General features: G+C 59.3%; 56 protein-coding genes (1 of these 56 only partly in view). 34 read left to right on the forward strand and 22 right to left on the reverse strand.

Translation table 11 applies throughout. From position 1 onward, the window contains the following. Positions 1–63: 63 nt before the first annotated feature. Positions 64–945, forward strand: coding sequence for a LysR family transcriptional regulator (locus AC2FFD_RS02255; RefSeq protein ID WP_496871731.1), 882 nt, complete (start codon positions 64–66; stop codon positions 943–945). A gap of 6 nt (positions 946–951) precedes the next feature. On the opposite strand, the gene AC2FFD_RS02260 is transcribed toward AC2FFD_RS02255, so the two are convergent. After that, entirely contained in the window at positions 952–1908 is a 957-nt protein-coding gene (locus AC2FFD_RS02260) for an NADPH:quinone oxidoreductase family protein (RefSeq protein WP_496871732.1), read from the reverse strand. 338 nt (positions 1909–2246) lie between these two features. Between AC2FFD_RS02260 and AC2FFD_RS02265 the strand changes: the two genes are divergently transcribed. The 3 genes from AC2FFD_RS02265 (at position 2247) to AC2FFD_RS02275 (ending at position 4899) form a co-directional block, all read left to right on the forward strand. Further along, positions 2247–2618 carry a helix-turn-helix domain-containing protein gene (locus tag AC2FFD_RS02265; RefSeq protein ID WP_170343628.1) on the forward strand — a complete coding sequence of 124 codons (372 nt, stop codon included), beginning with the start codon at positions 2247–2249 and terminating at the stop codon, positions 2616–2618. Between the two features lie 40 nt (positions 2619–2658). Beyond that, positions 2659–3450 carry a histidinol-phosphatase gene (gene hisN, locus AC2FFD_RS02270; RefSeq protein WP_496871734.1) on the forward strand — a complete coding sequence of 264 codons (792 nt, stop codon included), beginning with the start codon at positions 2659–2661 and terminating at the stop codon, positions 3448–3450. Positions 3451–3564: 114 nt separating this feature from the next. After that, on the forward strand, positions 3565–4899 hold the full coding sequence (locus AC2FFD_RS02275) for an 8-oxoguanine deaminase (protein WP_496871736.1): 1335 nt from the start codon (positions 3565–3567) through the stop codon (positions 4897–4899). Here AC2FFD_RS02275 and guaD read toward each other — a convergent pair. Continuing rightward, positions 4896–6182 carry a guanine deaminase gene (gene guaD, locus AC2FFD_RS02280; RefSeq protein ID WP_425078657.1) on the reverse strand — a complete coding sequence of 429 codons (1287 nt, stop codon included), beginning with the start codon at positions 6180–6182 and terminating at the stop codon, positions 4896–4898. The genes AC2FFD_RS02275 and guaD overlap by 4 nt on opposite strands. A 136-nt stretch (positions 6183–6318) precedes the next feature. Between guaD and mgtE the strand changes: the two genes are divergently transcribed. Next, the gene (gene mgtE / locus AC2FFD_RS02285; protein ID WP_496871738.1) at positions 6319–7713 is read left to right on the forward strand and encodes a magnesium transporter; all 1395 of its coding nucleotides are present in this window, start codon (positions 6319–6321) and stop codon (positions 7711–7713) included. Next, complete coding sequence (locus AC2FFD_RS02290) at positions 7710–8267, forward strand: 5-formyltetrahydrofolate cyclo-ligase (protein ID WP_480683856.1); 558 nt, start codon at positions 7710–7712, stop codon at positions 8265–8267. The genes mgtE and AC2FFD_RS02290 overlap by 4 nt, the downstream gene beginning before the upstream one ends. A 3-nt stretch (positions 8268–8270) precedes the next feature. Here AC2FFD_RS02290 and AC2FFD_RS02295 read toward each other — a convergent pair whose 3' ends face one another. After that, positions 8271–8498 carry a putative hemolysin gene (locus AC2FFD_RS02295; RefSeq protein ID WP_425078654.1) on the reverse strand — a complete coding sequence of 76 codons (228 nt, stop codon included), beginning with the start codon at positions 8496–8498 and terminating at the stop codon, positions 8271–8273. A gap of 133 nt (positions 8499–8631) precedes the next feature. On the opposite strand from AC2FFD_RS02295, the gene AC2FFD_RS02300 reads away from it, so the two are divergent. The 3 genes from AC2FFD_RS02300 (at position 8632) to AC2FFD_RS02310 (ending at position 12145) form a co-directional block, all read left to right on the forward strand. Continuing rightward, complete coding sequence (locus tag AC2FFD_RS02300) at positions 8632–9447, forward strand: TIGR00282 family metallophosphoesterase (protein WP_480683859.1); 816 nt, start codon at positions 8632–8634, stop codon at positions 9445–9447. An 87-nt stretch (positions 9448–9534) separates the two neighbouring features. Then, positions 9535–11313 carry an SLC13 family permease gene (locus AC2FFD_RS02305; RefSeq protein WP_496871740.1) on the forward strand — a complete coding sequence of 593 codons (1779 nt, stop codon included), beginning with the start codon at positions 9535–9537 and terminating at the stop codon, positions 11311–11313. A gap of 94 nt (positions 11314–11407) precedes the next feature. After that, positions 11408–12145: a YbaY family lipoprotein gene (locus tag AC2FFD_RS02310; protein ID WP_496871742.1), complete on the forward strand. Its 738-nt coding sequence runs from the start codon at positions 11408–11410 to the stop codon at positions 12143–12145. A gap of 13 nt (positions 12146–12158) precedes the next feature. On the opposite strand, the gene AC2FFD_RS02315 is transcribed toward AC2FFD_RS02310, so the two are convergent. The 4 genes from AC2FFD_RS02315 to AC2FFD_RS02330 all read right to left on the reverse strand — a co-directional run bounded on the left by AC2FFD_RS02315 (position 12159) and on the right by AC2FFD_RS02330 (position 17285). After that, positions 12159–13820: an FAD-binding dehydrogenase gene (locus tag AC2FFD_RS02315; protein WP_480683862.1), complete on the reverse strand. Its 1662-nt coding sequence runs from the start codon at positions 13818–13820 to the stop codon at positions 12159–12161. A 10-nt stretch (positions 13821–13830) separates the two neighbouring features. Continuing rightward, a complete protein-coding gene (locus AC2FFD_RS02320; protein ID WP_496871744.1) occupies positions 13831–14688 on the reverse strand; it encodes a bile acid:sodium symporter family protein in 858 nt (285 codons plus the stop codon). A 73-nt stretch (positions 14689–14761) separates the two neighbouring features. Next, the gene (locus tag AC2FFD_RS02325; protein WP_425078649.1) at positions 14762–15496 is read right to left on the reverse strand and encodes a glutamine amidotransferase; all 735 of its coding nucleotides are present in this window, start codon (positions 15494–15496) and stop codon (positions 14762–14764) included. Positions 15497–15512: 16 nt separating this feature from the next. Next, positions 15513–17285, reverse strand: a complete 1773-nt coding sequence (locus AC2FFD_RS02330; protein WP_496871747.1) for an SLC13 family permease — start codon at positions 17283–17285, stop codon at positions 15513–15515. Positions 17286–17395: 110 nt separating this feature from the next. On the opposite strand from AC2FFD_RS02330, the gene AC2FFD_RS02335 reads away from it, so the two are divergent. Further along, positions 17396–18136 (forward strand): YebC/PmpR family DNA-binding transcriptional regulator, encoded by a 741-nt coding sequence (locus tag AC2FFD_RS02335; RefSeq protein ID WP_170343641.1) that lies wholly within the window; start codon positions 17396–17398, stop codon positions 18134–18136. 146 nt (positions 18137–18282) lie between these two features. After that, on the forward strand, positions 18283–19563 hold the full coding sequence (locus AC2FFD_RS02340; protein ID WP_496871749.1) for an MFS transporter: 1281 nt from the start codon (positions 18283–18285) through the stop codon (positions 19561–19563). Between the two features lie 11 nt (positions 19564–19574). Here the strand turns inward: AC2FFD_RS02340 and AC2FFD_RS02345 are convergent, their stop codons facing one another. Both AC2FFD_RS02345 and AC2FFD_RS02350 read right to left on the reverse strand, forming a co-directional pair. Further along, positions 19575–20264 (reverse strand): nitroreductase family protein, encoded by a 690-nt coding sequence (locus tag AC2FFD_RS02345; protein WP_496871751.1) that lies wholly within the window; start codon positions 20262–20264, stop codon positions 19575–19577. 26 nt (positions 20265–20290) lie between these two features. Then, the gene (locus tag AC2FFD_RS02350; protein WP_496871753.1) at positions 20291–21184 is read right to left on the reverse strand and encodes a LysR family transcriptional regulator ArgP; all 894 of its coding nucleotides are present in this window, start codon (positions 21182–21184) and stop codon (positions 20291–20293) included. Between the two features lie 87 nt (positions 21185–21271). On the opposite strand from AC2FFD_RS02350, the gene AC2FFD_RS02355 reads away from it, so the two are divergent. The 7 genes from AC2FFD_RS02355 (at position 21272) to AC2FFD_RS02385 (ending at position 27757) form a co-directional block, all read left to right on the forward strand. Next, complete coding sequence (locus AC2FFD_RS02355; protein WP_425078645.1) at positions 21272–21871, forward strand: LysE/ArgO family amino acid transporter; 600 nt, start codon at positions 21272–21274, stop codon at positions 21869–21871. A 40-nt stretch (positions 21872–21911) separates the two neighbouring features. Continuing rightward, positions 21912–22820, forward strand: a complete 909-nt coding sequence (locus AC2FFD_RS02360; protein ID WP_257600869.1) for a DMT family transporter — start codon at positions 21912–21914, stop codon at positions 22818–22820. Positions 22821–22907: 87 nt separating this feature from the next. Next, positions 22908–23480 (forward strand): choline-binding transcriptional repressor BetI, encoded by a 573-nt coding sequence (gene betI / locus AC2FFD_RS02365; RefSeq protein ID WP_257599127.1) that lies wholly within the window; start codon positions 22908–22910, stop codon positions 23478–23480. Beyond that, a complete protein-coding gene (gene betC, locus AC2FFD_RS02370; RefSeq protein WP_480683867.1) occupies positions 23477–24985 on the forward strand; it encodes a choline-sulfatase in 1509 nt (502 codons plus the stop codon). Before betI ends, betC begins: the two co-directional genes overlap by 4 nt. A 70-nt stretch (positions 24986–25055) precedes the next feature. Then, positions 25056–26714 (forward strand): choline dehydrogenase, encoded by a 1659-nt coding sequence (gene betA / locus AC2FFD_RS02375; protein WP_480683868.1) that lies wholly within the window; start codon positions 25056–25058, stop codon positions 26712–26714. Between the two features lie 55 nt (positions 26715–26769). Continuing rightward, positions 26770–27417: a thermonuclease family protein gene (locus tag AC2FFD_RS02380; RefSeq protein ID WP_496871758.1), complete on the forward strand. Its 648-nt coding sequence runs from the start codon at positions 26770–26772 to the stop codon at positions 27415–27417. 100 nt (positions 27418–27517) lie between these two features. Continuing rightward, positions 27518–27757 carry an HP1242/YdcH family protein gene (locus AC2FFD_RS02385; RefSeq protein WP_170343650.1) on the forward strand — a complete coding sequence of 80 codons (240 nt, stop codon included), beginning with the start codon at positions 27518–27520 and terminating at the stop codon, positions 27755–27757. Between the two features lie 72 nt (positions 27758–27829). On the opposite strand, the gene AC2FFD_RS02390 is transcribed toward AC2FFD_RS02385, so the two are convergent. Both AC2FFD_RS02390 and AC2FFD_RS02395 read right to left on the reverse strand, forming a co-directional pair. After that, complete coding sequence (locus tag AC2FFD_RS02390; protein ID WP_496871761.1) at positions 27830–29230, reverse strand: helix-turn-helix domain-containing protein; 1401 nt, start codon at positions 29228–29230, stop codon at positions 27830–27832. A 63-nt stretch (positions 29231–29293) separates the two neighbouring features. Further along, a complete protein-coding gene (locus tag AC2FFD_RS02395; protein ID WP_425078641.1) occupies positions 29294–30499 on the reverse strand; it encodes a multidrug effflux MFS transporter in 1206 nt (401 codons plus the stop codon). Positions 30500–30682: 183 nt separating this feature from the next. On the opposite strand from AC2FFD_RS02395, the gene AC2FFD_RS02400 reads away from it, so the two are divergent. The 3 genes from AC2FFD_RS02400 to AC2FFD_RS02410 all read left to right on the forward strand — a co-directional run bounded on the left by AC2FFD_RS02400 (position 30683) and on the right by AC2FFD_RS02410 (position 33297). Then, positions 30683–32215 (forward strand): acyl-CoA carboxylase subunit beta, encoded by a 1533-nt coding sequence (locus AC2FFD_RS02400; protein ID WP_170343653.1) that lies wholly within the window; start codon positions 30683–30685, stop codon positions 32213–32215. Between the two features lie 241 nt (positions 32216–32456). Continuing rightward, positions 32457–32810: a DUF6497 family protein gene (locus AC2FFD_RS02405; protein WP_496871764.1), complete on the forward strand. Its 354-nt coding sequence runs from the start codon at positions 32457–32459 to the stop codon at positions 32808–32810. Between the two features lie 133 nt (positions 32811–32943). Next, positions 32944–33297 carry a hypothetical protein gene (locus AC2FFD_RS02410; protein WP_257599122.1) on the forward strand — a complete coding sequence of 118 codons (354 nt, stop codon included), beginning with the start codon at positions 32944–32946 and terminating at the stop codon, positions 33295–33297. 86 nt (positions 33298–33383) lie between these two features. Here AC2FFD_RS02410 and AC2FFD_RS02415 read toward each other — a convergent pair whose 3' ends face one another. After that, entirely contained in the window at positions 33384–34535 is a 1152-nt protein-coding gene (locus AC2FFD_RS02415; protein WP_496871766.1) for a DcaP family trimeric outer membrane transporter, read from the reverse strand. A 650-nt stretch (positions 34536–35185) separates the two neighbouring features. On the opposite strand from AC2FFD_RS02415, the gene AC2FFD_RS02420 reads away from it, so the two are divergent. Both AC2FFD_RS02420 and AC2FFD_RS02425 read left to right on the forward strand, forming a co-directional pair. After that, entirely contained in the window at positions 35186–35389 is a 204-nt protein-coding gene (locus tag AC2FFD_RS02420) for a hypothetical protein (RefSeq protein WP_170343657.1), read from the forward strand. Between the two features lie 116 nt (positions 35390–35505). Further along, positions 35506–37554: an acetyl-CoA carboxylase biotin carboxylase subunit gene (locus AC2FFD_RS02425; protein ID WP_257599120.1), complete on the forward strand. Its 2049-nt coding sequence runs from the start codon at positions 35506–35508 to the stop codon at positions 37552–37554. 76 nt (positions 37555–37630) lie between these two features. Here the strand turns inward: AC2FFD_RS02425 and AC2FFD_RS02430 are convergent, their stop codons facing one another. Beyond that, the gene (locus AC2FFD_RS02430; RefSeq protein ID WP_170343659.1) at positions 37631–38077 is read right to left on the reverse strand and encodes a DUF4174 domain-containing protein; all 447 of its coding nucleotides are present in this window, start codon (positions 38075–38077) and stop codon (positions 37631–37633) included. A gap of 168 nt (positions 38078–38245) precedes the next feature. On the opposite strand from AC2FFD_RS02430, the gene scpA reads away from it, so the two are divergent. The 6 genes from scpA to AC2FFD_RS02460 all read left to right on the forward strand — a co-directional run bounded on the left by scpA (position 38246) and on the right by AC2FFD_RS02460 (position 43709). Continuing rightward, positions 38246–40372, forward strand: a complete 2127-nt coding sequence (gene scpA, locus AC2FFD_RS02435; protein ID WP_257599119.1) for a methylmalonyl-CoA mutase — start codon at positions 38246–38248, stop codon at positions 40370–40372. 105 nt (positions 40373–40477) lie between these two features. After that, complete coding sequence (locus AC2FFD_RS02440; RefSeq protein WP_170343661.1) at positions 40478–41080, forward strand: VOC family protein; 603 nt, start codon at positions 40478–40480, stop codon at positions 41078–41080. Further along, complete coding sequence (locus tag AC2FFD_RS02445) at positions 41077–41565, forward strand: GNAT family N-acetyltransferase (RefSeq protein WP_496871770.1); 489 nt, start codon at positions 41077–41079, stop codon at positions 41563–41565. The genes AC2FFD_RS02440 and AC2FFD_RS02445 overlap by 4 nt, the downstream gene beginning before the upstream one ends. A gap of 45 nt (positions 41566–41610) precedes the next feature. Then, entirely contained in the window at positions 41611–42291 is a 681-nt protein-coding gene (locus AC2FFD_RS02450) for a molecular chaperone DjiA (RefSeq protein ID WP_170343663.1), read from the forward strand. A gap of 4 nt (positions 42292–42295) precedes the next feature. Further along, positions 42296–43297: an endonuclease/exonuclease/phosphatase family protein gene (locus AC2FFD_RS02455; protein ID WP_480683875.1), complete on the forward strand. Its 1002-nt coding sequence runs from the start codon at positions 42296–42298 to the stop codon at positions 43295–43297. A 37-nt stretch (positions 43298–43334) separates the two neighbouring features. Continuing rightward, positions 43335–43709: a hypothetical protein gene (locus tag AC2FFD_RS02460; RefSeq protein WP_425078634.1), complete on the forward strand. Its 375-nt coding sequence runs from the start codon at positions 43335–43337 to the stop codon at positions 43707–43709. A 12-nt stretch (positions 43710–43721) separates the two neighbouring features. Here the strand turns inward: AC2FFD_RS02460 and AC2FFD_RS02465 are convergent, their stop codons facing one another. From AC2FFD_RS02465 to AC2FFD_RS02485, 5 genes are all read right to left on the reverse strand, one after another. Next, positions 43722–45266: a Ppx/GppA family phosphatase gene (locus AC2FFD_RS02465; RefSeq protein WP_425078633.1), complete on the reverse strand. Its 1545-nt coding sequence runs from the start codon at positions 45264–45266 to the stop codon at positions 43722–43724. Positions 45267–45315: 49 nt separating this feature from the next. Next, positions 45316–46005: a P-loop NTPase family protein gene (locus AC2FFD_RS02470; RefSeq protein ID WP_496871772.1), complete on the reverse strand. Its 690-nt coding sequence runs from the start codon at positions 46003–46005 to the stop codon at positions 45316–45318. After that, a complete protein-coding gene (locus AC2FFD_RS02475) occupies positions 46006–47079 on the reverse strand; it encodes an AI-2E family transporter (RefSeq protein ID WP_170343668.1) in 1074 nt (357 codons plus the stop codon). Between the two features lie 89 nt (positions 47080–47168). Next, positions 47169–48143, reverse strand: coding sequence for an isopenicillin N synthase family dioxygenase (locus tag AC2FFD_RS02480; protein WP_480683879.1), 975 nt, complete (start codon positions 48141–48143; stop codon positions 47169–47171). Then, positions 48143–49507, reverse strand: a complete 1365-nt coding sequence (locus AC2FFD_RS02485; protein WP_496871774.1) for an FAD-dependent oxidoreductase — start codon at positions 49505–49507, stop codon at positions 48143–48145. The genes AC2FFD_RS02480 and AC2FFD_RS02485 overlap by 1 nt, the downstream gene beginning before the upstream one ends. Before the next feature lie 168 nt (positions 49508–49675). On the opposite strand from AC2FFD_RS02485, the gene proS reads away from it, so the two are divergent. Beyond that, positions 49676–51016, forward strand: a complete 1341-nt coding sequence (gene proS / locus AC2FFD_RS02490; protein ID WP_170343671.1) for a proline--tRNA ligase — start codon at positions 49676–49678, stop codon at positions 51014–51016. A 116-nt stretch (positions 51017–51132) separates the two neighbouring features. Here the strand turns inward: proS and AC2FFD_RS02495 are convergent, their stop codons facing one another. Continuing rightward, a complete protein-coding gene (locus AC2FFD_RS02495; protein WP_170343672.1) occupies positions 51133–51492 on the reverse strand; it encodes a hypothetical protein in 360 nt (119 codons plus the stop codon). Positions 51493–51848: 356 nt separating this feature from the next. Between AC2FFD_RS02495 and AC2FFD_RS02500 the strand changes: the two genes are divergently transcribed. Then, entirely contained in the window at positions 51849–53144 is a 1296-nt protein-coding gene (locus AC2FFD_RS02500; RefSeq protein ID WP_496871776.1) for a lipoprotein-releasing ABC transporter permease subunit, read from the forward strand. Beyond that, complete coding sequence (locus tag AC2FFD_RS02505; protein WP_496871779.1) at positions 53137–53823, forward strand: ABC transporter ATP-binding protein; 687 nt, start codon at positions 53137–53139, stop codon at positions 53821–53823. The genes AC2FFD_RS02500 and AC2FFD_RS02505 overlap by 8 nt, the downstream gene beginning before the upstream one ends. On the opposite strand, the gene AC2FFD_RS02510 is transcribed toward AC2FFD_RS02505, so the two are convergent. Then, positions 53807–54244, reverse strand: coding sequence for a DMT family transporter (locus AC2FFD_RS02510; protein ID WP_170343675.1), 438 nt, complete (start codon positions 54242–54244; stop codon positions 53807–53809). The genes AC2FFD_RS02505 and AC2FFD_RS02510 overlap by 17 nt on opposite strands. A 97-nt stretch (positions 54245–54341) precedes the next feature. Between AC2FFD_RS02510 and AC2FFD_RS02515 the strand changes: the two genes are divergently transcribed. Next, complete coding sequence (locus tag AC2FFD_RS02515) at positions 54342–54749, forward strand: c-type cytochrome (RefSeq protein ID WP_425078626.1); 408 nt, start codon at positions 54342–54344, stop codon at positions 54747–54749. On the opposite strand, the gene AC2FFD_RS02520 is transcribed toward AC2FFD_RS02515, so the two are convergent. Continuing rightward, positions 54746–55438, reverse strand: a complete 693-nt coding sequence (locus AC2FFD_RS02520; protein WP_170343677.1) for a hypothetical protein — start codon at positions 55436–55438, stop codon at positions 54746–54748. The two genes, AC2FFD_RS02515 and AC2FFD_RS02520, sit on opposite strands and share 4 nt — an antisense overlap. A gap of 42 nt (positions 55439–55480) precedes the next feature. After that, the gene (locus AC2FFD_RS02525; protein ID WP_496871781.1) at positions 55481–56143 is read right to left on the reverse strand and encodes a DNA-3-methyladenine glycosylase I; all 663 of its coding nucleotides are present in this window, start codon (positions 56141–56143) and stop codon (positions 55481–55483) included. A gap of 419 nt (positions 56144–56562) precedes the next feature. On the opposite strand from AC2FFD_RS02525, the gene AC2FFD_RS02530 reads away from it, so the two are divergent. Continuing rightward, on the forward strand, positions 56563–56892 hold the 5' end (the start) of the coding sequence (locus tag AC2FFD_RS02530) for an ABC transporter substrate-binding protein (protein ID WP_170343679.1). 621 nt of this gene lie beyond the right edge of the window; only the first 330 of its 951 coding nucleotides appear in the window; its start codon is at positions 56563–56565; the stop codon falls past the right edge of the window.

Consider the following 56892-nt stretch of genomic DNA (forward strand, 5'->3'; position numbering starts at 1 on the left):
TGGGTGCGCATGACATATTTTGAAAACGAATATTTTTGATGGAACGCATAAGGAATCGTGAAGATGCGGAATTTGGACATTACAACCCTGCGATCCTTTGTGGCGGTGGCGGATCAGGGCGGAGTGACCCGCGCTGCCGGATTTCTGCACCTGACGCAGTCAGCGGTGTCCATGCAGCTGAAACGGCTGGAGGAGCTGCTGGGCCTGGAGTTGCTGGACCGAAGCGGCAGAACAATTGCCCTGACCGCATCCGGTGAGCAACTGCTGGCCTACGCGCGCCGCATGATTGCCCTGAATGACGAGGTAATCTCGAAACTCACCGACCAGGCCTTTGAAGGCGAAGTGGTTCTGGGCGTTCCCCATGACATCGTCTACCCCGCGATCCCCCGGGTCCTGCAACGGTTCAACGCCGATTTTCCCCGTGTCAGGGTGCAGTTGGTGTCGTCCTATTCACTGCAATTGAAAGACATGTACAAGCGGGGCGAATGTGATGTGATCCTGACGACCGAACCGTCTTCGGCCGATGGCGCAGAGACCATCGCAGAGCTGCCGTTGCGCTGGATCGGTGCGCCGGGCGGATCTGCATGGCGCAAACGTCCGTTGCCTCTGGCGCTTGGACGGCGCTGCTTGTTCAGACCGCAGGTCATTTCGGCACTGGATGCCGCCGGAGTACCGTGGGAACTGTCAGTGGAAACCGAAAACGACCGGACAATAGAAGCCACGGTCAGTGCCGATCTTGCCGTACACGCAATGCTGGACGGAACCGAGGCCGCACATCTTGAACAGATCGACTCGGGTGGGGCTCTGCCGGATTTGCCTGCGCATATGATCAATCTATACGGTGGGGAATCGGGCCGGGATGCGGTTGTCGAGGCTCTGGCACAATTGGTGCGTCAGAACTTCAGATTGCTGGGCGGTACGCAGTTGCGGGCGGTGGTTGGGTGATCGCGATCAGGGCGTGATCACGATCTTGCCCGTCGATTTTCGCTCTTTCAGCAACTGCATTCCCTGCGCGACGTCTTCAAGTGGCAGGACGTGACTGATATGCGGTTTTATCCTGCCCTCTGAATGCCATTTGAACAGAGTTTCAAAACTGTTGCGCACAGCTTCGGGGCGGAACTTCAGATAGCCACCGATATACACCCCGATCACGGTCAGGTTTTTGACCAGAAGATGATTGGCCGGAATCTGCGGGACGTCGCCCCCGGCGAATCCGATGGGCAGCAAACGCCCTTCGGGATTGGTCGCGCGGAAAGCGGCCTTGAACACATCCCCGCCGATGACGTCATAGACGACATCCGCGCCGCCCAGCGATTTGACCCGTTCCCGCAAGTCTTCGGAAGCATCGATCAGATGATCGGCACCAGCGGCACGGGCAACGGCAAGCTTGTTCTCGCCGCGTGCCTGCGCGATGACCGTGGCGCCCATGAGTTTGCCGATTTCGACGGCGGTCAGGCCGACGCCTCCCGCTGCGCCGGTGACCAGAAGGGTTTCACCCGGTTGCAGGCGTGCCCTGTGTTCAAGGGCAATGTGACTGGTGGCATATGCGATCTGGATGGCGGCGGCGTCTTCGAAGCCGGTGCCGTCCGGCAGCACGATCGCACGGTCCGCGTCGAACACGCCGTATTCTGCCAACCCGCCCTGACCTGAATAGACCGCGATCCAGTCGCCCGGCCTCAGCGTCGAAACGCCGGGACCGACTGTATCCACGACGCCGGCGATCTCCATGCCCAGAGTGAATGGGGCAGGTGGCGTGTCCTGATACGCGCCCGTCTGCATCAGCAGATCGGCGAAGTTCAGGCCGCACGCTTTTATGGCGACCCGCACCTGACCTTCGCCCGGCTCGGGTATTTTCACGTCACAAAGCTGGGCAGACGCCCCGTCGTATGGAATGCAATAGGCCCGCATATCGTTCCTCAAGAATTTGCGACATAGGCGCGTGTGCCGCCAGAAAAGTCAATCCGTTTGCTGCGCGGGCGGAAAAGGGTCCTATTTTGAAGGCGGATTCAGTTGCAGGAGTACGTTTCTGTAAAGGCTTGAGGTAATACAACCACAAATCCCTGTCAGGGGTGTTCGACTCAACCAGCTTGAAAAAAATCTCAAAACCGGCATTATATGCAGTTAGTGCTGTAAACGGGGGGCGGTACAGTCCGTATTAGGGAGCGGTTAAGGGGAGCTCTCTAAAACTGCGATATCGGACGTCGCAAAATCCCGTGCAGATGTTTGTGTAGTATAGGAGAATACCAATGACTCATCACGTCGATGTCCATGTGGGCAAGCGCGTTCGGCATCGCCGCTGGCTGATTGGGATGACCCAGCAGCAGTTGGCGCAGCAAGTTGGTATCAAGTTTCAGCAAATCCAGAAATATGAGACCGGTGCCAACCGAATCAGCGCATCCCGCCTGTGGGACATCGCCGAGGCGCTGGATGTTCCGGTCAGCTTTTTCTTCGAAGGTCTGGAAGAAGCCCAGAAAAGCGATGCGGACAAGAAATCCGTCCCTGCTGACCTGATGGGTGACAAAGAAGCTCTGGATCTGGTGCGCTCTTACTATGCGATTCCGGAAAACCAGCGTCGCCGCCTGTTCGAACTGGCGCGGGTTCTCAGCGACGTTGCCTGACTGACTTGACTTTGTCGCGGATTGCCCGCACCTCGGGGACATGCAACCGACGACACTGAGCGATATCGAAATTGCCGAAGAAATGGCCGAGGCTGCGCGTGAGGCCATACTCCCCTTTTTTCGTCAAACAAATCTGGAAACCGCCAACAAACTGACCGACGGGTTCGACCCGGTCACCGTGGCTGACCGCGCCGCTGAACAGGCGATGCGGGACGTTCTGGCGCGGCGGTGCCCGGATGACGGTGTGCTGGGCGAGGAGTTCGGGGCGCATACGGGCACCAGTGGCCGTACCTGGGTACTGGACCCCATCGATGGCACCCGTGGGTTTATCAGCGGCACGCCAACCTGGGGTGTTCTGATTGCGCTGAGCGATCAGGACGGGCCGTTTATGGGAGTAATCGATCAGCCTTATATCGGAGAGCGCTTTGTCGGATCGTCTTCCGGTGCTCACATGACCGGTCCGCAAGGCACCAGAAGAATGCAAACGCGCGATACCAGGGCGCTGGATCAGGCGACTTTGTTTACCACGTTCCCCGAGGTTGGAACCCCGAAGGACCGCGCAGGGTTTCAGGCCGTGTCCGATCAGGTGCAGCTGACGCGCTATGGAATGGATTGCTATGCCTATGCGCTTCTGGCTGCCGGGCAGGCGGATTTGGTGATCGAGGCGGGCTTGAATTCCTATGATATCCAAGCGCCGATTGCCGTTATTCAGGCGGCTGGCGGTGTCGTGACCGATTGGCAGGGCGGCCCCGCGCATCAAGGCGGTCGGGCCCTGGCTGCGGCCAACGCTGACCTGCACGCCGCAGCGCTTGAGATACTCCGCCAATTCTGAATCCTGTTGCCCGGCGCATCAAAGGCAACTACACCGGGGATGGCCGGTTCTTGCGCCCGTTTTCCACCGGCCGACGCACTTCTTGCATGAGACGGGCAGATGCAGGAGCGCGAAATGACGGAAACCCTACTCAAGAATGCTGATCTGATCCTGACGATGGAGGAGTCCCGGCAGGAATTGTCCAAGGCCGATATTCTGGTCCGCGACGGGCAGATTGCCCGGATCGGGCGGGGATTGGAAACACAGGGTGAGGTGCATGATGTTTCAGGCTGTGTGGTGACGCCCGGCCTGGTGAATACCCACCACCATCTTTATCAAACTCTGACACGGGCGGTGCCGGGCGGACAGGATGCGTTGCTGTTTGGGTGGCTGCAAACGCTCTACCCGATCTGGTCGCGTTTCGGGCCGGAGGAAATGTTCACCTCGGCCCAGATCGGTTTGGCCGAACTGGCGCTGTCGGGGTGCACGCTCAGTTCCGATCACCTTTACCTCTATCCCAATGGTGCGCGGCTTGAGGATACGATCGCTGCCGCATCCGAGTTGGGGATGCGGTTTCATCCGACACGCGGCGCGATGAGCATCGGCGAGAGCGATGGGGGTCTGCCGCCGGACCATCTGGTGGAAAAGGAAGCCGCCATTCTGGACGACATGGTACGTGTCGTGGATGCGTTTCACGACCCGTCGGAGGGTTCGATGTGCCGCGTTGGCCTTGCCCCGTGTTCACCGTTTTCCGTCAGCCGGGACCTGATGCGCGATGCGGCGTTGCTGGCGCGGGACAAGGGCGTGATGCTGCATACCCATCTGGCCGAGAATGATGAGGATATTGCCTATTCGCAGGCACAATTCGGCTGCCGCCCGGGGCAATATGCCGAGGAATTGGGTTGGACCGGCCCGGATGTCTGGCACGCCCATTGCGTCAAGCTGGACGGGGCCGAGATTGATCTGTTCTCGCGCTCTGAAACAGGCGTGGCCCATTGCCCCTGTTCAAATTGCCGCCTCGGATCGGGTATCGCGCCGGTGCGGGCGATGCGCGATGCGGGTGTCAAGGTCGGCCTCGGCGCGGATGGATCGGCCAGCAATGACAATGGCAACCTCATGCTTGAGGCGCGCCAGGCCATGTTGTTGCAGCGGGTCGCCAATGGTGCGGATGCCATGTCGGCCCGCGAAGCGCTTGAGATCGCGACGCGCGGCGGGGCGGATGTGTTGGGACGTCCCGATTGTGGACGGCTGATGCCCGGAAAACGTGCCGATATTGCGGTGTGGGATATCCGCGGTATCGAAAGCGCGGGCAGTTGGGATCCGGCGGCCCTGCTTCTGGCGGGGCCGATGTCTGTGAAACATCTGTTCGTCGAAGGCCGCCAGATCGTACGTGACGGGCACATAACGACCATTGATCTGCCCCGCGTGATCGAGCGTCAGAACACGCTGGCCCGGGCGTTGCAGGCTTAAGCCGCCTGCCGCCCGCCGATCCAGACCTCTGCCACGGCCCGATCATCGCCCATCATGATCGTCGGGAAGATCGCTTCCCAAACGTCTTCTGCATGGGCCTCGCGCTGGGCGATGGCGGGGGTCGAGGCGAGGTCGATCACGACCAGATCCGCCTCCATCCCCGGAGTGATGTTTCCGATGCAGTCGTCCATACGCAGGCTACGGGCCGATCCGACCGTGCCCAACCACAGCAATTGCGCCGGGTGCAGAGGGCGGCCGCGCAATTGGCCGATCTCATAGGCGGCGGCCATGGTGCGCAGCATCGAAAAGCTGGACCCGCCGCCGGTATCCGTGGCCAGACCGATCCGGTGGCCATCATGGATCAGCCCGTTCATGTCAAACAGTCCCGATCCGATGAAGGTGTTCGACGTGGGGCAATGAATCAAAGAGGCATCGACCTCGCGCAGCCGATCCCGTTCCCGGTCTTCCAGGTGGATGACATGGCCATACAGGCCGTTCTGGCCCAGCAGGCCAAATTTCTCGTAGGTGTCCAGATAATCCCTTGCATCAGGGAACAGGGACCGGACCCATTCGATTTCATCCGTTTGCTCGCTCAGATGGGTTTGCATGAGACAATGGGGATGTTCGGCCCAAAGCGCGCCCATGGCCTCAAGCTGTTCCGGGGTCGAGGTTGGCGAAAAGCGTGGTGTGATCGCATAGGACAGGCGATCGACGCGGTGCCATTTCTCAAGCAGTGCGGCGGACTGGTCATAAGCCGTCTGCGCGGTGTCGCGCAGACCTTCGGGCGCGTTACGGTCCATGCAGGTCTTGCCGGCGACCACACGCTGCCCACGCTGTTGCGCCGCGGTGAAAAAGGCATCCACGCTTTCAGGGTGAATCGTGCAAAAACTGCACATGGTCGTGGTGCCGTGGGCGGTCGTCAGGTCCAGATACCGGTTGGCGATCTCGGCCGCATAGTCGAAATCGCCGAACTTCATCTCTTCCGGGAAGGTGTAGGTGTTCAGCCAGTCGATTAGCCGCTTGCCCCAGCTGGCGATCATCGCCGTCTGTGGATAATGCACATGCGGGTCGACGAACCCAGCCATGATCAAGCGCGATCCGTGATCCTTCGTGACTGCGTCAGGATGGGCTTTTTTCAGCGCGTCGATGGTGCCGATCTCGGTAATTCGCCCGTGTTCGATCACGACCGCTTCGTCCAACCGGGTCGCCTCGGTCGGCTCTCCGTCGAAGGGTGAGCCTGTGAAACTCAGAACACGCCCTTTCAAAAGCGTCTTTTGCGCCATTTTCCCTGTTCTCCGCCTGTTTGGAACCGCACACCAGCATAGGCGGACGAAAGAAGTGGGTAAATCGGCGCATTGTCATTGTTTTCCGGTAGCTGCTTCTTCTATTTAAGAGCAAATCGTAAAAAAGGGGCAGAGCATGACGACAGGCAGAGACGAAGCCGGACACGATCAGCCCCGGGATGAAGACGCCTATGCGTTGGACCCCAAGGCAGTAGCGGCAATCCTGTACGCGGTGGATATAGACGACCGCGACAAGCTGGTTGAGTTGATGGAGCCGCTGCACTCGGCCGACATTGCCGACCTTCTTGAACAGATCAATCCGTTTGACCGGTCGCGCCTGATTCGCCTGTACGACAAAGAGTTTGACGGCGACATCCTGTCCGAACTGGATGAATCAGTTCGTGAAGAGGTGATCTCGGTCCTGAACCCGGATGTTCTGGCCGATGCCGTGCGCGAGATGGAAAGCGACGATGTCGTTGACCTGCTTGAAGACCTTGAGGAACCACAGCAGGAAGCCATTCTGGGCGCGCTGGAGGATTCCGAACGGATCGCAGCCGAACAGGCCCTGTCCTACCCCGAGAACTCGGCGGGTCGCCTCATGCAGCGTGAAGTGGTCATGGCGCCCGAGCATTGGACCGTTGGCCAAGCCATTGACTTCATGCGCGCCAATGACGATTTGCCCGAGCAGTTCTATCACGTCGTTCTGGTCGATCCGCGCCTGAAACCTGTGGCGCAGGTGACGTTGGGCAAGCTGATGGCGGCGCGGCGTGACGTGCCTCTGCTTGATCTGGCAGAGGAGGAGTTTCACATCATCCCTGTCGATCAGGATGAGGAAGACGTGGCTTATGCCTTCAACCAGTATCACCTGATCTCGGCCCCGGTGGTGGATGCGGATGGCCGTTTGGTCGGTGTCATCACCATTGATGACGCGATGGTCGTTCTGGATGAAGAGCATGAAGAAGACATCCTGCGTCTTGCCGGTGTCGGCGACGAAAGCTCGTTGTCCGACAGCGTGGCGGCAACCAGCCGGCGAAGGTTGCCCTGGCTGGCGGTGAACCTGTGCACGGCGATCTGTGCCTCTTTGGTGATTTCGCAATTCGAGGCGGCGATTGATCAACTGGTCGCGCTGGCCATCCTGATGCCGATCGTCGCGTCGATGGGCGGCAATGCTGGAACACAGTCGCTCACCGTTACGGTGCGTGCCTTGGCGACGCGCGACTTGACCAATGCAAACGTGCTGCGCGTTATTCGCCGGGAACTGCTGGTGGGGATGCTGAATGGGCTCTGCTTTGCAATCGTGCTGGGGACCGTGGGGATGCTGTGGTTCGATTCCCCGCTGCTGGGTGTCGTGATTGGGTCGGCCTTGGTCGTGAACATGATCATCGCAGGCTTTGCAGGTACGGTAGTACCAGTCGTGCTGGACCGCTTGGGCATCGACCCGGCGCTGGCATCGGGAACCTTTGTGACAACCACGACGGATGTCATGGGTTTCTTCATATTTCTTGGGCTTGCCAGCGTGGTGCTCCTGTGACCGATCTGACCGAAATCAAAGCCGCGGCGCGCAAAGCGGCGTTTGCCCGCCGCAAGACCGCGTTTGATGCCCGCTTGCCGGGCGCAGCCGGGCGCTTGTCCGAGGTTCTGGCAGGCCATCGCGGCGTTCCCCTGTCAGGTTACATGCCGATCCGGACCGAGATCGACCCGGTGCCTGCGATGGCCGAGGCATCGGCTTATGGCCCGGTGGGGGTGCCTGTCATTCAGGCAGCCGGTCAGCCGCTGAAATTCTCTCGCTGGACGCCGGACGGTGTGCTCAAGGATGGCCCGTTCGGTGCAAAAGTGCCCCAGGTGGATGACTATTTCGACCCCGAAATCCTGATCGTGCCGCTGGTCGCCTTCGATGCAAATGGTGGCCGCCTGGGGTATGGCGGCGGGTTTTATGACCGAACGCTGGAAGGCTTGCGCTCCAAACGCCCGACGCTTGCCATTGGCTTTGCTTTTGACGCGCAAGAGACTGCGGATCTGCCGCTCGAGCCAACCGACCAACCACTGGACATGGTTGTCACGGAAAGCCGCGTGCTGACCTTCTAGCTGCTACTGTTCGAAATGGCTGCGCAAGTAATCCCAGGCATCCACCTCGGTGCCGTCTTTCAGGATGCAGATGCCATAGACACTGCCGTCTTCGTTTTTACGAAGCTGGTAGGTCCCGTCGTTTTCAATGCAGAAGGTCGCGGCGGGGTTGGGCATGGATGTCTTGGTGCCTTCGGCCGCGGCAGCGGTTGCCGCCAAAAGGCAGCCGGTCAGAACAATTGACGACTTCACGAAGAATTCCTTTTGTATTCAAAAGACGTATCGAAACATTGCCACGGCAGAATTTGATTTCAACCCCGAAGTCTGCCGTTAATTTCACGCTTCCGCCTTGTTATTGCCCTGTACAGCCCCTACGACCCGGATCATGAAGATTCTGTTTCTTGGCGATGTCATGGGGCGCGCGGGCCGCGCTGCCGTTCAACAGCATTTGCCGCGCCTGCGCGACGAATGGCGGCTGGATTTTGTTGTAGTCAATGGCGAAAACGCGTCGAACGGCATGGGGTTGAGCGGAGATCACGCCAGGCTGTTGCTCGACGCCGGGGCAGATTGCCTGACGCTGGGCGATCATGCGTTCGACCAGAAAGACATGCTGCAATTCATCGAGAAGGAACAGCGCATCATACGACCCGTGAACTTCGCCAAAGGCGCGCCGGGGCGGGGTCATCGGTTGTTCACGGCGCCGGGGGGGCGCAAGGTTCTGGTGGTTCAGGTGTTGGGTCAGGTCTTTATGAAGCGTCCGTTCGATGATCCGTTCTCAGCCATTGAGCCGATCCTGAAATCCCATCCCAGGGGAGGTCAGGCGCAAGCAATCATCGTGGACATGCATTGCGAAGCGACGTCCGAGAAGATGGCGATGGGGCATTACTGTGACAAGCGCGCCAGCCTTGTGGTGGGAACGCATACCCATGTGCCAACCGCGGATTCGCAGATTCTGCCGGGTGGCACCGGGTATCTGACAGATGCAGGCATGTGCGGAGACTACGATTCGGTCATCGGCATGGACAAGCAAGAGCCGATGCGACGGTTCATCACCGGTATGCCCAAGGCGCGCTTTACCCCCGCAAATGGTGAGGCCACACTGAGCGGCGTGTTCGTGGAAACCGATGATCGTGACGGACAGGCCAAATCCGTGCGCATGGTGCGGGTCGGCGGGCGTCTGGAACAAGCCGGGCCCGAATAGTCATCGTCAGGCTTGCTCTGTCGGGCGCAATGCGTGAAACTGCATGTCATCAGGCGCTTGGGCCGGGGTTCGGACAGAATACCACGAATGAATTTCCTTTCACTGACAGACACAGGAAGCGCAGTTCTGGCGCTGGTCATCGTTGCGGGCATGTTCATCATGTTCCTGCGCGAGGTTTATCCGACCGAAGTCGTGGCGATTGGCGGTGTCTCACTGATGCTTGTAACCGGCATCCTGCCCTATCAAAGCGCGCTTGCGGTTCTGTCCAACCCGGCACCCTGGACGATTGCCGCGATGTTCATCATCATGGGGGCCTTGGTGCGGACCGGAGCCCTGGACTCGTTCACCTCGACCGCGCAGAAGCAGGCTCAGGTAAACCCGCGTATTGCCATCGCTTTGCTTATGGGGTTTGTCGTGCTGGCCTCGGCGGTGGTGTCGAATACGCCAGTGGTCGTGGTGATGATACCGGTCTTTGTGCAAATTGCCCGCACCCTGAACGTTCCCGCGTCCAAATTGCTGATTCCGCTGAGTTATGCGGCCATTCTGGGCGGCACGCTGACATTGATCGGCACGTCCACCAACCTGCTGGTGGATGGCGTGGCCCGCGCGCAGGGGATGAAACCCTTTACGATTTTCGAAGTCACGCCGCTGGGGATCGCGCTGGTGATCTACGGCATGATCTATTTGCGCTTCATCGCGCCCAAACTGTTGCCCGAGCGGGACAGCATGGCGTCGCTGCTCAGTGACCGGTCCAAGATGAAGTTCTTTACCGAAGCCGTCATTCCGCCGGACAGCAACCTGATCGGGCGCGAAGTGACCGGCGTGCAGTTGTTCAAACGCCCCGGCGTGCGTCTGATCGATGTCATCCGGGGGGATGAGTCGTTGCGGCGCAACTTGAAAGGCGTCGAACTGAAGGTCGGCGACAGGGTGGTTTTACGCACCGAGATGACCGAACTTCTGAGCCTTCAGCGCAACCGGGAACTCAAACGCGTGGATCAGGTATCCGCCGTTGAAACCAAGACGGTTGAGGTGCTGATCACGCCCGGGTGCCGTCTGGTGGGGCGGACCCTTGGGATGATGCGGCTTCGGCGTCGCTATGGCGTTTACGTGCTGGCGGTGCACCGTCGCAACCAGAATATCGGCCGTCAGCTGGATGATTTGGTGGTCAGGGTTGGGGATACGTTGCTTTTGGAAGGTGCCCCGGCGGATATCCAGCGGCTGGCGGCTGATATGGACATGGTGGACGTCACACAACCATCGGCTCGAGCATTCCGTCGAAGCCATGCACCCATTGCGATTGGTGCTCTTGTAGGGATTGTCGCCCTCGCCGCGCTGGGCATTGCGCCCATCCTGTTGTTGTCGATTGTTGCCTGCGCCGTGGTTCTGCTGACCCGCTGTATCGACGCGGATGAGGCGTTTTCCTTTGTTGAAGGTCGTCTGTTGGCGTTGATCTTCGCGATGCTGGGCATAGGGGCTGCGCTGGACAGCTCGGGCGCGGTTTCCCTGATCGTCGAGGCCATTGCGCCGGGGCTCAGTGCCTTGCCGCCATTCCTGATTATCTGGGCGATTTATCTGCTGACCTCGGTGCTGACCGAACTGGTCTCCAACAACGCCGTTGCGGTTGTCGTCACCCCGATCGCCATCGGTCTGGCGCAGGCGGTCGGAATAGATCCGCGTCCGCTGGTCGTCGCGGTCATGGTGGCGGCCTCGGCATCGTTTGCAACACCTATCGGATACCAGACGAACATGATGGTCTATGGTCCCGGAGGCTACAGGTTCACCGACTTCATGAAAGTGGGCGTGCCGCTGAACCTGACGGTCGGATTGTTGGCGTCCCTGCTGATCCCGTTGATCTGGCCGTTATGACATCGGCACAGATTTGCCGCTTTGCTCGCGGCGTACTTGTAAATGTCGGATGAACAGCAATCTTTTGTAGAACTGATATTTGAAGGGTACTGCCATGCTGACACTCGTCCGCACCACGTTTCCTGCGGTTGCCTTCGCCACCGTTTTGAGCGGCACATCGCTTGCTGGAACCGTCGAAGGAACCGCAACCTACCGAGAGCGTATTGCGCTTCCGCCCGACACGACCTTGTTCGTCGAGCTTCAGGACATCTCATTGGTGGATGCGCCGGCCGAAACGCTTGCCGCGCAGAGATATGCCCTGACCGGTGTGCCGGCACAGTTTGAACTGACCTATGATGATGCGTTGATCCAGGACGGGCACAGATATGCCGTGCGTGCTTCGGTCATGCAGGGGCAAAACCTGTTGTTCACCACCGATACCGTCTACCCGGTTCTGACAGATGGGGCCGAGAATTCAGCTGACCTGCTGATGATACAGGTGCAACACCAAGGTGCCGCGATGCTGGAAAACACCGAATGGGTCGCTTCGGGCCTCAATGGTGCGCCTGTCGAGACAGAGAAACGTCCTGAGCTTGCTTTCGGGCAGGGCGGAGCGTTTTCAGGTAGTGGTGGCTGTAACAGGTTCAGTGGCCAGGCCGAGATTTCTGCCAATCGGATCGCGTTCCCGGACAATATGGCTGCAACGCTCATGGCGTGCCCACCCCCGCTGGACGAGGTCGAGCGGCAGTTTCTGAAAGCGATGCAAACTGTCACGACCTTCGCGGTGCAAGGCAACGCGCTGGCCTTGCTGGATGCTCAGGGTGAGCCGGTGATCAAACTGGAGCGCAAGTAAAAGGGCAGGGTTGTCAGGCGACGGCCCTCGATCGCCCTGCGTTGCGACCCGAAAAGATGCAGCCACCCAGAAAGGTCCCTTCCAGCGCGTTGTAACCGTGATAACCACCGCCACCGAACCCTGCGACTTCACCGGCTGCGAACAGGCCGGGCACCACCTGGCCGTCGGCGCCGATCATCTGACTGTCCAGATTGGTCTGCAAACCGCCCAGTGTCTTGCGGGTCAGCACGTGCAGCTTGACCGCGATCAGCGGGCCATTCTTGGGGTCCAGGAACTTGTGCGGCTTGGCGGTGCGGATCAGTTTGTCTCCACGATAATTGCGGGCTGCAAGGATCGCCATCATCTGCGCGTCTTTTGAGAACGGATTGTCGACCTGAGAATCCCGCGCCTCGATCTGGGCACGCAAATGGGCCTCGTCTATCAGCCCCCCACCCAAATGGTTCATCCCGTTGACCAGCTCGGTCAGCGTGTTGGCTACGACGAAATCCTCGCCCTTCTCCTTGAATGCCTCGACCGGGGCGGTCGCTTTGGACCCGGACAGTATGCGTTGACGAATAACCTCTTTCCAGCTGCCTGACGTGAAATCGGGGTTCTGTTCAGACCCGGACAGGGCGAATTCCTTCTTGATCACCTTCTGAGTCAGAACGAACCAACTGTATTCATACCCGGTGTTCAGGATTTCGCGCAGTGTCCCCAGCGTATCGAACCCGGGCAGGCAGGGGGGCTGCAACCGGTTTCCGCGCGCGTCGAACCACATCGAGCTGGGGCCGGGCAGAATGCGAATGCCATGGGCGGGCCAGATCGGATCCCAGTTGCGCACGCCTTCGGTGTAATGCCACATGCGGTCGCCGTTGATGACATGGCCGCCGGCCTTTTCGCTGATGGCGATCATCCGACCGTCCACATGGAAGGGCACACCCGCCACCATGTCCTTGGGCGGTTCGCCCAGACGGTCGCGGGGCCAGTTCTGGCGCACCATCTCGAAATTGCCACCGATCCCGCCCGAGGTCACGATGACCGACGGGGCATAGACCTCGAACTCGCCCACCTCGTCGCGGTTGGTCTTGCCGCCGCGCGGGGCCGCGTCATCGGCCAGCACCTCGCCCGAGACGCCCTTGGCCTCGCCGTTCTGCATGATGATGTGGCTGACCTGATGGCGGTATTTCATCTGGATCAGGCCGGCACTGACATGGTCGCGGACCCGGCGGATGAAGTGTTCCAGCACGCCGGGTCCGGTGCCCCAGGTGATGTGAAAGCGCGGGACAGAATTGCCGTGCCCGTTTGCGTAGGACCCGCCACGTTCAGCCCAGCCCACGACCGGAAACCAGCGCAGGCCCATGTCATGCAGCCAGGGACGCATTTCACCGGCGGCGAACTCGATATAGGCTTCGGCCCATTTACGGGGCCAGGTATCTTCTTCGCGGTCGAACTGCGCGCTGCCCATCCAGTCGCGCAACGCCAGATCGTGGCTGTCGCGGATACCCATGCGGCGTTGTTCCGGCGTGTCGACCATGAACAGGCCACCCAGGCTCCAGAAGGCCTGACCGCCCAGAAAACCTTCTGGTTCCTGATCGAGTATGATTACCTTCTTGCCTCGGTCGCCCAGTTCGGCAGCGGCGGCCAATCCGGCCAGACCAGCCCCGACAACGATCGCATCAGCAGTGTTGTTTGTCATAACGGTCCTTTCAGCGCCTGCGGAACCAGACAAGAAACGGCAGAACCACGGCGTACATCGTAATACCATATACCGCCGAGGGCAGGGCCAGCGGGCTGAACCCGCTTTCGGTATTCGTGATCAGCGCCGCCAGTGTAATGCCCAGCGTGGAATTTTGAATTCCGGTTTCGATCGAGATCGTCTTGCACTCATTCCAGGACAGGTTTGTTATCCGCGCCAGCCCCAATCCGATGAACAGCAGGGCGATATTCAAAGAAATCAAGCCTGCGCCCATGATGCCGAGATTGTCGACGAACAATGGCCAGTTCCCGGCCAGAGCCGCGGCAATGATCAGCACGAACAAAACGGTCGCGAGCGCCGACAACCCCGGCTCGACACGGTTTGCAAACCCTGTTGCAAAGTTGCGAACTCCGACCCCGATTGCCACGGGCAGCGTTGTTATCAGAAACAGTGCAACAGCCAGCCCGGTGATCGAAACCTCGGGGGCTTCGTCGCCCATGAAATGCGCGATCGACCAGGCGGCCAGTATCGGCACGGTCACCATCGACAGAAGGCTGATCACGGCGGTCAGGCTGACTGAAAGCGCGACATCGGCCTTGGCGAGCTTTGACAGGATATTGCTGGTTACGCCGCCCGGGCAAAAACTGAGCAGCATGAAACCAACGGCGATCTCAGGCGGCAAAGCAAAAAATTTGACCGTCGCAAAGGCCGCCACCGGCAATAGAACAACCTGACTTGCCGCCCCGATGGCAAAGGCGCGTCGTCGGCTCAGGACACGGCGGAAGTCTGCCACCTCCAGCCCGATGCCCAGAGACAGCATGATAACGGCCAGTGAAACCGGCAGACCGACGTTAATGAGCAGATCCAAGGACAACTCCTCCCAAAGTTGCGTCAGATCAGCCTAAGCGAGGGGGCAAGGCGCAGGCAACCGCGCCGTTGGGTCACTCGTATCGCCGGACGAACCGGCGCAGGATCTCGCCGGGTTGTGTGACATCGGCCGAATGGCAGCGGTCAATCAGTTTTTGCGCGTCTTCAGGCGGGAAATAGCCGTGGTTCTTGTAGATATTGATGCGTTGTTCAAAATCCCTGGCATCGGCCTCGGGGTGGAACTGCGTGGCATATACGTTCTGCCCCCAGCGGATCATCTGGAACGGGCAGGGGTCTGACGTGACAAGGTGAACGCAACCCTCGGGCAGCGCCTGAACCGCTTCCTTGTGACCAACGAATGCGTCGAAGGTGGGTTCCAACCCTGCGGTCAACGGGTCCTGCTGGCCTTCCGGGGTCAGGTGGCACGTGGATGGTCCGACGGGTTCGCCATATCGGGCCTTGCTGACGTCGCCACCCAGATGCGCCGCCAGAATGCCAAGGCCATAGCAGCAGCCCATGAACGGGTGATCCTGTGCGATGATCTGCGGCATCAACCCCATGATCGTCGCCTCGATCCGGGCATCCAGCGGGGATTTGGTCGCCGGGTCGTCACTGACGCATCCAGGTCCGCCGCCTACGATGACACCGGCGTAGTCTGTGACATCCATCCCCCCGGGCAGGTTTTCGCAATCCAGACGGATGCGACGCGTCTGTTCAGGAGACAACCCGCTCCGGTTCAGGATCGAGGCGTATTCGGCGTCGGATGCATCGGTTTCGGGGCGCAGTTGCAGGATCAAAAAGGGTTTCATGCGCAGCCTTTACCCATCACAGAGGCCAGAACACAAGAATGGCGGGAACAGAAACGGCGATGATCAGCATCTCCAAGGGCAATCCCATGCGCCAGTAGTCCCCGAAACGATAGCCGCCGGGGCCCAGAACCAGCGTGTTGTTCTTGTGCCCGATGGGGGTCAGGAACGCAGCCGAGGCCGCAACGGCCACGGTCATCAGAAACGGGTCGGGGGACACCTCGAGCGTGCGTGCCATTTGTATCCCGACCGGCGCGGCGACAATGGCGGTGGCGGTGTTGTTCAACACGTCCGACAAAGTCATCGTGACGACCATCAGTACGGTCAGAATGGCCCAGGCGGGCAGACCATCGGTCAGCTGGATCAGGGCGTTTGCGATCAGTTCGGTTCCGCCCGAGGTCTCCAAAGCACTGCCCAGAGGGATCATAGACCCCAGCAGTACGACCACCGGCCATTCGATGTGATTGTAAATGTCGGTGATCGGCATGATCTTGGTCAGCACATAAGCAATCACCACCAGCCCCAAAGCAATGGGAAGATAGATCAACCCGACACTTGCGGCCAAGACAGCGGCGGCAAACAGGCCGATGGCCAGCCACGCCTTGTCGTTAGCCGTAACGTTCAGCCCGCGTCCGGCAAGGGGCAGGCAACCCAGCCATTCCGTAACATCCGCAGCGCGGTCGCGGGGGCAGAGCAGCAGCAGGATATCACCCGGTTCCACCTCGGTCTTGCGGACCTGTTCGGTGATCCTGCGCCCCTGGCGTGAGATGCCCATCAGAACGGTGCTTTGCCGCCAGGCCAGCCCAAGCCCTTGTGCCGTGCGACCTGTGATGCGCGCGCTTTCCGGCACGACGACTTCGATCACTTCCAGCCCGTCCCCCTCAGCCGTCAGCAATTCCTGCCGGCGCGTGTCCGAGAAATCCAGGTTGAGCGCGGCACGGAACTCGTCCAGCGCTTCGGGTCGGGCTTCCAGAACCAGCGCGTCACCTTCCTGCAAAACGGCGTGCGCCGACCGGCCATAGCGACGCTTGCCATCCCGGATCAAACCGATGATGGCCACGTCCGATTTCTCGGCCGCCTCATAAAGCTCGCTGACCCGTTTGCCGATATGGGCGGATTCCGGGGGAACGGTCAGCTCGGCGATGTATTCGGCCAAGGTTTCCGATGTTTCAGCCTGCGGCCCGCGATTGGGGATCAGGCGCCACCCTACCAGTGCAACAAAGGCAAGGCCGGCAATCGCGGCCAGCCCACCGACCGGGGCAAAATCGAACATGTGAAACGGCTCGCCCAGTGTTTCGGCCCGGATCGAGGCGATGATGATGTTCGGGGGGGTCCCGATCAGCGTGGCCATCCCGCCGAGAATCGTGGCAAAGCTCAGCGGCATTAGCGACAGGCCCACAGACCGGCCCGCTTTGCGTGCGGTCTGAATGTCCACGGGCATCAGCAGCGCCAGCGCCGCTACGTTGTTCATGAAGGCCGACAGAACCGCGCCGATCCCACCCATCAGGGCGATATGCGCGCCCAGGCCCCGCGAGGCATCAACCAGCGTGCGGGTGATCAGGAACACTGCTCCGGATCGGACCAAACCGGCAGAAACCACCAAAACCAGCGCCACGATGATAGTCGCCGGATGGCCGAACCCGGCAAAGGCGCCATCCACGGGCACGACGCCCAGCACGACGCCGATCATCAGTGCGGCAAAGGCCACAAGGTCGTATCGAAACCGGCCCCATAGCAGCATTCCGAAGACGGTGATGAAAAGCGCAAAAAGAATGATCTGGTCTGTTGTCATGCCGTCACCATACTAGCCGGTGAAGCCGTCGCAAGCCGCTCTCTTGATCCTGCCCCCTGCAAACGTCTATATGAGCGCCGAACACGCAATCACGATGACGAGGACGCATTATGGCAGGCCACTCAAAATGGGCCAACATCCAGCACCGCAAGGGGCGTCAGGACGCCGCGCGGTCCAAACTGTTTTCCAAACTGTCGAAAGAGATCACCGTTGCCGCCAAGATGGGCGACCCCGATCCTGAAAAGAACCCGCGCTTGCGTCTGGCCGTGAAAGAGGCCAAGTCGAACTCGGTTCCCAAGGATGTGATTGACCGCGCGATCAAAAAGTCCACTGCCGGTGAAGGCGACGATTACGAAGAAATCCGCTATGAAGGCTATGGCCCCAACGGCGTGGCCGTGATCGTTGAAACCATGACGGACAACCGCAATCGCACTGCGTCGACCGTGCGTTCGACCTTTTCCAAGAACGGTGGCAATCTGGGCGAAACGGGCTCGGTCGGGTTCATGTTCGAACGCAAGGGCGAAGTGATTTATCCGGCGACGGCAGGTGACGCAGACACCATTTTCGAAGCCGCGATCGAGGCTGGCGCGGAAGATGTCGAAAGCTCAGAGGATGGCCACATCATCTGGTGTGCGGATACGGATCTGAACGACGTTTCGAACGCGTTGGAGGCTGCGCTGGGTGAATCGGAATCCACCAAGTTGGTCTGGAAACCGACCACCACGACCGAGCTGGGTCTGGAAGACATGCAAAAGCTGATGAAGCTGGTGGATGCGCTGGAAGACGATGACGACGTACAGCGTGTTACGACCAATTTCGAAGCCTCGGATGAGGTGATGGCACAGCTCTGAGCTGTTGCGGAAATTGATGGCGAAACCCGGCTCGACTGCCGGGTTTTTTCGTTTTCGGGCAGTTTCGAAGAGGTGTTGGCTGAAACCTTCGAAACGCTTAGGCTGGTACAACTCGGAAGTTCTGGGACGATGCCACCGAAAGATCCATGACGGATGTGACCTCTGATAAGACCAAGCGAAACGTGCCGGTTCTTGCTGGGCAGAGTATCGTGTCTCAGGTTGCGTGGACTTTGGGCAGCCCATCGGTGGTTTTGCCGTTTCTGGCCGTGTCATTCGAATTGCCGATGTTCGTGGCGGGCGCGCTGGTTTCGGTGCGGATGGTTGGAAGTATGATTTCCGACTTTTTTCTGGCGCAACCCATAGCGGCGAAATCGCAAAAGAAGCGCGCCATCGCTCTGACCGAAGTCGTTATCGGTGCCTGTCTTGTTCTGGCGATGGTGGCCGCCGCGACCGGGGTCGTTCCGTTGATCGCAGTGGTTTTCGTGGCGGTCTTCTTCGTGATCGGTCTGGTGGATGAAGTTCAGAACCTGATGTTCACCGATCTGTTGGGCGATCATGTCCACTCGCGTTCGCGCATGGTCATGCATTACCTGCAACTTGGGGGCGGGGGCCTGTGTGCCATCGGTCTGGCCCTGCTGGTGCATCAGATCACCAAGGAAAACCCACCTTTTTCACGCCATTCAACCATGATCGGCGTATCGGTTGCGTTTTTCATGCTTTCAGGGCTCTTGATGCTGGCAATGACCGAGAATGCCCGCTCTGCGGAACCGGCAAAAAAGACTGGAAGCAAACCCAAGCTGTCGTTCACGGCCAATGCCCGGGGTATCCTTGGCATGTTCGAATACACCTGGTTTCGGCGTTACATGGTTATGCGTATACCTTTGGTCGCTGTGTCGCTATCCGTCCCGTTCTTCGCGCTGATAGCGGCAGAGGCGCATCATGGCTCGGCCAAGGGTCTGACCGCGATGATTGTTTCATCCGCTTCGGGCTATCTTGTCTCGGGGCCGTTGTGGCAGGTCGTGAACATGAAATCTCATCGTGCCGTCATGGTGGTCGGGACACTCATGGTGGCCGCTACCGGAGGTGTTCTGCTGGCATTCCACTACATGGGTATCGATCACGATGTGCACCTGCACGCGATAGCGCTGTTCGTCGTCACCGTCGCGGTGACCGGGATCAGCAGCGCGCGCAAGCTCTATTTCCTGGACGTCGCGCCCAAGGAGCAACGCGTTCAGGGATCCGCGGCTATCAAATCGTTTACTCGATTGTTGGCTGTGCTGCTTTCGGCCGCGCTGGCCGCAGTCGCCCATATGCATGAGGTTGCCTTGGCGGTCGCGTTCATAGTCGCGGCCAGTCTGATGGCTTGCGTGACGTGCTACCTGACGATGTCGCCCGACCGGGAAGATTCCCTCCGGCCTCAGAACTAATGCAGGTTCGCTCAGAAGAACGAGGAAATCTCTTCCAAAGGCTTCTTCAGCTTTGCCACAGAAGGTACGGTCGCGGTGTCCGAGGGATGACCAACTGCGATGATCATTGTCGGTTTCTCGGATGCGGGTCGGTCCAGCGCGTCGTTCAGAAACCGCATCGGGTTCGGGGTATGGGTCAGGGTGCTGAGACCGGCGTGATGTAGCGCGGCCAACAGAAAGCCGGTGGCAATGTTCACACTTTCTGGCACGTAGTAATTCTTGTACCGCGTCCCGTCTTCGAATTGCCCCCAGCGTTGGGCAAAGACCACGATCAGCCACGGGGCGGTGGTCAGGTGCTCTTTGACCGCATTGGTCCCGATGGGTTCCAGTGCCTTGATCCACTCATCGCCCGCCCCTCCCGCATAGAACCGTCGCTCTTCTTCTTCGGCTTCCTCGCGGATGCGCAGTTTCAGCTTTGGGTCCGATATGGCAGCAAAGTGCCAGGGTTGATGGTTTGCACCTGACGGCGCTGTTCCCGCGGTGCGCAGGCAGGTTTCGATCACATCGCGGGCCACCGGGCGCGTGGTGAAATCCCGAACGGTATGACGCCGCCGCATTTTTTCAAAAAAAGCCACAGCCGCGCCCTGCATGTCCGCATCACTGAGCTCGCATCGGTCGGGCAGGGGAATGGGGTCATAACTGAGGGCGTCGCGCGAGAACATTGGTTCCTCCGATCGAATGAGTCTGACTATTTGCGTTGTGACGGGAGCAAAACCCGTTGCGCAGCATGCTGGACCGCTTGTGTAAGGGGTTTGAGCGCTGGCGCAAGAACACGCCCGACCTGCCAGCTGAGCGCGATGTCCAGTGGCGCATCGGGAACGATCGGGCGCAACTGTCCACGCCCCATGGCGTCTTGCACAAGGGCTGCCGGGTTCATACCCCAGCCAATTCCCGCGATCGCGGCATCAACGAACCCTTGCGAAGATGGCAGGAAGTGGGAAGGCGGTGAAAGACGGTTGCCGGTGTGACGAGCGATCCACGCTTTTTGCAGGCCGTCTTTCCGGTTGAAGACAAGGCAAGGCGCTTTGCTGAGCGTCTCCTCGGTCACGCCGTCCTTGAACCACGCATTGATAAAGTCCGGGCTGGCGGTGGGCAGATACCTCAACAAGCCCAGTTCAAGCGCGTCACAACCGCTTATGGTTTGTCCGCCGACGGTGACGGCGGCGCTGACCTCACCGCGCCTCAGCCAATCTGCCGAATGGTCCTGATCGTCGATCACAAGGTCGAACAGCATGTCGGGCACACGCGCCATCGCGTCAATGAACCAGGTCGCCAGAATGTCGGCGGGAACCGCAATGCGAACCCGCGCGGACCCGGGTTCTTGTACCAGCGCCAATTCACGGGCCAGTTGCGATTCCAGCAGACCGACATCTTCGGCGTAGCGCGCGATGCGCTGCCCGGCGGGCGTTCCGGTGCAAGGGGTTCCCCTATGGATGAGCGAGGCGCCCACACGATCCTCCAGCGCCTTTATCCGCTGGGATATCGCCGAAGGGGTCACGGCCAGCTCCGCCGCCGCTGCATCAAAACTGCCATGGCGCAGAATGGCGGACAAGGCGGCCAGTTGGTGAGGGTCCAGCAGCATTAGCAAAACTTAACTGAGGGCAACATCTTTAATTTGATAGATCGTATCGCGGCCATTAGTCAACGCAGTGACAACGCAGGAGATATCATGCCTACATCCGTGATCGCCGGTTTTGCGCTGGGTTTCAGCCTGATCCTCGCCATCGGGGCGCAGAACGCCTTTATCCTGAGGCAGGGCTTGCGGCGCGAGCATGTGTTTTTTCTGTGCCTGACCTGTGCGGTGTCTGATGCCATCCTGATCGGAGCAGGCGTGGCAGGTTTTGGCACTCTGGCACAGGCCGCACCCTGGTTCGAAACCGTGATGCGATACGGTGGGGCGGCATTCCTGATCTGGTATGGCTTGCGCAGTCTGCGGTCATCCTGGCTGGGAGGTTCGGTGATGGAAATCGGCAATGGAAAGCGAACCAGCCTCAAGGCTGCGCTGCTGACGGTATTCGCGTTCACCTGGCTGAATCCGCATGTGTATCTGGATACGGTCGTGCTGATCGGCTCGATCTCGGCCCAATATGACGACCGGCTGGGTTTCGCCCTTGGCGCGATGACATCCAGCTTCGTGTTCTTTTTTTCGCTTGGTTACGGCGCGGGTATCCTTTCCCCGGTTTTTGCGCGCCCCCGGGCGTGGCAGGTGCTGGATGCCGGGATTGGCATCGTCATGCTGGGTATCGCACTGAAACTTGTTATCATGTGAAGGGTTGTTCCCGGCCGGGTTTCGGTGTTCAACCTTGAACATGACTTCATCCACCGTATCGTCCCGCCCGCTTGCCGGCATGTTCTGGATGTTCGCCGCCGGCTTGTCCTTTGTCGTGATGACCGCGCTGGTGAAGTCGCTGGGCACATCGATGAATTCCATCCAGGCCGCCTTCCTGCGGTATGTGCTGGGTTTGGTGTTTCTTTTGCCAGCCATGCGGTCGATCATGTCGACACATCTGACACCCCGCCTGCTGACGCTGTTCGGCCTGCGAGGGGTCGTGCATGCGGTTGCGGTCATGCTCTGGTTCTTTGCCATGACACAGATACCATTGGCCGAGGTCACCGCCATGAATTACATGACGCCGGTTTACGTCACCCTGGGGGCGGCCCTGTTTCTGGGTGAAAAACTGGCCTTTCGCAGGATTGCAGCCATTCTGGTCGCTCTGGTTGGCGTCCTGATCATCCTGCGGCCCGGTTTTCGCGACGTGTCATCAGGCCATCTGGCCATGCTGGGAACGGCCCTGACACTTGGGGGGTCGTATTTATTGGCCAAGATTCTGGTGCGTGATGTACCGCCATCCGTCGTCGTGGCGCATCTGTCGATCTGGGTGACCATAGCCCTGATACCATTTGCGGTCGCCGTCTGGACGCAGCCAAGCCTGCGGGATCTCGGGGTTCTTTTTCTGGTGGCCAGCTTTGCGACAGCCGGGCACTACTTCATGACCTTGGCACTTCAGGCGGCGCCAGTGGCCGTCACGCAGCCGGTGACGTTTCTTCAGCTGATATGGGCCACGATCCTGGGCGCCGCAGTGTTCCATGAAAGCGTTGACGTGTGGGTTGTCGCGGGCGGCACGCTGATCCTTGCCGCCGTAAGCTTTATCTCATGGCGCGAATTCGTGTTGAACCGCCGGGACTTGACGCCTCCGAGTATTGCGCCGAAGCTGTAACGACAACGCTCCCCGATTTTTCATTAATTGACGAGTCAATAAAAACCCCCTAGCGTGGTCCCGTGACGCCTGCTCAAGGGGAGAACGATGCCAAAAGTCGGAATGGAGCCAATCCGCCGGGATGCGATTGTTCGTGCGACAATCGCTGAATTGGGCGTGAAGAAATCCCTTGATGTAACCGTCAGCCAGATTGCCAAGCGTGCGGGCATGTCCAGCGCGCTTGCGCACCACTATTTCGGCGGCAAGGATCAGATCTTTCTGGCTGCCATGCGGCAGATCCTGTCGGACTTCGGCAAAGAGGCGCGAGGCGAGTTGAAAGCAGCCGCGCCGGACGACAGGGCGCAGGCGATCGTCAGGGCGTGTTTTGCGCCCTCTTGTTTCACACCCGATGTGATCGCGGCCTGGATGACCTTCTATGTGTTGGCTCAGACCAATGATGACGCCCTGCGCCTGTGGCAGATCTACCAGGCCCGCATCAAATCCAATCTGACCCACGCCCTGCGGCACAAGTTGGCCGACCCTAAAGAGGCGGCCGAGAACATGGTTGCCCTGATTGATGGTCTGTACATCCGCGCCGCACTCAGCGCCCCCGAAGAACCGCAACTGGCCGTGAGCCACGCGATGCGTGTGCTCGACACTCTGCTCGAGGCTGAAAAATGACAAAACCGAACATTCTGATCCTGATGGTGGATCAGTTGAACGGGACTCTCTTTCCAGATGGTCCCGCTGACTGGCTTCACGCTCCGAACCTGAAGAAACTGGCGGAACGGTCAACCCGGTTTGCCAATGCCTACACGGCGTCGCCCTTGTGTGCGCCCGGGCGGGCCAGCTTCATGTCCGGTCAATTGCCGTCGCGCACAGGGGTCTATGACAACGCGGCCGAGTTCCGCAGCGACATCCCCACATACGCGCATCACCTGCGCCGCGCGGGCTATTACACCTGCCTGTCCGGCAAGATGCATTTCGTCGGCCCCGATCAGTTGCACGGGTTCGAAGACCGCCTGACCACCGACATCTATCCGGCCGATTTCGGCTGGACCCCGGATTACCGCAAGCCGGGTGAACGGATCGACTGGTGGTATCACAACATGGGGTCCGTCACCGGCGCGGGCGTTGCCGAGATTTCCAACCAGATGGAATATGACGACGAGGTCGCCTACAACGCCAAAGCCAAGCTTTATGATCTGGCACGCGGCAAGGATGACCGCCCATGGTGTGTGACCGTCAGCTTCACCCATCCGCATGACCCATACGTAGCCCGTCGCAAGTACTGGGATCTGTATGAGGATTGCGAGCATCTGCTGCCCGAAGTTTCTGATATCGGCTATGACAATCAGGACCCGCATGCTCAGCGGATTTTTGATGCCAATGACTGGCGCAGTTTCAACATCACCCAAGAAGATATCCGCAAATCGCGCCGCGCCTATTTCGCCAATATTTCCTATCTGGACGACAAGATCGGCGAAATCCTCGAAGTGCTGGAAACGACCCGGCAAGAGGCGATCATCCTGTTCGTTTCGGATCACGGCGACATGCTGGGCGAACGCGGCTTGTGGTTCAAGATGAACTTCTACGAAGGCTCGGCGCGTGTGCCGCTTATGATCGCGTCGCCTGATCTGCCCGCCGGCCGGATAGATGCTCCGGTATCAACATTAGACGTGACGCCGACCCTGGGGGCGCTGGCCGGCGTAGACATGGCCGAAATCGCTCCCTGGACCGATGGCGAAAACCTCGTGCCATTGGCGCTGGGCGAAGAACGAACCGCACCGGTGGCCATGGAATACGCGGCCGAGGCATCCTACGCGCCATTGGTCTCATTGCGATATGGCAAGTGGAAATACAATCGCTGCGCATTGGACCCCGATCAGTTGTTTGACCTTGAAGCCGACCCGCACGAACTGAACAACCTGGCCGACAGCCCCGAACACGCAGGTACGCTGCAATCACTGCGCGCCAAATCCGAGACCCGTTGGGATCTGGATCGCTTCGACGCCGATGTCCGCGCCAGCCAGGCGCGGCGCTGGGTTGTGTACGAAGCGCTGCGGCAGGGCGGCTACTACCCGTGGGATTATCAGCCGCTGCAAAAAGCGTCGGAACGCTACATGCGCAATCACATGGATCTCAACATCGTCGAGGAAAACGCCCGGTTCCCGCGCGGCGAATAACCTCTTCATCTTTTCGAAAGTACTCCCGCCGGAGGCATCCAACCTTCTCGGTGGGGCAGGAGTTGTGGAAATGGAAGCAGATTTTGTCATCGTCGGCGCAGGGTCCGCAGGCTGCGCAATGGCATATCGTCTGAGCGAGGCGGGGGCCTCGGTTCTGGTGATTGAACACGGCGGCACCGATATGGGGCCGTTCATTCAGATGCCGGCGGCGCTGAGCTATCCGATGAACATGTCGCGCTATGACTGGGGGTATCAGTCCGAGCCCGAGCCGCACCTGAACAACCGTCGCCTGGCCTGTCCGCGCGGCAAGGTGATCGGCGGGTCGTCCTCGATCAATGGCATGGTCTATGTTCGCGGCCACGCGCGCGATTTCGACACCTGGGCCGAGATGGGGGCTGACGGTTGGTCTTACGCGGATGTTTTGCCTTATTACAAACGGATGGAGACCTGGCACGACGGCGGCCATGGAGGCGATCCGGCTTGGCGTGGCACTGACGGTCCGTTGCACGTGTCGCGCGGCCCGCGCGAAAACCCGTTGTTTCAGGCCTTTGTGGACGCAGGTCAGCAGGCCGGTTACGAAGTCACGGGTGACTACAACGGTGAAAAGCAGGAAGGCTTTGGCCCGATGGAGCAGACCGTCTGGAAGGGGCGGCGCTGGTCTGCGGCGAATGCCTATCTGAAACCCGCGCTCAAGCGCGACAATTGCGATATCGTGCGCGGTCTTGCGTCTCGGGTTGTCATGGAAGACGGTCGCGCCATTGGGGTCGAACTGATCCGTGGCGGCAGGAAAGAAGTCATCAGGGCCCGGCGCGAAGTCGTTCTGGCGGCATCGTCGATCAATTCGCCCAAGCTGCTGATGTTGTCCGGTATCGGCCCAGCAGCGCATCTGGCCGAGCATGGGATCGACGTCGTGGCGGATCGCCCGGGGGTTGGTGCCAACCTACAGGACCATCTGGAGCTGTACATTCAACAGGCGTCACTGCAACCGATCACGCTCTACAAGCACTGGAACCTTGTCAGCAAGGGCCTGATCGGGGCGCAATGGCTGTTTACCAAAACGGGATTGGGCGCATCGAACCAGTTCGAAAGCGCGGCGTTCATCCGGTCGAAACCGGGCGTGGAATACCCCGACATTCAATACCACTTCCTGCCGATTGCGGTTCGCTATGATGGGCAGGCCGCTGCCGAGGGGCACGGGTTTCAGGCGCATGTCGGCCCGATGCGGTCGCCGTCACGCGGGGCGGTCACATTGCGCTCGGCCCAAGCCGCAGACGCGCCGGTGATCAAGTTCAACTACATGAGCCATGAAAAGGATTGGGAGGATTTCCGCACCTGTATCCGACTGACCCGCGAAATCTTTGGACAAGCCGCCTTCAAGCCCTTTGCGGGCAAAGAAATCCAGCCCGGTGCCGCGGTTCAAACGGATGAAGAACTGAACGCCTTTATCGCGGAACATGCGGAAAGCGCCTATCACCCCTGCGGCACCTGCCGGATGGGGCGCGCGGATGACAAGAACGCGGTGGTCGACCCCGAAGGCCGTGTCATCGGCGTGGACGGGTTGCGCGTTGCGGACAGTTCCATCTTTCCGCAAATCACCAACGGCAACCTGAATGCGCCGTCGATCATGGTGGGCGAAAAAGTGTCGGATTCGCTTTTGGGCAGGGATCCGTTGCCGAAGGCCAATGATCGTCCGTGGATTCACCCCAACTGGGCGACCGCTCAGCGTTAACCTATCCAAACGGCCCCCGGTTGAATGTGCGTGAAATACCGCGCATATCGGGGGCATGTTAAGGATTTGTTTCATTTTTGTTCTTCTGGTGCCGGGTCTGGCTCATGCCGCAGAACAGTTTACAGGTCGGGTTGACGTCGTTGATGCGGATACCTGGCATGTCGGCGGTGTCCGGGTGCGGCTGCACGGTATCGATGCGCCCGAACTGGATCAGACCTGTCAGGATTCCGACGGATCAAACTGGCCGTGCGGGGCGTGGGTCACTCATATGGTTCAGAACCAGTTTCAGGGACGGATGACCACTTGTGTCCCGGTGGATCGGGATCGCTACGGTCGCATCGTTGCCCGGTGCAGCGTGGAACGCGAAGATGTCGCTGCCCGGATTGTAGAGCAGGGCTTGGCCTTTGCGTACCGCAAATATTCGGACGCGTACGCAGGTGCCGAGCGGATCGCGAGGATTGGAAACAGGGGATTGCACAAGACACAGATTCAGGTGCCTTGGGTGCACAGGGCGCGCAAGAAGCCGAAATCCTCTGAAACATGCCTGATCAAAGGAAATGTTTCGTCAAAGGGCGAAAGGATCTTTCACGAACCGGGCCAGAGGTACTATGCCAAGACCCGGATCAGTGCAGCCAGGGGCGAGCGATGGTTCTGCTCTGCTGCCGAAGCACGTGCTGCGGGTTGGCGTGCTGCGCGGCGCTGAATTCTGAATTTTTCCTGTATGAAATTGATCCGCGTCAAAGAGGGCGCAGCGTCACGCTTCTACCACTGATATGCAACGACATATGAAGGAGCGAACAGACATGTCCCACACCCCGCATGAACTGGCCGAAGAGTTTCCGGACAAGGTTGAACTGATGAGCCAGCTCAAGCAAACGGACGCGCATTTTGCCCGTCTGGCTGATGAGTATCACGAGGTCAATCGCGTTGTGCATCGGGCTGAAACCAACGTCGAACCCATGGAAGAGCTGGCCGAGGTTGATTTGCGCAAGAAGCGGGCAGCGCTGAAAGACGAAATCTGGGCGATTTTGTCCAAGGCCTGAACGCCAGTGCCGGGGCACTCGCTGCCCCGGCCCGGGTCGGGGCTCTCCCGGTAGAGTTTCGGCCATGGGACATCAGGTGACTTCGTATGGCAGGGTGCCGCGCGTATGGGTATCGATGCTGAGGCGGCGTTCCAGCGGCGGGACCGAACGCTGGTGGCAGTTTTGGCGCTCGCAGATGCGGCAGGAAATGCCGATGGGCTCGTAGGCGCTGGCGTTGTTTATGTCGAGGTTGTCGGCATACACGAGCGCCGGGGCATGGCGCACCTCGCACCCCAGCGCAATTGCGTACCGCCTGACCGGCGCGCCGAATGAGCCGCCTGATTTCGACACATCCCGAGCCAGCGAGATGTAACGCACACCATCCGGCGTTTCTGCCAGTTGCCTCAGGAAATGGCCAGGCGTTTCAAAGGCCCGATGCACGTTCCAAAGGGGGCAGGCGCCACCGAACCGCGCAAATTGCAGGCGCGTGGCCGAGTGCCGTTTCGTGATCGTCCCGGCCTGATCCACGCGGACGAAAAAGAACGGGATACCTTTTGCGCCGGGGCGTTGCAGAGTCGACAGTCTATGCGCAACCTGCTCGATCGATGCGCCGAACCGGTTGCTGAGCAGCTCCAGGTCGTGGCGCTCTTCCTGAGCGGCGGTCAGAAATGCGGAATAGGGCATCAAGGACGCGCCGGCGAAGTAATTGGCAAGGCCGATCTTGGCGATGGACCGCGCCTCGTCGCTTTGGAACTTGGCAAAATCCAGTGTCGCTTCCAGCAATTTGTCCTGACTGATCAATGCCATTTGCAACAGCAGTTGAAACACTTGCGTTTGCGGAGTCGAGCGGGAGGAAAGGCGCAGGATTTTGCTTTCGGCGTCATAGGTGCGCAAAGGGGCGATGTCAGAGAACATCACCTGAATGCCACGCTCAGTCAGGCTGTTCAAAGCGGCCTGCCGGATACTGCCCGGGCTTTCCGCGCGATTGGCGAACAGCTCTGCCGCCCGGTCCACGGCATCGATGTAATTGTCGCAATAATGGAAGAAGTCTCGCACCTCTTCCCAGGGGCTGGCCTGCATTCGGGCGTCTTCCCGTCCCAAAGCTTCGTCCAGAGAGGCGAGACGCTCATGTGTTTGGCGGTAGGTTTTGTGCAGCTCGATAAATGCGCGGGCCAATGCCGGGGCGTTTGATGCCGTCAGGCGTAAATCGGCAAGTGGCGGCAGAATATCCGCAAAAACCGGGTCGGCCAGAGCCTCGCGCATATCCGACACCAGTCGCTCACTGTCGCCGGTGCTGAGCTCGGTGACATCCATGCCGAATTCTTGCGCCAGAGCCAACACAACCGTGGTCGAAATCGGCCTGTTGTTGTTCTCCATCTGGTTCAGGTATGGGAGTGAAACACCCAGCTTCGCAGCGAATTCGCGTTGTGTCAGGGTCAGTCGCGTGCGCATTTCACGCAGTTTCGCGCCGGCATAGAGCTTTTGGGTGGCCATGAGGTGCCTTTGCAAGTTTTCTTTTTTGGAAGATTAACTTTGCAAAGTTTTCGGGGCAAGTCGTTACAGCCCCAATTGCCGCTCTCGCCGAATGACGGATCCAATTGCGAAAATCGCCAGAACTGCGGATGTGAGCATCAGCCAGAGCAAGGGCATGGCGCCGGTTTCCCGGGTCAGCAGGGTGCCTGCCAATGCACTTAGTCCGGCGCCGCCCCCCAGCATGATCGCTCCGCTCAACCCCGAGGCGGTTGCCGCCAGATGCGGACGAACAGACAGAGCGCCGGAGGTGGCATTGGGAATGGCCATGCCGTTTCCGACGCCCACAAAGGTCATCAAGCTGAAAAAGCTGAGGGCGGTGCCCAGACCTGTGAGGAACAAGGATGCCGAAAGCGCAACGCCCAAGGCGTTCAGCAGGCTGCCCCACAGCACCATCCGGTTGATTCCAATCTGCATGGAAAACCGACCGCTCAGAAAGTTGCCAACAAAATAGCCGACTGCGGGGGCGCCGAAATATATGCCGACCTGTGCCGCGCTTAGACCGAACAGTTCGGTTCCAATAAAGGGCGCACCACCGAGATAGGCAAAGAATGTGCCCGAAGACAACGCGCAGGACAGCGAATAGCCCCAGAACCGTGGCGAGGTCAGAAGTTCAGGGTATTCCTTGAATTGCTGAACAAGGGTCTTGCCGCTTTTGGCTGACGTTTCGCCAAAATCCGCGAAGGTCAGGGCAAGCGTCAAGGCGCCCACGGCGAAAGGCAGCCAGAAGTTCGCCTTCCAGCCAAAGCTTTCCTCCAGCAGCCCGCCGATCGCGGGGCCGATCATCGGGACCACGGCCATACCCATTGTCACGTATCCGATCATCGATGCCGCCTGGTCCTGATCGTACATATCCCTTACCGCAGCCCGGCTGAGGACCATGCCGACAACCACGACCGCCTGGCACATTCTGAACGCCAGAAAGATTTCAACGTTGGGCGCATAGATGCATCCAAGCGTGGCCAGCAGGAACAAGCCGATCCCCCACAGCAGAACCGGCCTGCGACCAGCCTTGTCTGCGAGCGGCCCGATCAGGATTTGCAGAACGGCATTGACCAGAAGATACAACGCGATCGACAACTGCATGACCTTGTAATCGGCGCCGAAATACGCTGCCATGTTCGGCAGGCTCGGCAGAAACAGGTTCATGCTCAGCGCAGACAAGCCCGCGAGCAATACAAGTGTCGCCAATGTGGGTGGTGTGCGGCGAACCGCGCGAGAGCTGAACTGCATGGTTCACATGTATAATCATGGAATTCTGGATTGCCAGCCATCCAGTTATCTCAACGAGAGACTTTGCAAGTTTACAGTTATCCAGATTGTTGTTGCTGAATATTTGCAAATTTGCCGAAAAGAGCTTTGGATGAGAGGCGCAAAGGGGTAGGGTCCCGGCAAATTTTACAGGGGATAATCGTCATGAAAGACATCCTTTCCGAGTTGGAAAACCGCCGCAACGACGCACGACTGGGCGGCGGGCAGAGGCGGATCGATGCCCAGCATGCGCGCGGAAAGCTGACGGCGCGAGAGCGGATCGAGTTGCTGCTGGATGAGGGCAGCTTTGAAGAATTCGACATGTTCGTCAGTCATCGTTGCACCGAATTCGGAATGGAAAAACAAAAACCTGCGGGTGATGGCGTTGTCACGGGTTGGGGCACCATCAACGGACGCATGGTCTATGTGTTCAGCCAGGACTTTACGGTCTTTGGTGGATCGCTGTCCGAGACGCATGCCCAGAAAATCTGCAAGATCATGGATATGGCGGTGCAAAACGGTGCACCGATTGTCGGAATCAACGACTCGGGCGGTGCGCGAATCCAGGAAGGTGTGGCATCTCTGGCGGGTTATGCCGAAGTGTTTCAGCGCAACATCACGGCCTCGGGTGTGGTTCCGCAGATCAGCGTAATCATGGGCCCATGCGCCGGCGGTGCGGTTTACAGCCCCGCGATGACTGACTTCATTTTTATGGTCAAAGACACGTCATACATGTTCGTGACGGGCCCCGACGTTGTCAAAACGGTCACCAACGAGGTTGTAACGGCCGAAGAACTGGGTGGTGCCTCGACCCACACCAGGAAATCCTCGGTCGCCGATGCGGCGTTCGAAAACGATGTGGAAGCATTGGCAGAAGTGCGCCGTCTGGTGGATTTCCTACCGCTCAACAACCGTGAGAAACCTCCGGTGCGTCCGTTCTTTGATGACCCGCACCGGATCGAGGATTCGCTGGACACTCTGGTTCCGGACAATCCGAATACGCCCTACGACATGAAGGAACTCATCACCAAAATAGCCGATGAGGGTGATTTCTACGAAATTCAGGAAGATTTCGCCAAGAATATCATCACCGGCTTTATCCGGCTGGAAGGTCAGACCGTAGGTGTGGTGGCAAACCAGCCGATGGTCTTGGCGGGATGTCTGGACATCGACAGTTCGCGCAAGGCGGCGCGGTTCGTGCGGTTCTGCGACTGTTTCGAAATTCCGATCCTGACGCTTGTCGATGTTCCGGGCTTTCTGCCGGGCACACAGCAGGAATACAGCGGTGTGATCAAGCACGGCGCAAAGCTGCTTTATGCATATGGTGAGGCGACCGTGCCCAAGGTCACGGTGATCACGCGCAAGGCGTATGGCGGTGCCTATGTTGTCATGGCGTCCAAACACCTGCGCGGCGATTTCAACTATGCCTGGCCGACCGCCGAAATCGCGGTGATGGGTGCCAAGGGCGCAACCGAGATCATTCACCGGGCAGATCTGCATGATGCGGAAAAGACCGCACAGCATGTCGCCGATTACGAAGATCGGTTTGCAAACCCCTTTGTCGCCGCCGAACGCGGGTTCGTCGACGAGGTGATCATGCCGCATTCGACCCGCCGGCGCGTGTCCCGGGCCTTTGCCAGTTTGCGCGGCAAGAAGCTTAAGAACCCATGGAAAAAGCACGACAATATTCCGCTTTGACCCATTCGGGGCGGCTTTGTTCGCCCCGGTTGTTGGCACTGGCAGTCCGATTCTGAGCGAAAAATGCTCAAAATTGCGGCGGAATTGACAAAAAGCGACAAATGGTTGAATGATCCGACCCGTCAGACATAGAACCGCGCAGGCCAAAAGCACTGCGCGCGCGATCCCGGAAGGAGGAGCCTGCCTTCGGTGGGTCCGGGATCGTGCCATATGTCTGGTGTTGTGCGCGCTCGGCGCTCCTGTGTTCGCCCAGACAGACAGTTCGTTGCCGGTGCCGTCCGGTCAGCCGGTGCATCTGAGCGATGTCCTGCTGGACAACAACCCCGGTGAGCTTTGGGTGCGCTTTCGATTTGTCGCCCCGAAGATCGGAGCATCAGTGGGACGGATCGGCTATGACGTGGCGTCGAAGGATATGGAGCATCTGTGCCATATTCTTGCCGTTCCCTACGTGGCTCAGCACGAATTGCAGCCATCAAGAGTTGTCATTTCCCTGTCTGATCGCCCGGTGGAATTCGGCGACACCGCGCCGGACGCGACACAGTATTTTGAAGCCTACCGGCTGGAGCAGTCCCGGTGTATCTGGGAGGGGCTTTGACCATGAACTTACGCATTCATGACGTCAAAGCATCTCAGACCAACGGTGCGGCTTTGGAGGTGCGCAACATGATCCCATCCAGGTTCGGGTTCGAACTATTATTGTCTGCAAAACAAAGCTGTGGAGTGTCGCCATGCTGAAACATCGCGGGTTCCCGGGGCGTCTTTCAGGCACCGATTATCAGTTCACAATTCGGCGCGCCAATCCCAAAGGCGTGACGCCGCTGACGCGGCGGGAACGGTTCCGGGATCGCAAACCGGCGGACAAACGTGCCGATGCCGCCTTCATGGAGGCCCTTTGGGCCCATTTCGGGGATCAGCCGTTCGAGCGGGGCAATCTGGATGCCGGACGGCTCAGCTGGCTTTTCGGGCGCGAAGTCATTCCGGCGGAAGACCCATTTGATCCGGCCAGCTATGACGCGATGCTGGTGATCGATGTGGACGCCGCACGTGCGTCCTTTCCCGACGTAATCGACGGGACAGGCTGATCGTGATCAAAGCCGCCGCATATCAGCCCTTCAGGACCGGTTTCGGGATGACCCTGCCCGAATCCGGGCAGGGTCCGTGTGCGGAATCAGAAGTTCAACTGAGCGGCGAGCTGAACGCGGCTTCCATCAAAGGTTCTGCCGGTCGGCGCGTCGTTCCGTTCGCCATAGATGTACTCGGCGCTGAGTGTCAGATCCTCGGTTGCCTTGTAAAATGCGTTGACGTGGATCGTTTCCAGCTCGGTAAACGACAGGGTTCCGGTCGAGGTCGGCAGGTCATAGTCTTCTTTGCCGTATGCAATGCCAACATTCCATTTCGGGCTCAGATCCTGCCGGAATTCGATGGTGTAGCCATCCACGTCGTTGGCCTGGCCATTCACGATGGGATCACCAAGGCCGATCAGGTACGGGCCGAGTGCCTCGCCGTTCACATAGTTGACCTGGAACAGGCCGCCCTGCCACGGGCGAACCGAGCCGGATATCGTGAACCCGGTTTGATCAACTTCGATATTGCCGGATTGCGCCTTGCCATAAAGGCCGGACACACGCGCGACATATGTCCCGTCATTGTATTCGGCGGATGCGGTCAAAACCGGATCATCCGAATTCGAACCGCCGACATTCTCTTCGATCGAAACGGCGAAGGACGTGTTCGTTCCGAAAGAGTTGGTATAGCGAACCTGCGGAACCCGTGCGAAAGGAATGCCAACGGGGCCGTTGAATTCCACCGAGGTCGGGTAGGTGTCCAGCGGCATGAAGTTGGTCCAGGTCTGACCGATCAGCCAGTTGTCACCGATGGTGATATTGGCGTGGCGTACACGCAATTCGGCTGTTCCGCCCGAACCGAACAGATCGAGTTCCAGTTGCCCGCCGATATCGCCGATGCCGCTTGGGGTGGTGGTGCGCAGACCGATCCGCGATTGGCGGACGGTGGCACCAAATGTGCCATCGGTCGCAGCCGAGGGTTCCCCGATGACATTCACGAACGCCGTATCCCCCTGATCGAAATCGAAATCGTAGAAGAAGTCGGCCTTCACGTAGCCATAAACATCCAGAACGGTGTTGCCGATGCGGAAGTCTCCGTTGGCGGGGCTGTTCCTGCCAGATTCCAGCGCCTCGACCCGGGCGCGCAAGGCGTCAAGTTCGGCTTGGGTTTGGGCATCCTGGGCAAAGGCAAGCGTGCCGGTCACACTGAGCGTGGAGGCAGCAAGCAGGAGTGCCTTTTTTCTAGTCTTCGTCATGTGGGTATTCCTTTGAGTGCGAGTGTGCACACGGACCGTTTCACGAGGTTCAAACCTTGGGAAATCACGAGAGTGGGAAGTGAAGGCGTTGATTTTTCAAGAAAATGTGTGTTTTCCATTGCGCTTAAACACGACGTCTTGAGCCGCCTGAATAACGCATTGGCGCAAGGCGGTTCTGTATGCCCGTCGCTGGCAGAAGGTCGTGATGCTGCAACCGCGAAACGCGCGGAAAGCAGCTTGATCTGTCACGAAACTGTGACGGCAAAGCGGCCTCAAACGCCCGAGAAGTACCGAACCGGTATCGGCGCGAAGTTGCGCGGCATTTCCCGGTGTGGGCAGATTCCAGCCGAAATCCCGATCGGAAACAATCCTGTGTTTGCTGGCAATATTGTGCTGTGCAAACTGGATAGGCCGTGCGGCTCTACTTTGCCTGCGCCGCACATGCACCTACTATTCCGTACCCCTTCCTTGCGCGGGCAGGCTTGTGTTCCCCACATAGTCCTGTCCGCGTTTTTCTTTTTGCCTGTATCGGACAAAAAAAGGCAAAATCCCGCACAAAACTCGTCTGCGCACCCGTTGATATTGAATAACAGGGCGTGTTTCGCGCATCTGACCCGAAAAGGACCAAGAAACCAAAAAGGGCAGATACTATGCGATTCTCACGCTTCATCCTTGCTGCGGCGACCTGCGCGGGCCTGGCCGCCTGCGGAGACACCACGGGCGAACAGGCAATCCTCGGCGGAGGTGCCGGGGCAGTGGGGGCGGCGGTCCTCAACGCGGACCCGTTGTTTGGCGCAGCCGTCGGCGCGGCGGGCAACGTGCTGTACTGCAAAACGCAGAACACCTGTAACTAACGCATATTTTGCGGGGCGCATGTCGTCCCGCCCGTCATCGCGCATCACGCCGTCGTGGGGATTGTTCCCTGCGGCGGCGTTTTGCGTTTCCAGAACACCAAGCCAAAGGACGTTCCATGTTCAATAAGATCCTGATCGCCAACCGGGGCGAGATCGCCTGCCGGGTTATCAAGACTGCCCGCAAGATGGGTATCGGCACCGTCGCCATTTTCTCCGACGCGGACAAGAACGCGCTGCATGTGTCGATGGCGGACGAAGCCATTCATATCGGCCCGCCACCTGCCAACCAGTCTTACATCGTGATCGACAAGGTCATGGATGCCATCCGCCAGAGCGGCGCGCAGGCGGTCCATCCGGGTTATGGCTTCCTGTCCGAAAACGCCAAGTTTGCCGAGGCGCTGGAAGCCGAAGGCGTGGCTTTTGTCGGTCCCCCGAAAGGTGCGATCGAGGCGATGGGCGACAAGATTACCTCGAAGAAAATCGCTCAGGAAGCAAACGTGTCGACAGTTCCCGGATACATGGGGCTGATCGAAGACGCGGAAGAGGCGGTCAAAATCTCGAACCAGATCGGCTATCCTGTCATGATCAAGGCCAGCGCCGGGGGCGGTGGCAAGGGCATGCGGATCGCGTGGAATGATGACGAAGCGCGCGAGGGCTTCCAGTCGTCAAAGAACGAAGCAGCAAGCTCGTTCGGGGATGACCGGATCTTCATCGAGAAATTTGTGACCCAACCGCGTCACATCGAAATTCAGGTTCTGTGCGACAGTCATGGAAACGGTATCTACCTGGGCGAGCGCGAATGCTCGATCCAGCGCCGCAACCAGAAAGTCGTGGAAGAGGCGCCGTCTCCGTTTCTGGACGAAGCGACGCGCAAGGCCATGGGGGAACAAGCCGTGGCGCTGGCCAAGGCCGTGGGCTATTCCAGCGCAGGCACAGTCGAGTTCATCGTTGACGGTGAAAAGAACTTCTATTTCCTTGAAATGAACACGCGCTTGCAGGTGGAACACCCTGTTACCGAACTGATCACAGGTGTTGATCTGGTCGAACAGATGATCCGCGTGGCAGCGGGTGAAAAGCTGTCGATCACGCAGGACGACGTGTCACTGACCGGATGGGCGATCGAAAACCGCCTGTACGCCGAGGATCCGTATCGCGGCTTCCTGCCCTCGATTGGCCGTCTGACCCGGTATCGCCCGCCTCAGGAGACGGCAGCCGGACCGATGCTGGCCAACGGCAAATGGCAGGGGGATGCGCCCGAAGGCGATGTTGCCGTTCGAAATGACACCGGCGTCTATGAAGGCGGTGAGATCAGCATGTATTACGACCCGATGATTGCCAAACTGTGTACCTGGGCTCCGACCCGTGATCAGGCGATCGAGGCGATGCGCGTGGCGCTGGACAGTTTCGAGGTTGAGGGCATTGGCCACAACCTGCCGTTCCTGTCCGCCGTGATGGATCATCCGAAATTCATCAGCGGCGATATGACCACGGCCTTCATCGCCGAGGAATACCCCGACGGGTTCGAGGGCGTCGAACTGGCCGAGGCAGACCTGCGCCGGATTGCGGCGTCCTGCGCGGCCATGCATCGCGTCGCTGAAATTCGCCGGACCCGCGTGTCGGGCCGGATGGACAATCACGAACGCAAGGTCGGCACCGATTGGGTCGTCTCTTTCGGGCGCGAGATCCAGTGGCCCGTCAAGGTTGACGCGGATCAGGATGGGGCCACGATCAGGTTTGACGACGGTCAGGAAATGCGGGTGACGGGTGATTGGACTCCGGGCGATCAGCTTGCTGTCATGACGGTCGATGACGCGCCGCTGGTCATGAAGGTGGGCAAGATCTCGGGCGGGTTCCGCATCCGTAACCGCGGCGCGGATCTCAAGGTGCAGATACGTACCCCGCGCCAGGCCGAACTGGCGCGTCTGATGCCTGAAAAACTGCCGCCGGACACTTCGAAAATGCTGCTGTGCCCGATGCCCGGCCTGGTCGTGAAGATCGACGTCGAAGTGGGGCAAGAGGTGCAGGAAGGCCAGGCGCTGTGCACCATCGAGGCGATGAAGATGGAAAACATCCTGCGCGCCGAGAGGAAGGGCACCGTTGCCAAGATCAATGCAGGCCCCGGCGACAGCCTCGCCGTGGACGAAGTGATCATCGAGTTCGAGTGATCATGATCGCGCTTTTGCCATACCAGTCAAAGCCTCCGGCATTCCGTGCCGGGGTCTTTCGGGGTGGCGAAAGCGGTCAGCCACCTTCGCGCCGTTCGCGGATTTCGCGTTCGCGCAGTGGTGTCTTGTCGATGGACCGGCCAATCTCGCGCACGCTCCACGGAGAAGGTTTGCGCAGTTTGACCACGCCGTCCTTGTCGACGAATACCATCTGGAACCCACGCGGGCGCAGCTGTGACCGGATCGGCGACCGCGCCGATGGGTCGGTATCGGTCAGAACCACCACGTCGCGTTCACGCATTGCGGCTTCGCCTTCGAGCAACATGTCGATCTGTTGCTGGAACCGCGGGTCCGCCGGCGTGTCGGCAAAGACCACGATCGGGCGGCTGACCCAGAGAAAATCGCTGAGTTCGCTGTCACCTACCGGGCGGACAAAACTGTCTTCCGTCGTCGCCGTGCCATCCGCCGCCCAGACGGACAGCGGGATTAGTGTCGAAAAAACAAAGGCAAGCGTGCGTGTCATGTGGCCTCCTGTTCCTTCGAATATAGCCTCTGTGCCACCGATTGCGACCGACGATTTGTACCAAACACTCAAAATGTCGCGCTTGCGCCTGAATGAAACGGCCAAGCGCAAGACCTCAATGCGGAAGCTATCGACTGCCGCCATCCGAATTGACGAGAGGAAACCGAAATGACCGACACCAAGGATTGGAAAGCGCTGGCCGAGAAAGAGCTGCGCGGACGTCCGCTGGACGACCTGACCAAAGAGACGCTGGAGGGCATCGCGGTCAAACCGCTCTATACGCAGGAAGACACCGCCGGTTTGCCGCATATGGGTTCGCTGCCGGGCTTTGGTCCGTTTACACGCGGTGTGAAGGCCACGATGTATGCGGGCCGTCCCTGGACGATCCGTCAGTACGCGGGCTTTTCGACCGCCGAAGAATCCAACGCCTTCTATCGCCGCAACCTGGCGGCGGGCCAGCAGGGTGTTTCGGTCGCCTTCGATCTGGCCACCCACCGCGGCTATGACAGCGACCATCCCCGCGTGGTGGGTGACGTTGGTAAGGCTGGCGTGGCCATCGACAGTGTCGAAGACATGAAGATCCTGTTCGATGGCATCCCGCTCGATAAGGTCTCGGTCTCGATGACCATGAACGGCGCGGTGATCCCGATCCTGGCGAACTTCATCGTTGCGGGTGAAGAACAGGGTCATGACAAATCCGTCCTGTCCGGCACCATTCAGAACGACATTCTGAAGGAATTCATGGTGCGCAACACCTATATCTATCCGCCGGAACCTTCGATGCGGATCATCTCGGACATCATCGAGTATACCTCGAACGAGATGCCCAAGTTCAACTCGATCTCGATCTCGGGCTATCACATGCAAGAGGCCGGCGCGAACCTGGTGCAGGAGCTGGCCTATACCCTGGCTGACGGGCGCGAATACGTTCGGGCCGCGACACAGGCCGGGATGGACGTGGACAAGTTCGCAGGCCGGCTGTCGTTCTTCTTTGCCATCGGCATGAACTTTTTCATGGAGATCGCCAAACTGCGCGCCGCGCGCACGCTGTGGCACCGGGTCATGACCGAGTTCGGCGCGAAATCCGAACGGTCCAAAATGCTGCGGACCCACTGCCAGACGTCAGGTGTCAGCTTGCAGGAACAGGACCCCTACAACAACGTGATCCGCACCGCCTATGAGGCGATGAGCGCGGTTTTGGGCGGCACACAGTCGCTTCACACAAACGCTCTGGACGAGGCGATCGCGCTGCCCACCGACTTTTCGGCGCGTATCGCCCGGAACACGCAGCTGGTGTTGCAGGAAGAGACCGGCGTGACCGATGTGGTCGATCCGCTGGCGGGGTCCTATTACGTCGAAAGCCTGACCAATGAACTGATCGAGAAAGCCTGGGCCCTGATGGAAGAGGTCGAGGAAATGGGCGGCATGACCAAGGCCGTGGCCAGCGGCATGCCCAAGCTGCGCATCGAGGAAAGCGCCGCGCGCCGCCAGGCCATGATCGACCGGGGCGAAGAGGTGATCGTCGGGGTCAACAAGTATCGCAAGGAACAGGAAGACCCGATCGACATTCTGGACGTCGACAACGTGGCCGTACGCGAGGCCCAGGTCGCACGTTTGGAACGCATCCGTGCGACCCGTGACGAGGCCGCTTGCCAACAGGCGCTGGACGCTTTGACCAAGGCTGCCCAAGAGGGCGGAAACCTGCTGGCCGCTGCGGTCGAGGCCGCCCGTGCCCGCGCATCCGTAGGAGAGATCAGCATGGCAATGGAAAAGGAATTCGGCCGCCACCGCGCCGAAGTGAAAACCCTGGCCGGCGTTTATGGGGCGGCCTATGAGGGTGACGAAGGCTTTGCCGCGATCCAGAAATCTATCGAGGAATTCGCCGACGCCGAAGGCCGCCGCCCCCGTCTGCTGGTGGTCAAGATGGGGCAGGACGGTCATGACCGTGGGGCCAAGGTCATTGCAACCGCCTTTGCCGATATCGGGTTCGACGTGGACGTGGGCCCCTTGTTCCAGACACCGGCCGAAGCCGCGCAGGACGCGGTGGACAATGACGTGCATGTGGTCGGCATTTCCTCGCAGGCGGCAGGGCACAAGACATTGGCCCCGCAACTGGTGGAAGAGCTGAAAAAGGCCGGGGCCGAGGACATCATCGTGATCTGCGGCGGGGTGATCCCGCAGCAGGATTACCAGTTCCTTTATGATCATGGGGTCAAGGCCATCTTTGGCCCGGGCACCAACATTCCCGAGGCCGCTCAGGACATCCTGCGCCTGATCCGCGAAGCGCGCGGCTGACGAAGGTCAGGTTTTCTTCGAAACATCTTGCGATTGCGCCTCTTTGGCGAAAACATACGGCCAGATCCGCAAGGATCTGGCCGTAATACTTGCAGGAGGTGGCGCATGTTACTGGATCATCTGGCCGTCGCGGGTGAAACGCTGGAAGACGCAACTGCCCATATCGAACAAGCGCTTGGCGTTGCGCTGCAACCCGGCGGCAAGCACGAGACGTTCGGGACATACAACAAATTGCTTGGCCTCAGGGACGGTCTCTATCTGGAGGCGATCGCGATCGACCCGCAGGCGCAAACTCCGGGCAGAACGCGATGGTTCGATCTGGACCGCTTCGAGGGCAGCCCGCGTCTGACCAACTGGATTTGCAGGGTCGACGATATCGAAGCCTCGCTTTCCGTGTTTCCCGATGGTGTCGGGCAACCGATCGACCTGACCCGGGGGGCGTTACGATGGCGCATGGCGGTTCCGCCAACCGGGCGCTTGCCGTTCGACAATCTGTTTCCCGCACTTATCGAATGGCAGGGCGACCTTCACCCGGCCGACATGCTGCAAGACAGCGCCTGTCGGCTGCGGCGTTTGGTTGTGTACCACCCGGATGCATTGACGCTGGCCAGACATCTGGGTGCATTGGAATACGTGGTGTTCGACACCGGCCCGGCCGCGCTCAGGGCTGAATTCGAGACGCCCCATGGGGTCCGGGTGCTGGAATGATCATTCGCCCGGCCGTGGGGGCGGATGCGCCCGCAATCGCCAGGATCACCAATGCGATAATTCGCGAGTCCCTGATCACGTTCACGACCGATGAGCGCAGCACGACGCAAATCACCGAGGACATCGCGGCGCGGGGCACCGGATTTCTGGTCGCCGAACTTGATGGGCAAGTTGTTGGTTTTGCCACCCATGCCCCGTTTCGTGCGGGGCCCGGATATGCGCAGACGCGCGAACACTCGATCCAGCTGTCACCGGACGCGCGCGGAAAGGGCGTTGGGCGTGCTTTGATGCACGCGCTGGAGCAGGTCGCACAAACCGAAAGGGTGCATGTGCTGGTCGCAGGCATCTCCTCGGCCAATCCGGGTGCTGTGGCGTTCCACGCGGCGCTGGGCTTTTCGCAGGTTGGTCGCATGCCCGAAGTAGGGTTCAAATGGGGCCAACGGCTGGATCTTGTGCTGATGCAGAAAATTCTTTCGCCTGAGTGATCTGTCGCACCTGACAGTCCCGGATTGTGACGCTAGTCTATGCCCATGTCGATCTGGACCCGCATATCCGAAGCGCTCAGTGCGCTGGCCCAAGGCGAAAGCCTGACCGCAGTTTTTGAAAAGCTGCGTTCGCCCCCGGAACGTTCGGTGGCTTTCACGATTGCAGTGATTGCGCTGGGTGCAAAAATGGCCAAGGCAGACGGTCAGGTGACACGAGACGAGGTTACGGCCTTCCGCGATGTGTTCCAGATCGCGCGTGAAGACGAGGAAGGTGCCGCGCGGGTCTTCAACATGGCCCGCACGGATGTGGCGGGGTATCAGGACTATGCCCGCAAGATCGCCCGGATGTTTGCCGAAGACAGCACCACGCTTTGCGACCTGATGGAAGGGCTGTTTCACATCGCCATGGCCGATGGGTTCTACCATCCCAATGAGAACGCGTTCTTGGAAGAAGTGAGCAAGATCTTCGGGCAGACCGACGCTCAATTCAAAGCATTGCGGGCGCGATTTGTTCCGGATGCGCCAAAAGATCCTTACACGGTTCTGGGTGTGCCGCAGGACATGCCATTGCCCGATATCCGCAAAGTCTGGCGACAACTGGTCCGCGAAACGCACCCGGACGCCATGATGGCGCGTGGTGTCCCGGAAGAGGCGATCAGACTGGCCGAGAAAAAGATGATCGACATCAATCGCGCCTGGGATGAGATCAACGGCGCGCGGGCCTGACAGGATGCGGCTGGCGACCTACAATATCGAATGGTTCGCCAATCTTTTTGATCAAAAAGACAATCTGATTGTCGATGACACCTGGTCCGGGCGGCATGACGTCACCAAGGCGCAGCAGGTCGAGGCGATTGCAAAAGTGCTGACCGCGATTGACGCAGACGCGGTATTGATCGTCGAGGCTCCGAACACCGGCAAACGCCAGAATACGGTGCGGGCCCTGCAAACCTTTGCCGAGGCGTTTGATCTGCGCACCTCTGACGCGGTGATGGGGTTTGCCAACGACACCCATCAGGAGCTGGCGCTGCTTTACGACAGGACCGTTCTTACCGCGCGCCATGATCCCAGGGGTGACATCGACGACCCCTTGGCCCCCCGGTTTGATGGCGAGTTCAGAATCGACCTGGATATAGATGCGACCGAGGATGTTGTGCGGTTTTCCAAACCACCGATGGAATTGGCGGTGACCACGCAATCGGGCCGCGAGGTCCGGCTGATCGGAGCTCATTTGAAATCAAAGGCTCCGCATGGGGCTGGGTCGCGGGATGAGGCGATCCGTATCTCGATTGCCAACCGCCGCAAGCAATTGGCACAGGCGGTCTGGCTGGCAAGGCGGGTCGAGATGCACGTTGCAAACCAAGAACCCGTCATTTTGCTGGGAGACCTGAACGATGGCCCCGGGCTGGATGAGTTCGAGCACCTGTTCGGCCGGTCTTCGGTCGAGATTTTGCTGCAAGCGGGTTTGTTCGATCCGCACGCGGTGACGGCTCATGGTTTTCGGCCCGGATCGATACCTTCCACGGCCCGCTTTGCCCGTCCGGAAGAAGGCAGGTTTCTCGAGGCTCTTCTGGATTATATAATGATTACCCAGGATCTGCGTGCCTACCGTCCGGCCTGGCGTATTTGGCATCCGTTTCGCGACGCGTTCTGCTGGTCCGCACCGGACCTGCGACAGGCGCTGTTGACGGCGTCGGATCATTTCCCGGTCACGCTGGACATCGACCTGTGACCTTTCACGCCTGCTGCAGGGGGACTATATATCAGGTATGAAACACGTTTTGCTGATCAGCATGATCACGGCTGGCATTGCCGCACCCGCCATGTCGCAGGAGGACAACAGCAAATCCCTGATGGAGCAGGGGGCCGAGTTGTTCTTCGAAGGTCTGCGCAAGGAAATGGAACCGGCGCTGGATGAGCTGCTGGGCCTCGCGGATGAGTTTGGCCCGGCGATGCAGTCGTTCTTGCGGGAAATGGGCCCGGCACTGGCCGAGCTGGGGGCCGAGATCAAGGACTGGAGCGCTTATGAAGCGCCCGAGATCTTGCCCAATGGTGACATCATCATCCGCAGGAAACAGGCCGAGGGACCGCCAGAGCCTGAAAACGAAGATGAAGCGTTGCCCGAAGGCGCAACTGATATCTGATCGGATCGATGGTCAGCCCCTGATGATCACGCGCGTTTCGGATTTCAGGGCGTTTGCCAGAGAATTCAGGCGCGCTTCGGCAACTTCGCTGAACAGGGGGGCCGCTGCTTCGGGCAGGTACAGCTCCAGCTCGCGCTTTTTGGGATAGAATTTCAGGCGACCCATATTGGCGTCATTATGCATCCAAAGCATCGCGCCAAAGCGCATCGCCTTGCCCAAAATCTCGGCCTCTTTCTGGCCTTTTTCGTCCAGCAGATCATACAAGGGCGCAAACCGGTTGCCTTCGCGTTTGTTGCGATACCGGTGCTGCAAGGCCAGCCCGATAAAGACACGTTCGGAATGCTTCAGACCACCCAGATTGGCGCGGGTGACGTTGTCGAAACAGACTTCGGCCCGGTAATCGGGATGAGCACGCCAGCTGACATCGTGCAGCAGGCACGCAGCCTTGATCAGTCGAACGCTGCTGGGGGGCGCTGATTTGAACAGCGGCATCACGAAATCATAGAGGTTGCGGCCAAATCCGGGCAGGCGGGCATCCTTGGATTCGGCAAAAAGGCTTGCTTCGATCAGCGGGTCCCGGTCGCGCAACTCCTGCGACATCTGTTCATACAGCAATCCCTCACGGATCCCATAGCTGGATATGGCGATGTCCTTCGGTTTGAACGTTCGGATCAGCCGGGCCAGAACATCCATCGCGTAGGGGATGAGCGACATCCGCGAGCTGGATACACCGGCCTGGCTGCGCAGTTTTTCATGATCGTTCTTTTCAATGAACTTGATCGTTTCACGAACCTGTTTTGTCGTCATCCGGTATTCATGCAGCACGTTCAGCGGATAGCCGCGCCGCAGCATGTCCAGCCGGGCAAAGGCCCGCCAGCTGCCGCCAACCAGGAACAGACGATCCCGCTGCGGACCCATCTCATCGCGCAGCTTTTCCATCGTATTTTTGATATGAGCCTTGCGTGCACGCCGTCCGCCCTTGATATCGCGCAGTTTCAGTGGCCCGAGCGCCGAGGTCAGGCGGCGGCCCACCTGACCGTCCCCGATCTCGGCCAACTCCATCGAAGATCCGCCGATGTCGCAGATCAGGCCATAGGCGCCGGGCCATCCCAGCAGCACACCCTGAGCTGAAAAACGGGCTTCTTCTTCCCCGGTGATGACTTCCACGTGCAGCCCGGTTTCCGCCTTCACCTGATCGCAGAAATCCGGTCCGTCCTTTGCCTCGCGCACAGCAGCCGTGGCCACGACATGCAGGCCCGGCAATTCCAGATCAACCGCCAGATTCTGAAACCGTCGCAGCGCCGCCAGCGCGCGTTCGCGCCCACGCGGATTCAGCCGCCCGGTCTCGGACAGGCCCGCGCCCAGTTCACACATGACTTTTTCATTGTAGAAATAGGCCGGTGATCGGGCCGCACCGTCAAAGATGACCATCCGGACCGAGTTGGATCCGACATCGACAACGCCGACACGCGACAAAGCCCGGGTTCCAGGCTCGTCGAACAGTGGCTTTCCGAAAGGTCCCCAGTCAGGGATGTCGGTTGCTGCGGTCTGATCCATGTGTCTTCCAGGTAATGCTGTGTGAGGATGCGAAATTGGCGGGTGCGGGTCAATCACCCGTCTCGATCTCATCCGGGCTCATGTGCAGAACCCGCACGGCCAAAGTGCGGGTGATGTCGCGCTTTTCCATGAGGGCCAATTGATCCAGTTGCGCCACCACGTCGGCCGCAGTTTCAAATCGCCGATCCATGTGTTTGACGAGATAGGCGATTACCTCGGGGCCGGGGTTCAGCTGCCGATCTACGAACAGTTTGGCCAGAACCGCGCCCAGCAATGCATCGTCGGGCGGGTCCAGCGCCACGTGATGGGCACCTTCGACCCGGCTTTGCAGGTCCGCCAGCGGCAATTCCCAGAATTTCGGGGCCAGCCGACCTGTCATCAACAAGGCGTGCCCTTCGGCCAGAACCAGATTGTGCAGGTGAAACAGCGTTTTCTGCTGTTCGGCATCGTCGGCGATCATGGGCACGTCTTCGACGGCAATCGGCCTGCGTGCCAGATCCGGCACGTCGTCATACCGCAAATCGGCGGCCTGAATGATGCGCCCGCCGGTTTCCGCGGCCCAGACATGTGCCAGGTGGGTTTTACCCGCGCCAGCCGGACCGGTCAGAACAAGCTTGTTTCCCGGCCAGGATGTGGCCGAGATCATCGCCACAGCCAAAGCATTGGCAGGCGACACAAAGAAATCCTCACGCCCGAGCGCAGTCTTGGCGGGCAGATCAAAGCTGAGTTGTCGGGGCATTTACTCGGTTTCCTGATCCTGACCTTCAAGACCGGTATAAAGTCGGCTGTCCAGGTACAGCGATGTGGCAAATCGGGCCAGCACGCCCAATGCGGCGGCCACGGGCACGGCGATCAGCATACCGACAAAGCCGAACAAAGCCCCAAAGACAGACAGGGCCAGCAGCAGCCAGACCGGGTGCAGCCCGACAGAGTTGCCCACCAGCTTGGGTGTCAGGAAATTCCCCTCGGTGACCTGTCCGATGGCAAAGATGCCCGCGATCAGCCCGATATGCGCCCAATCACCCCAGAACTGAAACAGCGCCAGCCCGATCGCCAGCGAACCACCGATCAGGGCGCCCAGGTAAGGGATGAACGTGACCAATCCGGCAATGAAACCCACGATCAGGCCAAATTGCAGACCGGCCAGCATCAGGGCAACCGCATAATAGGTGCCAAGGATCAGGCAGACCGTTCCCATCCCGCGCACGAAAGAGGCCAGCACGGCGTCAATCTCACCGGCCAGCCGCCTGATGGTGGGGGCATGGTCACGCGGCAGGAGTTCTCCGATGCGAGCGATCATGCGATCCCAGTCCAGCAGCAGGTAAACAGCCACGACGGGTACGATCACCAGCAAGACGACGATGTTGATCGCAGATCCAAGCGACGCGAGAACCGTTTGCAGGACATCCCCGGTCTTGGATTTCAGCATGTCGCCGAAGGACACCAGCATCTGATGAGTGTTTGATTCCCGGTCCAGCAGCGACGGGAACTGTTTTTCAATGAACCCGCGCAATTGCTTGAACAGATCGGGCAGAACGTCGATCAGATCCAGCAACTGGGTAATCAGGGCAGGTACGACCATCAGGACCGCCAACATAAATCCCAGAACGCCGATGACCGTAATGATGGCTGTGGCTGCGACGCGCGACAGGCCCAACCGCTCCAGTCGATCCGCAACGGGATCAAGAAAATACGCAATTGCTCCGCCAATGACGAAGGGCAGCAGGACATCCCCCAAGGCCCAGAGGATCAAAACAAAAACCGCAGCGACGATGCCCCAGTATCTCAGCTGATCCTTTACCGGCAAAGCCATGGCAATCCCCTTGTTCAGGCCCTTGCAGGCGTTCTTGGCGCATCAAAGCCCATGATGCAAGCGCTTCATTGGGAAGGGCTTTGCCGGTATCAATCGTACAAGGTCCCCAGTTCCGGGGTGTCTTCTTCTGCGGTTTCATCGGGCCAGTTGGTGCGCCAGATTTCCGCCGACCAGTGACCACAATGAACCGCTGGGCGGTCAAAGCCGGGCAGGGCGGGCAACAATGGCTCAACAATGACGTCATGGCGGGGTACGGCGAAATAGGGGAACGAGTACCGTTCCTTGCCCGATCTGTTCACCACCCGGTGTGGCGTGGACTTCAACCGCCCGCCTGACCACAGCTCCAGCATGTCGCCGATATTCACCACAAAACCGCCGAGTGGGCAGTCAGGTGAAATCCACTTGCCGCTGCGGGTCTGCACCTCGAGCCCGCCCACCGGATCGGGCGCGATGATGGTCAGTGCGTCCGTATCCTTGTGCGGATGGATGCCATAACCCGCTTCATCCGCAGCCTGCGGGGGATAGTGCAGCAATGTCATATTGGTCATCGGGTTTCGGAACGCGTCGCGCAAAATGCCAGAGGTCAAGCCTAGGCCGGATTCCAAGGCGCCCAACAACACATCAGTGACCTGATCCAATTGACGCCAATAATCCAGGATGACCTCTTTTGCCTCGGGGACTTCAGCGGGCCACAGGTTCGGGCCGTACAGGGCACACTCGGCGCGCACGGGGTCGGTGGCGGCAACCTCGTGGTGCAGCTTGTAACCCTCGTATTTGTCGGCTTTGCCGGATCCATCGTTGGGTGTGAAAAAACCCATCGGGATATAACCGCGATAATTCTCGCGTGTGATGGCCTGATCCCATTTGCGGGCTTCATTGATGGCAAAGATCTCTCGTGTGGTCTGACGGACCTGATCCACCGTCTGCTGGGACACACCTGTTCCGGTGATGGACAGAAACCCGATCCCCGTGCAGGCCTCAATAATGCTTTGTACCGTTGCATCAAAGGCTGCGCTGCCAGGATCGGACAGCGGCGAGATGTCTATTGTCGGAATTCTGTCCATCAGTGAATCCTGACCCCCTGACGCTCTAGTTCCGTGTGAACAGGTGCCTGGTTCAATTGATCCAGGTCCTGATTGCTTTTCAGCGACATCGCGGCTGCAACGCCCGCGCCCTGACCCATGACGGCGCAGCAGGCCATGTTGCGCGTGGCGGCATGGGCCACCCGGTCGGCACCGTGTGACCGCCCCGCGACCAGCAGGCCCCTGACGCCCCTGGGCAGCATCGAGCGGTACGGAACCTGCATGTACCGCCCCGTGGTCGGCAGGATCAGGATGCCATACCCGTCGATGAATTCGGGGTAGATGCCGATCGTATCCTCGAACCGGCCCTGATGGCGGGCGTCGTTTTCGGTCATGTTGTATACCGCATCGATTTTGCGGGTGTCGCGAATGCCGATGGTCATACCGAAATTCCGCAGCCGAGCGTTCGCGCAGCCGGGCATGAACCGGCGCAGGGCTTCGATGGCCAACATTGACTGGCGCCGACCTTCGATTTCACCGCGCGTCAGGCTGTCGGGGTCGGTCCCGTCGATCCCGGCCAGGTGGATGAGGTTCATGTAGGTCAGTTCGCCCGTGTCATGCATCGCGCCCCAGGTGCCGGCGATGGTGTTCAGATGCGGCGGGATCAGACCTTCATCAATCGCCTGCTGGAAGGGCTTGTGCACGAAGGGTGAGAACATGTCGTCCTCTTTGCCGCTGGTTTCGATATTCCACTCACCGCCGCCGCCCCAGTCCTTGTAGGTCTGCGGGTCGGCCTTGACGCCCTCGATAAAGGCGCGCTTGTCCACTCCGGCCAGGTGGAACATGACAGAGGCGGCCATCATGTCCTCCCGTGGCGTTTTATGCGTCGGGGCCCCCGCGCGATGGGCCACATCGGCGTCGCCGGTTGCATCGATTACCACCTTGGCCAGTATCGCCTCGCGCCCGGCCTTGGATTCGGTGATGATGCCGATGATCCGGTCCCCTTCCATGACGGGGGCGACGAATTGCCGGTGCAGCATCGGGTGAACACCCGCCTCTTCGACCAGCTTGTCCGCCACCAGCTTGAACCCTTCGCTGTCCAGTTCATAACTGAGCGACTGGCTTTCGGGCACCGCCGCGCCCATCTCTTTGGCGCGGGTTTCGAATTCCATCCCGATGCCGCCGGCCTCGACGGTTTGCTCGTGCCGGTACCACGCGAATCCTTCGACGCCGACGGCGGTGATGTTGCCGCCCATGCACCCGAACCGGTCAACCAGCGAGACGTCCACACCTGTCCGCGCTGCGGCCAGTGCTGCGGCCAAACCGGCAGGACCGGACCCGACGACCAGCACGTCTGTAGAGTGGACAACGGGAATGCTGCGGGCGGGTTCCTGAATGGTCTGCATCAAGGCCTCATGGGTTTTGAGTTTGCGCCACAATTGGAATTCCCGATTGCAGGGTCAATCAAAAAACCGACTGACGCGAAGTCGCAAAAACACCAATGCCCGATTGCCCCCGGCGGTGGTTTGACATAATCACCTTTGAAGTCGAAATTTACCTTTGAAGGTTAACCCATGCGCCTCAGCCGTTACTTTCTGCCCGTTCTCAAGGAAAACCCGTCCGAGGCCCAGATCGTCAGCCATCGGCTGATGCTGCGTGCCGGGATGATCAAGCAGGCCTCTGCCGGGATTTATTCCTGGCTGCCGCTGGGCTTCAAAGTGCTGCGCAAGCTGGAAAATATCGTCCACGAAGAACAGGCGCGGGCGGGTCACATCGCGATTCAGATGCCCATCATCCAGTCGGCGGATTTGTGGCGTGAATCCGGACGCTATGATGATTATGGTCAGGAGATGCTGCGGATGAAGGACCGGCATGACCGTGACATGCTGTTCACACCCACAGCCGAAGAACTGGTGACCGATATCTTCCGTGGCCACGTGAACAGCTACAAAGACCTGCCGCTGACCCTCTATCAGATCCAGTGGAAGTTCCGCGACGAAATCCGCCCGCGTTTCGGCGTGATGCGGGGCCGCGAGTTCTATATGAAGGACGGCTACAACTTCGACCTCACCAAGGAAGACGCGCTGCACGCCTATAACCGCCATCTTGTCAGCTATCTGCGCACCTATGAACGTATGGGCCTTCAGGCGATCCCGATGCGCGCGGATTCCGGGCCCATCGGCGGCGATGACACCCATGAGTTCCTCGTGCTGGCTGACACTGGTGAATCCGAGGTCTTCTATGACAGCGCCGTTACCGACCTGACCTTTGGTGATCGTGAGATTGACTATGACAGCCGCGAACAATGTCAGGCCATTCTGGAAGAGTTCACCTCGAAATACGCGCGCACGGATGAAACGCATGACGAGGCGCTGTTCAATCAGATCCCCGAAGAACGCCGCCGCGTGGCGCGTGGTATCGAAGTTGGGCAGATCTTCTACTTCGGCACGAAGTATTCCGAGCCGCTGGGTGCGACCGTGCAGGGCCCGGATGGAAAACCGGTTCCGGTGCATATGGGCAGCCACGGGATCGGTGTCAGCCGTCTGGTCGGCGCGATCATCGAAGCCAGCCATGACGACAAAGGCATCATCTGGCCCGAGGGCGTGACCCCGTTCCATTGCGGCATCGTGAACCTGAAGCAGGGTGATGAAGAAGCGGATGCCGCCTGCGACAAAATCTATAACGCTCTGACGGCCTTGGGGCTGGAGCCGCTTTATGATGACCGCAATGAACGGGCAGGGGGCAAGTTTGCGACCATGGACCTGATTGGTCTGCCCTGGCGGATCACGGTCGGCCCGCGCGGTCTGAAGAATGGCGTTGTTGAACTGACCTGCCGCCGGACCGGCGATAGCGAGGAACTGAGCCCCGAGGCGGCCGTTACCAAAGTTGCTGAAATCTACCAGCAGATTGCCTGAGCACCGTCACCGGTGACGGCTTTTGGTGTCACGCAACGCGGATCCGTTTCACCAGGGTGGCCATGCGATTGCTTTGGCCACCAGATATGATCTGACCAATTCGATTGGTTGAGACGTCAGTCTTGGTCTGCCGTCGGGCGAGTTGCCAGGATGTCGCCGTTGGCCCCGTCGCCCCGTGCCACCACGATCGGACGACCCAGCCGGTTGACCAGTTCGCGAAACTCAAGGCCCAGAAACCGCAACCCGCAAACCCGCGCGTCGGTGGTTCGATCCGTGATACACAGACGCCCTTGCCGGAAAACCAGACGGTACCCTTTGTCTTTCAGAATATCCGTCAGATTGCCCCAGCTTGCCGCGCTGGCAAAGATTGGCCGAATGGCCGCACGCAGCAGCGCCGCTGTTTCACAATCCAGTTCTGTTGATGCTTGGCGGGACGGAATTACCCCCGCACCGTTGGTTGAGATTTGAAAATTCATTGAGCGACCCCCGCTCCTTAAATGTGTTCCCCCACAAGTAGGGTGACAAAGTTTCTGAAAATAATCAAAAAGAGTAATAAAATTTCGCGCCCATTGTTGCTTTTTCGATTCAGGAGTTCACAAAGCGCGATGATTAACTTCATACATGAAACAATATCAGTTTGTCTGTGATGCGCTTCACAACTCATGGTGTAACGCCAGCTTCCGAAGTCATCCGATCGGCTCAATCGTTCCAGTTGCACACCGAGTTGATTCGGCTCATTCAGGCTGAGGAGTCGGGTCAGAGGGACAACCGGCTTGACCATCGGGTGAAATGCCGAAACTGTCCCCGCGAACACGAACACCCCGGAGCATGTATGGCCAAGACACCCCCGCCCTTTGCCCCTTTTGAATGGAAAATCGCATGGCGTTATCTGCGGGCCCGCAGGGCCGAGGGCGGCGTCAGTGTGATGACCTGGATTTCCCTGATCGGGATCACACTGGCAGTGTTTGCCCTGATCGCGACATTGTCGGTCCGGTCCGGCTTCCGTTCCGAATTCGTCGGCACCATTCTGGGCGCAAACGCGCATGTGACGGTCTATTCGTCAGGCGAGATCGATGCCCAGGGGCGGGTGGATCGCACGATCGCCGACTACGAAGAGCGCGCGGCCCGTATCGCACAAGTGCCCGGTGTTCAACGCGCGGCTCCTTTGGTGAAGGGGCAGGTGCTGATCACCAACCGCGACCGCAGCAGCGGCGTTGAAGTGTTTGGAATGCGACCCGACGATCTGCTTGATCTGCCGGGTATAGCCCAGGCAGAGCAGGCTGTGGGGGACTTGTCAGAATTTCAGACGGGTCAGGATGTCATTGCAATTGGGTCAGGCGTGGCGCGTAGCATAGGCGCCACCGTGGGGGACGTCGTCAAGTTGACCTCGCCCAACGGGGTAAAAACCGCCTTCGGTACGTCGCCCCGCGTGAATGCCTATCGCGTTGTCTATGTGTTCTCGGCGGGGCGCTATGACATCGACCGCACGCGTGTCTACATGCCGTTTTCGCAGGCGCAGAGTTTTTTCAATCGCGAAGGTGTGGCGGATGAGATCGAAGTGATGGTGGAAAAGCCCGAGGAACTGGGCCCGATCCTGATTTCCATTCTCGAAGCATCGGGCGAGCGCAGCCAGATCTGGACCTGGCAGGATGCATCCGGTGGATTCCTGCGGGCATTGGAAGTCGAAGACAACGTGATGTTCATCATCCTCTCGATCCTCGTTCTGATCGCCGCGATGAATATCGTCTCGGGCCTGATCATGCTGGTCAAGAACAAGGGGCGCGACATCGGCATCCTGCGCACCATCGGTCTGAGCGAAGGGTCGGTGCTGCGTGTGTTTTTCATCTGCGGCGCTTTTACCGGCCTGATCGGAACGGCTTTGGGAGTCATCCTAGGGTGCCTTTTTGCGATCTATATCGATCCGATCTTTTCGTTCGTAAATTACGTGATGGGCGGTGGCGTCTGGGATCCGTCGATCCGGGGCATCTATGTTTTACCCGCCGAGCTGCACCTGAGCGATGTGCTCAAGGCCATCGGCCTGTCGCTTGGCCTGTCCTTTGTCGTCACCTATTTTCCTGCCCGTCGAGCGGCGCGGCTGAACCCGGTCGAGGCGTTGCGCTATGAATGATGTCACATTGCGTCTGAAGGGTCTGACCAAGACCTATCTGAAAGTCAAGCCGGGCGAGGTGCAGGTCTTGCGCGGAGTTGATCTGGATCTGCGCGCGGGTGAGGCCGTAGCCATGGTTGCGCCCTCTGGGGCAGGTAAATCAACGCTTCTGCATATCGCCGGTCTGCTGGACATGCCCGACGAAGGAACCGTCGAAATCGGCGGGCAGAACGTATCGGGCAAGGGCGACCGGACCAGAACCGCACTGCGTCGGCAGGATGTCGGGTTCGTGTATCAATTCCACCACTTGCTGCCGGAATTCACGGCCTTGGAAAACATCACCCTGCCGCAACTGGCCAATGGTGTGCCGGACAAGGCCGCACAGGCCCGAGCGTTGGATCTGCTGGACCGTGTCGGTGTGGCCGCACGCGCCAGCCATCGCCCCGCGGCACTCTCTGGTGGGGAACAGCAGCGGGTGGCCTTCTGTCGGGCCTTGGCGAATGCGCCCCGTGTTTTGTTGGCGGATGAACCGACGGGTAATCTGGACCCCGAAACCTCGGATCAGGTCTTTGATACACTGATGAAGCTGGTGCGGGACGAAGGGTTGTCGGCGTTGATCGCAACGCACAATCTTGACCTGGCGGCGCGCATGGACCGGATGGTCCGGCTTGAGGGCGGAGTGCTCAGGCCAGTTGAGTGATCGCAACACCAATGGCCATGACGGCGATCCCGCCCATCCGCATGAGCGTAAGCGGTTCGACCTGTGCGCCGAACAGGCCGAAATGGTCGATGGCCGCAGCGCTGATCAATTGCCCGAGCAGCACAAAGAACACGGCATTGCCCACCCCGAAATGCGGTGCGACATGGGTGATCGACAGGACATAGAAAGCAATCAGGACACCTGCAAGCAACAGGTGTTTCGGCGCATTGGCAATCTTGGACAAGGCCGCAAATCCGGGAAACAGCGCCATGACCAACGCCGAGGCGACGAAGGCGATGGCAAACAGCACAACAGCTGCCGCAGTTGGCGACCCGATGACTTTGCCCAGCGCCGCGTTAAGCGCGGCCAGGATCGGAATTCCAAATCCGGCGGCCAGCATGATGGCGGCGTATTGTGTCATTGCCCGAACCCTCTGTACCTTTTTCGTTGATCTGGATCATTGCGCCAAGACGGTCATCGGGCAACCCTGCAAATGCCAATCCAGGCAGGAGGATACGATGTTCAAGGCAACAATCAGTGTGCTGGTTCTTGGGGTTTCGGCTGCTGCCTCGCAGGCCGCTTGGGCTCAGGACGCGAAGACCGGAGAAGAACTTTATATGCACCATTGCGCGACCTGCCATGGGATCGATGCAATGGGGCAGGGTCCGATGGCGGCCGTGCTGGTGGTTCAACCAAGCGATCTGACCGCTTTGTCCAACGAGGAAGGCGTGTTCCCGACTGCCCGCGTTGTCGCCCGCATTGATGGTCGGGACCCATTGGTCAGCCATGGTAGCCCGATGCCGGTTTATGGTCCTTATTTTGACGGGCAGGACACGTCCATGAAAACGCCGCAGGGGCAGCCAATTCTGACGAGCCAGCCCATCGTGGATCTGGTGGCCTATCTGGAGACCCTTCAGCAGAACTAGGTTCCGCTGCAAATCCCGTCGATCTCGGCCTCGCTCCAGGGAAGCAGGATTGCGCGCTCTCGCCCTTTTTGCGGAAGCGGGGACAGGTCAAAATGCGCGCCCAGCATCGTGTGCAGCCGTTTGGTTCGGGTGGCCTGAGGGTCCAGCGCACGGCAGCAAACGTATTCCTCGACGATGGCGCCCTGCTGTTCAAACCCGTAGGACAGGAAGTCCGGCGAGGTTTCGAGGTCAAAAAGATACGGGTCGCTGCGCCCACCATGTTCCGCCGCTGCTCGCAACGGGTGGTAACCGGTGGTCCGGCGATTCTGCCACTGCCAGACATGCGTCAGTTCATGGGCCAGCAACATCGCGGCCACCAGGTTCATCTGATCCGGGAAATCGGACATGTAGTCTTCCAGATACCAGTCGCGCGCAAAGTAGACCTTGTTGAACAGGGCCACGGCTGCTGGCCTGCCTGTCACCAACCCGGGTTCCACCGGAGGAAGGATACGCTCGCGGCAGGCCAGACGTGGGCGCTCCTCGCGGAAATACGTCACATTGGCAACCGGCGCACCTTGGACCAATCGCACGCTGTCAAGGTTCAGGGTTTCGCCCTGAATGGCATCCGCAAAATCACGCTCTTGCTTTGTCAATTGACGACCGCAGGAGGGCAGCAACAAAAGAGCACACAGGAATACGCGCAGAACCATGAGGTGAATCCTAGTCCGCTGCCAGCAATCCGCAAACCGTTTTCACAGGCTCATGGCCAGAACGCGGCTGATTTCCGTCAAAGACCGGCCGGATTGATCCATCCAGGAATTGAAGGCCCGTTGCACAGCCGCCATGGCTTTTTTCGACGTGGCGGGCTTGTCGATCACGCCTTCGGCGATCAGGCGGGCGGTGACGTCCCGCGACAGAATGAAACTGTCGCGCCCCGCAAAACGCATCGCATACTGCGCCGAAGCCCCGCCAAGACGGGATCCGCGTTTGGCCAGCATGGCAAGAAGGCTGACATAGTCATCCGAGGGCCAGCCCCCCAGAACCTTGCCCGCGCCGCCTTCGTCGCGCAGTTCCAAAAGGAACGCCGCGTTGTCCCGCACTGCTGCGATCTTGGTTCCATTGCGGACAATGCGTGTGTCTTGCAGCAGGGAATCGAACTTTTCATCATCCATGAACGCGCACCGACCCACTTCGAAACCGTCAAAGGCGGCTTCGAATCCTTCCCATTTGTTTTCGATGACCTTCCAGTTGAAACCGGCCTGAAAGACGCATTTCGTGATGATCGATAGCCACCGGTCGTCGGGCATGGCCGCCAGTTCTTCGTGGCTTTTGGGCTTGGTCAGCTGTGCTTCAAAGGCTTCGACCCCACCGTGGCGAGAGGCGGCAATATCAAAGATCTCTTCAAATGAACGCATAGACCCAACCTCAAAGCTGTCATGTGAAGAGTGTTTTGTTTTGCCTTCCTTTTGCAATGAGAATTTTGAGTGTTTGAAACTCACCCGACCGGAATTGAAACTCGGCCCGAACAAGAAAAAACTGTGAACTGTCAAAGAAATCCTCGACAAACGGGCTTAAAACGGTTTGTGATTGACTCGTCAGTCAACATTCCGGGCCCGGGGCTAGGGATAATGACGGGTCGGGCAGGGGCCTTTGCGGCGTCTGCGGGGAAACATCAACGGTTTGGCGGAAAGAAAACCGCGCCGTTACAAACTGATCACTTTCCTTTTCCGACTGAATTTGTGCATGTTGCGACATGGTATTGTCATCAGACAAAGATACCGGCGGGAAAAACCTCGCCGGGGTGGGCAAAACAAATAAGACAGGGAGAAAATCCATGAAAAAACTGAGTGTAAGCCTTATGGCCCTGACCGTTGCCGGTGCGGCGCATGCGGCGGACATGGGTGCCGTGGACGAGCCGATCAAACTGGCGATCAACGAATGGACTGGTCAGCACGTGACCACGCATGTGGCGGGTGAGATGCTCAAGGCAGCCGGTTACAAAGTGGAGTATGTGACCGCCGGCATGATGAACCAGTTCCAGGCTCTGGCCGATGGAGACATCGACGCGACGCTGGAAATCTGGTCGTCCAACGTGTCGGATGAATATGCCAAGAAGATCGAGGAAGGCACTGTTGTCGAAATCGGCGATCTTGGCCTGGATGCC

Source organism: Ruegeria sp. YTSC002 (assembly GCF_059609845.1).

Coding starts and splice junctions, on each gene's coding strand:
- AC2FFD_RS02255 (WP_496871731.1), top strand. CDS start 64: ATGCGGAATTTGGACATTACAACCCTGCGATCCTTTGTGGCGGTGGCG.
- AC2FFD_RS02260 (WP_496871732.1), bottom strand. CDS start 1,908: ATGCGGGCCTATTGCATTCCATACGACGGGGCGTCTGCCCAGCTTTGT.
- AC2FFD_RS02265 (WP_170343628.1), top strand. CDS start 2,247: ATGACTCATCACGTCGATGTCCATGTGGGCAAGCGCGTTCGGCATCGC.
- hisN (WP_496871734.1), top strand. CDS start 2,659: ATGCAACCGACGACACTGAGCGATATCGAAATTGCCGAAGAAATGGCC.
- AC2FFD_RS02275 (WP_496871736.1), top strand. CDS start 3,565: ATGACGGAAACCCTACTCAAGAATGCTGATCTGATCCTGACGATGGAG.
- guaD (WP_425078657.1), bottom strand. CDS start 6,182: ATGGCGCAAAAGACGCTTTTGAAAGGGCGTGTTCTGAGTTTCACAGGC.
- mgtE (WP_496871738.1), top strand. CDS start 6,319: ATGACGACAGGCAGAGACGAAGCCGGACACGATCAGCCCCGGGATGAA.
- AC2FFD_RS02300 (WP_480683859.1), top strand. CDS start 8,632: ATGAAGATTCTGTTTCTTGGCGATGTCATGGGGCGCGCGGGCCGCGCT.
- AC2FFD_RS02305 (WP_496871740.1), top strand. CDS start 9,535: ATGAATTTCCTTTCACTGACAGACACAGGAAGCGCAGTTCTGGCGCTG.
- AC2FFD_RS02310 (WP_496871742.1), top strand. CDS start 11,408: ATGCTGACACTCGTCCGCACCACGTTTCCTGCGGTTGCCTTCGCCACC.
- AC2FFD_RS02315 (WP_480683862.1), bottom strand. CDS start 13,820: ATGACAAACAACACTGCTGATGCGATCGTTGTCGGGGCTGGTCTGGCC.
- AC2FFD_RS02325 (WP_425078649.1), bottom strand. CDS start 15,496: ATGAAACCCTTTTTGATCCTGCAACTGCGCCCCGAAACCGATGCATCC.
- AC2FFD_RS02330 (WP_496871747.1), bottom strand. CDS start 17,285: ATGACAACAGACCAGATCATTCTTTTTGCGCTTTTCATCACCGTCTTC.
- AC2FFD_RS02335 (WP_170343641.1), top strand. CDS start 17,396: ATGGCAGGCCACTCAAAATGGGCCAACATCCAGCACCGCAAGGGGCGT.
- AC2FFD_RS02340 (WP_496871749.1), top strand. CDS start 18,283: ATGACGGATGTGACCTCTGATAAGACCAAGCGAAACGTGCCGGTTCTT.
- AC2FFD_RS02345 (WP_496871751.1), bottom strand. CDS start 20,264: ATGTTCTCGCGCGACGCCCTCAGTTATGACCCCATTCCCCTGCCCGAC.
- AC2FFD_RS02350 (WP_496871753.1), bottom strand. CDS start 21,184: ATGCTGCTGGACCCTCACCAACTGGCCGCCTTGTCCGCCATTCTGCGC.
- AC2FFD_RS02355 (WP_425078645.1), top strand. CDS start 21,272: ATGCCTACATCCGTGATCGCCGGTTTTGCGCTGGGTTTCAGCCTGATC.
- AC2FFD_RS02360 (WP_257600869.1), top strand. CDS start 21,912: ATGACTTCATCCACCGTATCGTCCCGCCCGCTTGCCGGCATGTTCTGG.
- betI (WP_257599127.1), top strand. CDS start 22,908: ATGCCAAAAGTCGGAATGGAGCCAATCCGCCGGGATGCGATTGTTCGT.
- betC (WP_480683867.1), top strand. CDS start 23,477: ATGACAAAACCGAACATTCTGATCCTGATGGTGGATCAGTTGAACGGG.
- betA (WP_480683868.1), top strand. CDS start 25,056: ATGGAAGCAGATTTTGTCATCGTCGGCGCAGGGTCCGCAGGCTGCGCA.
- AC2FFD_RS02380 (WP_496871758.1), top strand. CDS start 26,770: ATGTTAAGGATTTGTTTCATTTTTGTTCTTCTGGTGCCGGGTCTGGCT.
- AC2FFD_RS02385 (WP_170343650.1), top strand. CDS start 27,518: ATGTCCCACACCCCGCATGAACTGGCCGAAGAGTTTCCGGACAAGGTT.
- AC2FFD_RS02390 (WP_496871761.1), bottom strand. CDS start 29,230: ATGGCCACCCAAAAGCTCTATGCCGGCGCGAAACTGCGTGAAATGCGC.
- AC2FFD_RS02395 (WP_425078641.1), bottom strand. CDS start 30,499: ATGCAGTTCAGCTCTCGCGCGGTTCGCCGCACACCACCCACATTGGCG.
- AC2FFD_RS02400 (WP_170343653.1), top strand. CDS start 30,683: ATGAAAGACATCCTTTCCGAGTTGGAAAACCGCCGCAACGACGCACGA.
- AC2FFD_RS02410 (WP_257599122.1), top strand. CDS start 32,944: ATGCTGAAACATCGCGGGTTCCCGGGGCGTCTTTCAGGCACCGATTAT.
- AC2FFD_RS02415 (WP_496871766.1), bottom strand. CDS start 34,535: ATGACGAAGACTAGAAAAAAGGCACTCCTGCTTGCTGCCTCCACGCTC.
- AC2FFD_RS02420 (WP_170343657.1), top strand. CDS start 35,186: ATGCGATTCTCACGCTTCATCCTTGCTGCGGCGACCTGCGCGGGCCTG.
- AC2FFD_RS02425 (WP_257599120.1), top strand. CDS start 35,506: ATGTTCAATAAGATCCTGATCGCCAACCGGGGCGAGATCGCCTGCCGG.
- AC2FFD_RS02430 (WP_170343659.1), bottom strand. CDS start 38,077: ATGACACGCACGCTTGCCTTTGTTTTTTCGACACTAATCCCGCTGTCC.
- scpA (WP_257599119.1), top strand. CDS start 38,246: ATGACCGACACCAAGGATTGGAAAGCGCTGGCCGAGAAAGAGCTGCGC.
- AC2FFD_RS02440 (WP_170343661.1), top strand. CDS start 40,478: ATGTTACTGGATCATCTGGCCGTCGCGGGTGAAACGCTGGAAGACGCA.
- AC2FFD_RS02445 (WP_496871770.1), top strand. CDS start 41,077: ATGATCATTCGCCCGGCCGTGGGGGCGGATGCGCCCGCAATCGCCAGG.
- AC2FFD_RS02450 (WP_170343663.1), top strand. CDS start 41,611: ATGTCGATCTGGACCCGCATATCCGAAGCGCTCAGTGCGCTGGCCCAA.
- AC2FFD_RS02455 (WP_480683875.1), top strand. CDS start 42,296: ATGCGGCTGGCGACCTACAATATCGAATGGTTCGCCAATCTTTTTGAT.
- AC2FFD_RS02460 (WP_425078634.1), top strand. CDS start 43,335: ATGAAACACGTTTTGCTGATCAGCATGATCACGGCTGGCATTGCCGCA.
- AC2FFD_RS02465 (WP_425078633.1), bottom strand. CDS start 45,266: ATGGATCAGACCGCAGCAACCGACATCCCTGACTGGGGACCTTTCGGA.
- AC2FFD_RS02470 (WP_496871772.1), bottom strand. CDS start 46,005: ATGCCCCGACAACTCAGCTTTGATCTGCCCGCCAAGACTGCGCTCGGG.
- AC2FFD_RS02475 (WP_170343668.1), bottom strand. CDS start 47,079: ATGGCTTTGCCGGTAAAGGATCAGCTGAGATACTGGGGCATCGTCGCT.
- AC2FFD_RS02480 (WP_480683879.1), bottom strand. CDS start 48,143: ATGGACAGAATTCCGACAATAGACATCTCGCCGCTGTCCGATCCTGGC.
- AC2FFD_RS02485 (WP_496871774.1), bottom strand. CDS start 49,507: ATGCAGACCATTCAGGAACCCGCCCGCAGCATTCCCGTTGTCCACTCT.
- proS (WP_170343671.1), top strand. CDS start 49,676: ATGCGCCTCAGCCGTTACTTTCTGCCCGTTCTCAAGGAAAACCCGTCC.
- AC2FFD_RS02495 (WP_170343672.1), bottom strand. CDS start 51,492: ATGAATTTTCAAATCTCAACCAACGGTGCGGGGGTAATTCCGTCCCGC.
- AC2FFD_RS02500 (WP_496871776.1), top strand. CDS start 51,849: ATGGCCAAGACACCCCCGCCCTTTGCCCCTTTTGAATGGAAAATCGCA.
- AC2FFD_RS02505 (WP_496871779.1), top strand. CDS start 53,137: ATGAATGATGTCACATTGCGTCTGAAGGGTCTGACCAAGACCTATCTG.
- AC2FFD_RS02510 (WP_170343675.1), bottom strand. CDS start 54,244: ATGACACAATACGCCGCCATCATGCTGGCCGCCGGATTTGGAATTCCG.
- AC2FFD_RS02515 (WP_425078626.1), top strand. CDS start 54,342: ATGTTCAAGGCAACAATCAGTGTGCTGGTTCTTGGGGTTTCGGCTGCT.
- AC2FFD_RS02520 (WP_170343677.1), bottom strand. CDS start 55,438: ATGGTTCTGCGCGTATTCCTGTGTGCTCTTTTGTTGCTGCCCTCCTGC.
- AC2FFD_RS02525 (WP_496871781.1), bottom strand. CDS start 56,143: ATGCGTTCATTTGAAGAGATCTTTGATATTGCCGCCTCTCGCCACGGT.